The sequence below is a fragment of the Mesorhizobium sp. WSM3626 genome (assembly GCF_000513935.1).
Classification (GTDB): domain Bacteria; phylum Pseudomonadota; class Alphaproteobacteria; order Rhizobiales; family Rhizobiaceae; genus Mesorhizobium; species Mesorhizobium salmacidum.
Map to the genome: position 1 here is coordinate 1 of NZ_AZUY01000040.1, position 54615 is coordinate 54615.

The 54615-nt window shown below is 63.7% G+C and carries 60 protein-coding genes (1 of these 60 only partly in view); 16 read left to right on the top strand and 44 right to left on the bottom strand.

Annotation, left to right across the window (positions count from 1 at the left end; genetic code table 11):
* Positions 1–294: 294 nt before the first annotated feature.
* Positions 295–891, bottom strand: coding sequence for a L,D-transpeptidase (locus M653_RS0123310; RefSeq protein ID WP_027145511.1), 597 nt, complete (start codon positions 889–891; stop codon positions 295–297).
* A gap of 84 nt (positions 892–975) precedes the next feature.
* On the opposite strand from M653_RS0123310, the gene M653_RS0123315 reads away from it, so the two are divergent.
* Positions 976–1659: a response regulator transcription factor gene (locus tag M653_RS0123315; RefSeq protein WP_027145512.1), complete on the top strand. Its 684-nt coding sequence runs from the start codon at positions 976–978 to the stop codon at positions 1657–1659.
* Positions 1660–1775: 116 nt separating this feature from the next.
* The gene (locus tag M653_RS0123320) at positions 1776–2231 is read left to right on the top strand and encodes a cyclic nucleotide-binding domain-containing protein (protein WP_027145513.1); all 456 of its coding nucleotides are present in this window, start codon (positions 1776–1778) and stop codon (positions 2229–2231) included.
* Positions 2232–2303: 72 nt separating this feature from the next.
* Here M653_RS0123320 and M653_RS0123325 read toward each other — a convergent pair whose 3' ends face one another.
* The 7 genes from M653_RS0123325 to tesB form a co-directional block, all read right to left on the bottom strand.
* Entirely contained in the window at positions 2304–3110 is an 807-nt protein-coding gene (locus tag M653_RS0123325; RefSeq protein WP_027145514.1) for an exodeoxyribonuclease III, read from the bottom strand.
* A 73-nt stretch (positions 3111–3183) separates the two neighbouring features.
* Positions 3184–3864 carry an outer membrane lipoprotein carrier protein LolA gene (locus M653_RS0123330; protein WP_027145515.1) on the bottom strand — a complete coding sequence of 227 codons (681 nt, stop codon included), beginning with the start codon at positions 3862–3864 and terminating at the stop codon, positions 3184–3186.
* Between the two features lie 134 nt (positions 3865–3998).
* Positions 3999–6656, bottom strand: coding sequence for a DNA translocase FtsK (locus tag M653_RS0123335; RefSeq protein WP_027145516.1), 2658 nt, complete (start codon positions 6654–6656; stop codon positions 3999–4001).
* A gap of 205 nt (positions 6657–6861) precedes the next feature.
* Positions 6862–7140 carry a hypothetical protein gene (locus M653_RS0123340; RefSeq protein ID WP_027145517.1) on the bottom strand — a complete coding sequence of 93 codons (279 nt, stop codon included), beginning with the start codon at positions 7138–7140 and terminating at the stop codon, positions 6862–6864.
* Positions 7141–7468: 328 nt separating this feature from the next.
* The gene (locus tag M653_RS0123345) at positions 7469–8824 is read right to left on the bottom strand and encodes an ammonium transporter (RefSeq protein WP_027145518.1); all 1356 of its coding nucleotides are present in this window, start codon (positions 8822–8824) and stop codon (positions 7469–7471) included.
* 31 nt (positions 8825–8855) lie between these two features.
* The gene (locus M653_RS0123350; RefSeq protein WP_027145519.1) at positions 8856–9194 is read right to left on the bottom strand and encodes a P-II family nitrogen regulator; all 339 of its coding nucleotides are present in this window, start codon (positions 9192–9194) and stop codon (positions 8856–8858) included.
* A 299-nt stretch (positions 9195–9493) separates the two neighbouring features.
* Positions 9494–10354, bottom strand: coding sequence for an acyl-CoA thioesterase II (gene tesB / locus M653_RS0123355; protein WP_027145520.1), 861 nt, complete (start codon positions 10352–10354; stop codon positions 9494–9496).
* Between the two features lie 100 nt (positions 10355–10454).
* Here tesB and M653_RS0123360 point away from each other — a divergent pair, with 100 nt between their 5' ends.
* The gene (locus M653_RS0123360) at positions 10455–11714 is read left to right on the top strand and encodes a ubiquinone biosynthesis hydroxylase (protein ID WP_027145521.1); all 1260 of its coding nucleotides are present in this window, start codon (positions 10455–10457) and stop codon (positions 11712–11714) included.
* Between the two features lie 14 nt (positions 11715–11728).
* Here the strand turns inward: M653_RS0123360 and M653_RS0123365 are convergent, their stop codons facing one another.
* The 3 genes from M653_RS0123365 to M653_RS0123375 form a co-directional block, all read right to left on the bottom strand.
* Entirely contained in the window at positions 11729–12256 is a 528-nt protein-coding gene (locus M653_RS0123365; protein WP_027145522.1) for a hypothetical protein, read from the bottom strand.
* A 142-nt stretch (positions 12257–12398) separates the two neighbouring features.
* On the bottom strand, positions 12399–12755 hold the full coding sequence (locus tag M653_RS0123370) for a YciI family protein (protein ID WP_027145523.1): 357 nt from the start codon (positions 12753–12755) through the stop codon (positions 12399–12401).
* Positions 12756–12766: 11 nt separating this feature from the next.
* The gene (locus M653_RS0123375) at positions 12767–12976 is read right to left on the bottom strand and encodes a hypothetical protein (RefSeq protein ID WP_027145524.1); all 210 of its coding nucleotides are present in this window, start codon (positions 12974–12976) and stop codon (positions 12767–12769) included.
* 215 nt (positions 12977–13191) lie between these two features.
* Here M653_RS0123375 and M653_RS0123380 point away from each other — a divergent pair, with 215 nt between their 5' ends.
* Entirely contained in the window at positions 13192–13617 is a 426-nt protein-coding gene (locus tag M653_RS0123380) for an OsmC family protein (protein ID WP_027145525.1), read from the top strand.
* A 67-nt stretch (positions 13618–13684) separates the two neighbouring features.
* On the opposite strand, the gene M653_RS0123385 is transcribed toward M653_RS0123380, so the two are convergent.
* From M653_RS0123385 to M653_RS0123420, 8 genes are all read right to left on the bottom strand, one after another.
* Entirely contained in the window at positions 13685–14008 is a 324-nt protein-coding gene (locus tag M653_RS0123385) for a hypothetical protein (RefSeq protein ID WP_156938255.1), read from the bottom strand.
* 314 nt (positions 14009–14322) lie between these two features.
* Positions 14323–14952 carry a DUF480 domain-containing protein gene (locus M653_RS0123390; RefSeq protein WP_027145527.1) on the bottom strand — a complete coding sequence of 210 codons (630 nt, stop codon included), beginning with the start codon at positions 14950–14952 and terminating at the stop codon, positions 14323–14325.
* A 62-nt stretch (positions 14953–15014) separates the two neighbouring features.
* Entirely contained in the window at positions 15015–15794 is a 780-nt protein-coding gene (locus tag M653_RS0123395; RefSeq protein WP_027145528.1) for a succinate dehydrogenase iron-sulfur subunit, read from the bottom strand.
* Positions 15794–16228 carry a DUF3052 family protein gene (locus M653_RS0123400; RefSeq protein WP_027145529.1) on the bottom strand — a complete coding sequence of 145 codons (435 nt, stop codon included), beginning with the start codon at positions 16226–16228 and terminating at the stop codon, positions 15794–15796. The genes M653_RS0123395 and M653_RS0123400 overlap by 1 nt, the downstream gene beginning before the upstream one ends.
* A 2-nt stretch (positions 16229–16230) precedes the next feature.
* Positions 16231–18066: a succinate dehydrogenase flavoprotein subunit gene (gene sdhA / locus M653_RS0123405; protein ID WP_027145530.1), complete on the bottom strand. Its 1836-nt coding sequence runs from the start codon at positions 18064–18066 to the stop codon at positions 16231–16233.
* 4 nt (positions 18067–18070) lie between these two features.
* Positions 18071–18466 carry a succinate dehydrogenase, hydrophobic membrane anchor protein gene (gene sdhD, locus M653_RS0123410; RefSeq protein WP_027145531.1) on the bottom strand — a complete coding sequence of 132 codons (396 nt, stop codon included), beginning with the start codon at positions 18464–18466 and terminating at the stop codon, positions 18071–18073.
* Complete coding sequence (gene sdhC, locus M653_RS0123415; protein ID WP_027145532.1) at positions 18466–18882, bottom strand: succinate dehydrogenase, cytochrome b556 subunit; 417 nt, start codon at positions 18880–18882, stop codon at positions 18466–18468. The genes sdhD and sdhC overlap by 1 nt, the downstream gene beginning before the upstream one ends.
* Positions 18883–19138: 256 nt before the next feature.
* The gene (locus M653_RS0123420; RefSeq protein ID WP_027145533.1) at positions 19139–19561 is read right to left on the bottom strand and encodes a hypothetical protein; all 423 of its coding nucleotides are present in this window, start codon (positions 19559–19561) and stop codon (positions 19139–19141) included.
* Positions 19562–19829: 268 nt separating this feature from the next.
* Here M653_RS0123420 and M653_RS0123425 point away from each other — a divergent pair, with 268 nt between their 5' ends.
* Positions 19830–20204 carry a hypothetical protein gene (locus M653_RS0123425; protein WP_027145534.1) on the top strand — a complete coding sequence of 125 codons (375 nt, stop codon included), beginning with the start codon at positions 19830–19832 and terminating at the stop codon, positions 20202–20204.
* On the opposite strand, the gene M653_RS0123430 is transcribed toward M653_RS0123425, so the two are convergent.
* Both M653_RS0123430 and M653_RS0123435 read right to left on the bottom strand, forming a co-directional pair.
* On the bottom strand, positions 20188–21405 hold the full coding sequence (locus M653_RS0123430; RefSeq protein ID WP_027145535.1) for a GGDEF domain-containing protein: 1218 nt from the start codon (positions 21403–21405) through the stop codon (positions 20188–20190). The two genes, M653_RS0123425 and M653_RS0123430, sit on opposite strands and share 17 nt — an antisense overlap.
* 75 nt (positions 21406–21480) lie before the next feature.
* The gene (locus tag M653_RS0123435) at positions 21481–22677 is read right to left on the bottom strand and encodes a GGDEF domain-containing protein (RefSeq protein ID WP_027145536.1); all 1197 of its coding nucleotides are present in this window, start codon (positions 22675–22677) and stop codon (positions 21481–21483) included.
* Positions 22678–22826: 149 nt separating this feature from the next.
* Here M653_RS0123435 and M653_RS0123440 point away from each other — a divergent pair, with 149 nt between their 5' ends.
* Complete coding sequence (locus tag M653_RS0123440; RefSeq protein WP_027145537.1) at positions 22827–23144, top strand: hypothetical protein; 318 nt, start codon at positions 22827–22829, stop codon at positions 23142–23144.
* A 38-nt stretch (positions 23145–23182) separates the two neighbouring features.
* Here the strand turns inward: M653_RS0123440 and leuC are convergent, their stop codons facing one another.
* The 8 genes from leuC to rplS all read right to left on the bottom strand — a co-directional run bounded on the left by leuC (position 23183) and on the right by rplS (position 29069).
* Positions 23183–24592: a 3-isopropylmalate dehydratase large subunit gene (gene leuC / locus M653_RS0123445; protein ID WP_027145538.1), complete on the bottom strand. Its 1410-nt coding sequence runs from the start codon at positions 24590–24592 to the stop codon at positions 23183–23185.
* 69 nt (positions 24593–24661) lie between these two features.
* Complete coding sequence (locus tag M653_RS1000000135960; protein WP_198028824.1) at positions 24662–24814, bottom strand: hypothetical protein; 153 nt, start codon at positions 24812–24814, stop codon at positions 24662–24664.
* Positions 24815–24834: 20 nt separating this feature from the next.
* On the bottom strand, positions 24835–25470 hold the full coding sequence (locus M653_RS0123455; RefSeq protein ID WP_027145539.1) for a class I SAM-dependent methyltransferase: 636 nt from the start codon (positions 25468–25470) through the stop codon (positions 24835–24837).
* Positions 25471–25525: 55 nt separating this feature from the next.
* Positions 25526–26335, bottom strand: a complete 810-nt coding sequence (locus M653_RS0123460) for an amino acid ABC transporter permease (RefSeq protein ID WP_027145540.1) — start codon at positions 26333–26335, stop codon at positions 25526–25528.
* An 87-nt stretch (positions 26336–26422) separates the two neighbouring features.
* Positions 26423–27220 (bottom strand): transporter substrate-binding domain-containing protein, encoded by a 798-nt coding sequence (locus M653_RS0123465; protein WP_027145541.1) that lies wholly within the window; start codon positions 27218–27220, stop codon positions 26423–26425.
* A gap of 195 nt (positions 27221–27415) precedes the next feature.
* Positions 27416–27958, bottom strand: coding sequence for a MarR family winged helix-turn-helix transcriptional regulator (locus tag M653_RS0123470; protein WP_027145542.1), 543 nt, complete (start codon positions 27956–27958; stop codon positions 27416–27418).
* Positions 27955–28368, bottom strand: a complete 414-nt coding sequence (locus M653_RS0123475; protein ID WP_027145543.1) for an organic hydroperoxide resistance protein — start codon at positions 28366–28368, stop codon at positions 27955–27957. The genes M653_RS0123470 and M653_RS0123475 overlap by 4 nt, the downstream gene beginning before the upstream one ends.
* Before the next feature lie 155 nt (positions 28369–28523).
* The gene (rplS, locus tag M653_RS0123480) at positions 28524–29069 is read right to left on the bottom strand and encodes a 50S ribosomal protein L19 (RefSeq protein WP_027055127.1); all 546 of its coding nucleotides are present in this window, start codon (positions 29067–29069) and stop codon (positions 28524–28526) included.
* Between the two features lie 341 nt (positions 29070–29410).
* On the opposite strand from rplS, the gene M653_RS0123485 reads away from it, so the two are divergent.
* Positions 29411–30163 carry a sulfite exporter TauE/SafE family protein gene (locus M653_RS0123485; RefSeq protein WP_027145544.1) on the top strand — a complete coding sequence of 251 codons (753 nt, stop codon included), beginning with the start codon at positions 29411–29413 and terminating at the stop codon, positions 30161–30163.
* Here M653_RS0123485 and trmD read toward each other — a convergent pair.
* Positions 30145–30843 carry a tRNA (guanosine(37)-N1)-methyltransferase TrmD gene (trmD, locus tag M653_RS0123490; protein ID WP_027145545.1) on the bottom strand — a complete coding sequence of 233 codons (699 nt, stop codon included), beginning with the start codon at positions 30841–30843 and terminating at the stop codon, positions 30145–30147. The genes M653_RS0123485 and trmD overlap by 19 nt on opposite strands.
* Positions 30840–31439, bottom strand: a complete 600-nt coding sequence (gene rimM / locus M653_RS0123495) for a ribosome maturation factor RimM (RefSeq protein ID WP_027145546.1) — start codon at positions 31437–31439, stop codon at positions 30840–30842. Before rimM ends, trmD begins: the two co-directional genes overlap by 4 nt.
* A 98-nt stretch (positions 31440–31537) precedes the next feature.
* On the opposite strand from rimM, the gene M653_RS0123500 reads away from it, so the two are divergent.
* The gene (locus tag M653_RS0123500; protein WP_027145547.1) at positions 31538–32476 is read left to right on the top strand and encodes a tyrosine recombinase XerC; all 939 of its coding nucleotides are present in this window, start codon (positions 31538–31540) and stop codon (positions 32474–32476) included.
* Between the two features lie 62 nt (positions 32477–32538).
* Positions 32539–33606: a TraB/GumN family protein gene (locus M653_RS0123505; RefSeq protein ID WP_027145548.1), complete on the top strand. Its 1068-nt coding sequence runs from the start codon at positions 32539–32541 to the stop codon at positions 33604–33606.
* 702 nt (positions 33607–34308) lie between these two features.
* Here the strand turns inward: M653_RS0123505 and lpdA are convergent.
* The 10 genes from lpdA to mdh form a co-directional block, all read right to left on the bottom strand.
* Positions 34309–35715, bottom strand: a complete 1407-nt coding sequence (lpdA, locus tag M653_RS0123510; RefSeq protein ID WP_027145549.1) for a dihydrolipoyl dehydrogenase — start codon at positions 35713–35715, stop codon at positions 34309–34311.
* A gap of 24 nt (positions 35716–35739) precedes the next feature.
* The gene (locus tag M653_RS0123515; RefSeq protein ID WP_027145550.1) at positions 35740–36495 is read right to left on the bottom strand and encodes an SDR family oxidoreductase; all 756 of its coding nucleotides are present in this window, start codon (positions 36493–36495) and stop codon (positions 35740–35742) included.
* Positions 36492–37001, bottom strand: a complete 510-nt coding sequence (locus M653_RS0123520) for a hypothetical protein (protein ID WP_032935896.1) — start codon at positions 36999–37001, stop codon at positions 36492–36494. Before M653_RS0123520 ends, M653_RS0123515 begins: the two co-directional genes overlap by 4 nt.
* Before the next feature lie 35 nt (positions 37002–37036).
* Positions 37037–38314: a 2-oxoglutarate dehydrogenase complex dihydrolipoyllysine-residue succinyltransferase gene (gene odhB / locus M653_RS0123525; RefSeq protein WP_027145552.1), complete on the bottom strand. Its 1278-nt coding sequence runs from the start codon at positions 38312–38314 to the stop codon at positions 37037–37039.
* A 46-nt stretch (positions 38315–38360) separates the two neighbouring features.
* Positions 38361–41345: a 2-oxoglutarate dehydrogenase E1 component gene (locus M653_RS0123530; protein ID WP_027145553.1), complete on the bottom strand. Its 2985-nt coding sequence runs from the start codon at positions 41343–41345 to the stop codon at positions 38361–38363.
* 123 nt (positions 41346–41468) lie between these two features.
* Positions 41469–42371, bottom strand: a complete 903-nt coding sequence (sucD, locus tag M653_RS0123535; RefSeq protein WP_027145554.1) for a succinate--CoA ligase subunit alpha — start codon at positions 42369–42371, stop codon at positions 41469–41471.
* A gap of 12 nt (positions 42372–42383) precedes the next feature.
* Positions 42384–42881 (bottom strand): DUF1579 family protein, encoded by a 498-nt coding sequence (locus tag M653_RS0123540; RefSeq protein ID WP_027145555.1) that lies wholly within the window; start codon positions 42879–42881, stop codon positions 42384–42386.
* A 3-nt stretch (positions 42882–42884) separates the two neighbouring features.
* Positions 42885–43256 (bottom strand): cupin domain-containing protein, encoded by a 372-nt coding sequence (locus M653_RS0123545; RefSeq protein WP_027145556.1) that lies wholly within the window; start codon positions 43254–43256, stop codon positions 42885–42887.
* 4 nt (positions 43257–43260) lie between these two features.
* Positions 43261–44454 carry an ADP-forming succinate--CoA ligase subunit beta gene (gene sucC / locus M653_RS0123550; protein WP_027145557.1) on the bottom strand — a complete coding sequence of 398 codons (1194 nt, stop codon included), beginning with the start codon at positions 44452–44454 and terminating at the stop codon, positions 43261–43263.
* Between the two features lie 47 nt (positions 44455–44501).
* Entirely contained in the window at positions 44502–45470 is a 969-nt protein-coding gene (mdh, locus tag M653_RS0123555; protein ID WP_015315009.1) for a malate dehydrogenase, read from the bottom strand.
* Between the two features lie 213 nt (positions 45471–45683).
* Here mdh and M653_RS0123560 point away from each other — a divergent pair, with 213 nt between their 5' ends.
* Positions 45684–46112: a GNAT family N-acetyltransferase gene (locus M653_RS0123560; RefSeq protein WP_027145558.1), complete on the top strand. Its 429-nt coding sequence runs from the start codon at positions 45684–45686 to the stop codon at positions 46110–46112.
* A gap of 40 nt (positions 46113–46152) precedes the next feature.
* On the opposite strand, the gene zapE is transcribed toward M653_RS0123560, so the two are convergent.
* The 3 genes from zapE to M653_RS0123575 form a co-directional block, all read right to left on the bottom strand.
* Positions 46153–47352 carry a cell division protein ZapE gene (zapE, locus tag M653_RS0123565; RefSeq protein WP_027145559.1) on the bottom strand — a complete coding sequence of 400 codons (1200 nt, stop codon included), beginning with the start codon at positions 47350–47352 and terminating at the stop codon, positions 46153–46155.
* A gap of 122 nt (positions 47353–47474) precedes the next feature.
* Positions 47475–48014: a protease inhibitor Inh/omp19 family protein gene (locus M653_RS0123570; RefSeq protein ID WP_027145560.1), complete on the bottom strand. Its 540-nt coding sequence runs from the start codon at positions 48012–48014 to the stop codon at positions 47475–47477.
* A 137-nt stretch (positions 48015–48151) separates the two neighbouring features.
* Positions 48152–48595, bottom strand: a complete 444-nt coding sequence (locus tag M653_RS0123575) for a hypothetical protein (RefSeq protein ID WP_027145561.1) — start codon at positions 48593–48595, stop codon at positions 48152–48154.
* A gap of 209 nt (positions 48596–48804) precedes the next feature.
* Here M653_RS0123575 and M653_RS01000000133300 point away from each other — a divergent pair, with 209 nt between their 5' ends.
* The 6 genes from M653_RS01000000133300 to M653_RS0123615 all read left to right on the top strand — a co-directional run.
* A complete protein-coding gene (locus tag M653_RS01000000133300; protein WP_032935900.1) occupies positions 48805–49815 on the top strand; it encodes an MBL fold metallo-hydrolase in 1011 nt (336 codons plus the stop codon).
* Positions 49816–49889: 74 nt separating this feature from the next.
* Positions 49890–50051: a DUF1328 family protein gene (locus tag M653_RS1000000135970; RefSeq protein WP_027145564.1), complete on the top strand. Its 162-nt coding sequence runs from the start codon at positions 49890–49892 to the stop codon at positions 50049–50051.
* A gap of 115 nt (positions 50052–50166) precedes the next feature.
* Positions 50167–51051 (top strand): diaminopimelate epimerase, encoded by an 885-nt coding sequence (gene dapF, locus M653_RS0123600; RefSeq protein WP_027145565.1) that lies wholly within the window; start codon positions 50167–50169, stop codon positions 51049–51051.
* On the top strand, positions 51051–52376 hold the full coding sequence (gene mtaB / locus M653_RS0123605; RefSeq protein ID WP_027145566.1) for a tRNA (N(6)-L-threonylcarbamoyladenosine(37)-C(2))-methylthiotransferase MtaB: 1326 nt from the start codon (positions 51051–51053) through the stop codon (positions 52374–52376). The genes dapF and mtaB overlap by 1 nt, the downstream gene beginning before the upstream one ends.
* 12 nt (positions 52377–52388) lie before the next feature.
* Positions 52389–54233, top strand: a complete 1845-nt coding sequence (gene ftsY, locus M653_RS0123610) for a signal recognition particle-docking protein FtsY (protein WP_027145567.1) — start codon at positions 52389–52391, stop codon at positions 54231–54233.
* 57 nt (positions 54234–54290) lie between these two features.
* On the top strand, positions 54291–54615 hold the 5' end (the start) of the coding sequence (locus tag M653_RS0123615; RefSeq protein ID WP_027145568.1) for a septation protein A. Its footprint extends 350 nt past the window's final position; the window shows 325 of its 675 coding nt (coding positions 1–325); its start codon is at positions 54291–54293; its stop codon lies off the right edge, out of view.

The window sequence follows — 54615 nt, forward strand, 5'->3', positions numbered from 1 at the left end:
GCGATATCGGCGCCGCCCGCAAGGACATCACCCGCGCCATGGACCGCGAGACCGGCCGGCTGGGCCTTCTAGACATCGGCTGGCAGCGAAACAGGAGGGGATAAGGGAGTAGCATTGATGATGCGGCTTGGGCGTGTCTGCTGCTCCTGAAGACCCCCTATTCCCCTATTCCCCTATTCCCCTATTCCCCTATTCCCCTATTCCCCTATTCCCCTATTCCCCTATTCCCCTACCTCACCTATTCCCCTATTCCCCTATTCCCCTATTCCCCTATTCCCCTATTCCCCTATTCCCCTACCTCACCACTCTCATCACCGTCCGGTCCGAGAGCAGCGGCAAAAGCCGCGCCATCGTGCGCGCGGTGACCGCCACACAACCTTCCGTCGGCGTGAAGCCGGGACGCGCCAGGTGGAAGAAGATGGCGCTGCCGCGCCCGCGGCGACGCGGCGCGATGTTCCAGTCGAGCACCAGGCAGGCGTCATAGAGCCGGTCGTCGCGCCGCATGCGTTCATGGCTGGCGCCATAGGGCATCTTGACCGGCCTGTTGTAATTGCGGTCGTCTGGGACCTCGCACCAGCCGAGATCCGGTCCGATCGGCGCCATCGCCAGCCGCGTCCTGCGGCCGGCGGCAAACTGATCCCCCCGAAAATAGCCCGCCAGGATGCGCATCGAAGCGAGCGGCGTTGCGCCGTCGCCTTCCCGCTTGCCGGACGAGATGCCGCCACGCCCCAGCGCGCACGCAAACACCGTTTTGCCGGCCTGCAGCAGGCCCTGGCTTGGGTGGCCGGGCCGCGCCCGCACGGTCATCACGCGCAGCCGTTTTGCCAAAATTGCGCCGGCTGCATTGCGATCGCGTTTTTTCTTGTATGATCGTGCCACGGAACAAATCACTGTGATCGGCTATTGTGCCGGCAAGCTTCCGCATAAATACGCAGCGGTCAACTGAATTCACTTTTCAAAACAACGGATTGATCCATGACCTCACGTACCATCCTGATCGTCGATGACGATGACGACCTGCGCGGCACACTGGTCGAGCAATTGTCCCTCTACGAGGAATTCGACGTGCTGCAGGAATCCACTGCGGCAAAAGGCGTCACCGCTGCGCGTGGCGGGCTCATCGATCTGCTCATTATGGATGTCGGCTTGCCCGACATGGACGGCCGCGAGGCGGTGAAGATCCTGCGCAAGGGCGGCTACAAGGCGCCCATCATCATGCTGACCGGCCACGACACCGATTCGGACACAATTCTGGGTCTCGAGGCCGGCGCCAACGACTATGTCACCAAGCCATTCCGCTTCGCGGTGCTGCTTGCCCGTATCCGGGCGCAGTTGCGCCAGCATGAGCAGAGCGAGGACGCCACCTTCTCGGTCGGCCCCTATACCTTCAAGCCCAGCCAGAAACTGCTCATCGACCCGCGCGGCGGCAAGGTGCGGCTGACGGAAAAGGAGGCCTCGATCATCAAATATCTCTATCGCGCCGACCAGAAGGTGGTGACGCGTGACGTGCTGCTGGAGGAAGTGTGGGGATACAATTCCGGCGTCACCACGCACACGCTGGAAACCCATGTCTACCGTCTGCGCCAGAAGATCGAGCGCGATCCTTCCAATGCTGAAATTCTTGTGACAGAAAGCGGCGGCTACAAGCTGGTTCCTTAAACATTTCACTATCCAATTGGCGGTCTGGACGGGGCCGCTTTCGGGTACGATCCTAGGGGATTCAGGGACCGTACCGCAGAGGAGGGATTGGACTGACCGTTCGGGGACAAAGCTAGATGGCGCTGGATGACGACATCCGCATCCTGTCCGCCGTGAGGCTTTTCGAGGGCTTCACGCAGGAACAGCTGCGCCTACTCGCCTTCGGAGCCGAGACCACTCTCGTGCAGGCGGACCACAAGCTTTATCGCGAGGACGACGTGGCCGACTCGGCCTATGTCGTGGTCAGCGGGCGTATCGTGCTCTATCGCGAGCAGAATGGCGAGCGCATCCCGATCGGCAAAGTCGGTCCCGGCACGATGCTCAGCGAACTGGCGCTGATCGCCGACACCAACCGGCTGACCAGCGCCTCGGCCGAAATCGATTCGGAGGTGATAAGGCTGAGCCGCAAGATGTTCCGGCGCATCCTGGAGGAATATCCGGAACTGGCGGTGAAACTGCACCAGCGCATTTCCGAGGAATTCCACGAGATGATCCGCCGCATCGAGGAACTGGCCCCGCGCTTTTCGGGGTGAGGCTGCCGCAGCAATAGAACTCGATGCTTGGCGCGAAGGATCGCGACGAACGCCTTTTTGTCGGCGAATCTGTTAATCCAAGTCGAAGCGGGCAATGACCGGCACATGGTCCGACGGCCGGTCCCAACCGCGTGCCTGGCGCAGGATTTCATAGCCGGCAAAATCAGGCACCAGGTTCGGGGACGACCAGACATGGTCGAGCCGTCGGCCACGATTGGACGCCTCCCAATCCTGCGCGCGATAGCTCCACCAGGTATAGAGCTTCTGTTCCGATGGCACGTTGAGCCGCATCAGGTCGACCCAGCCGCCGGCCAGCCGCATCGCCTCGAAGTTTTCGGTCTCGACCGGCGTGTGGCTGACCACGTTGAGCAATTGCTTGTGCGACCAGACGTCATGCTCCAGCGGCGCGATGTTGAGGTCTCCGACCAGCACCGAGGCCGACACCTCGCCATGCTCAGCCCGGATGGCGTTCATCTCGGCGACGAAATCGAGCTTGTGCCTGAACTTCCTGTTGATCTCGGGATCCGGCTCGTCGCCGCCCGCCGGAACGTAGAAATTGTGCACCAGGATTGTCTTGCCGCCGGCCCGAACCGTCACCGACAGATGCCGGCTGTCCTCAATATCGCAGAAGCGGCGCTTTTCGACCACCTCGATCGGCCGCCGCGCCACCGTCGCCACGCCGTGATAGCCCTTCTGGCCATGGAAGGCGATGTAGGGATAGCCGATCTTGCGAAAGGCTTTTTCAGGAAAGAGCTCGTCCGGGACCTTGGTTTCCTGCAGGCAGAGCACATCGGGCGCGTACTCATCGAGCAGGCGTTCGATGATCGGCATGCGCAGGCGCACGGAGTTGATGTTCCAGGTGGCGATCGAAAAGGGCATGCGGCAACGTCCGGCGATAGATCGCCGAACTACTGCCAGCCACACGCCGGAAAAACAAGCGAGGCGACGAAGACTACCGTGTCTTGGTGTTCAGCTCGCGGTTGGCCGTATAGTCGATGGCGAAGGTGTCGGGCGCGAAACTGACGCCTTCCTTGGTGTTGAAGATCATCACCGTCGTATCCTTGCCCTGCGCGTCGGTAATCGTCCACTGCCGCAGATCATAGGTTTTCGGGTCGAACATCATAGTGATTCGCGCATTGCCGAAAACCGACTTGTCGGAGAGCTGGATGGTGGTGAGGTCGTCTTCTTCCTTGACGCTCTTGACGCGGTTGCCCGAGAGGTCGATGCGGTCGTCGAGCAGCAGCTTCAGCGGCGTCTTCGATAGCGGATAAAGATCCGACGTGTTTAGTCTCTTGTTGAGGATGGCAACCGATCTGCCGTCGGAAATCACCCGGAAATTCGAAGCCCCGTCATAGTTGAAACGGATCTTGCCCGGCCGTTCCAGGAAGAATTTGCCGCCGGTCTGCTCGCCCTTGGGGCCGAACTGGACGAATTCGCCGCTCATCGATTTGACCGCTGAGAAATGGTCGGCGATCTTTTGCGCCGCCGCGGGCACGGCCGCCTGCGCCGAGGCGAGCAGCTCGAATCCGGGCACCACGTTGAACGCGGCGGCACCCGCGAACACCAGGCCGAAGCCAAGCAACTGGCGGCGTGTCGGGGCAAAATTGCTCAGCGCTGAAAGATCGTTTTTCATATCGGTCACTCTCGTCTGATTCCTGATTTGGTCGCTGTCGTGAACCCCCAGTTGGGCTGAAGTTTGGCAAGGCGATCGCTGCTCAGCCGGTTGAACGCGCCAGAAGGTTCGAAGTTGCCGCGAACTCCCCACTGTCAGAATTTGTCGTCCTCGGTCGGCACCAGGATTTCGCGTTTTCCGGCATGGTTGGCCGGACCGACAATGCCTTCCTTTTCCATCTTCTCGATGATCGAGGCGGCACGATTGTAGCCGATGCCCAGACGCCGCTGGATGTAGCTGGTCGAGGCCTTGCCGTCGCGCAGCACCACCGACACCGCCTGATCGTAGGGATCATCGGAATCCTCGAAATTGCCACCGCCTCCGCCGCCGGAACCGCCCTTGCCGGACGGCTCGTCGTCGTCCTCGCCGTCATCTTCGGTGATGGCGTCGAGATATTCCGGCACGCCCTGCAGCTTCAGGTGCCCGACGATCTTCTCGACCTCGTCATCGGAGACGAACGGCCCGTGCACGCGCTGGATGCGGCCGCCGCCGGCCATGTAGAGCATGTCGCCCATGCCAAGCAGCTGCTCGGCGCCCTGCTCTCCCAAAATGGTGCGGCTGTCGATCTTCGACGTCACCTGGAAGGAGATGCGGGTCGGGAAATTGGCCTTGATGGTGCCGGTGATGACGTCGACCGAGGGACGTTGCGTCGCCATGATGACATGGATGCCGGCGGCGCGCGCCATCTGCGCCAGGCGCTGGACGGCGCCTTCGATGTCCTTGCCGGCGACCATCATCAGGTCGGCCATTTCGTCGATGATGACGACGATGTAAGGCATCGGCTCAAGATCGAGATTCTCGGTCTCGTAGATCGCCTCGCCGGTCTGGCGGTCGAATCCGGTCTGCACGGTGCGCGAGATCTTCTCGCCCTTCTTCTCGGCCTGCTGCACGCGCGCGTTGAAACCATCGATGTTGCGCACGCCGACCTTGGACATCTTTCGGTAGCGGTCCTCCATCTCGCGCACGGTCCATTTCAGCGCCACCACCGCCTTCTTCGGGTCGGTCACGACCGGCGTCAAAAGATGCGGAATGCCGTCATAGACGGAGAGTTCGAGCATTTTCGGGTCGATCATGATCAGCCGGCATTCCTGCGGGGTGAGCCGGTAGAGCAGCGACAGGATCATGGTATTGATGGCGACCGACTTGCCGGAGCCGGTGGTGCCGGCGACCAGCACGTGCGGCATCTTGGCGATGTCGACGATGACCGCCTCGCCATTGATGGTCTTGCCCAGCGCCAGCGCCAGCTTGGCCTTGGTCGTCTCGAAGTCGCGGCTGGCCATGATCTCCCTGAGATAAACGGTCTCGCGCTTGGCGTTTGGCAGTTCGATGCCGATGGCATTGCGGCCCGGTACGACGGCGACACGGCAGGCAATCGCGCTCATCGAGCGGGCGATGTCGTCGGAGAGGCCGATGACGCGCGACGACTTGATGCCCGGCGCCGGTTCAAGCTCGTAGAGGGTGACCACCGGACCCGGGCGAACGGCAATGATTTCGCCCTTGACGCCGAAATCCTCCAGCACGCCTTCGAGCAGGCGCGCGTTCTGTTCCAGCGCGTCCTTGGAAAGACTTGGGTCGCGCGCGACATTCTTCGGTTCGGACAGGAAATGCAGCGACGGCATTTCGAACGTGTCCGAGCCGATCAGCGAGGTCTGCGCCTCGCGCTGGACGCGGGCTCCCGGCACGGGTCGCGCCGCCGGCGCCTCGACCCGGGTGGCGGCATCGGAACGGAACTGCTGGACCTTGGCCGTTGGGGCACGCCGCTGGGCGACGGGCTCGTCGTCGAAATCCATGTCCTCGTCGTCGCGGCCGAAGACATCGTCGTCGGCCGGGTCGACGGAAACACCGCGGTCGTTGACCATGGCGGCGAAGAATTCCGGCTCGACCCGGGCGCGGCCGTCTTGGCTCATGCGGGATTCGGCGAACTCGGCCGACTCGACCCGTTCGGCGGCACGGCGCCAGGCGCTGGCGCGTGGCTCCATCTCCGGTTCGAAGTCGTCGCGCTCCTGCCTGCGGCGCACAGCGCGACGATGCATCCAAGCGCGGAACGAAAGCCACCAATGGGTGATCGCGCCGAGCGCCAGTATGCCTTCGTCCCCCTCGTCCTCGTCATTGTCGAACAGAAGCTCGTCCTCGCGCGGGTCCGCGGCGGCCGGTTCTTCCATCACGGCGAAGCCGTTCTTGCGCCCGATCAGCGCCGCGCCATAGGCGAACAGCCAGAGCGCGGGTGCCGCCAGCAATATGGCGAACACGCTGGCGATCAGCCCGGTCGGATAGCCGCCGATGAGGACACCGGGAATTTTGAGCACCATGTCGCCGAAGACGCCGCCGAGGCCGGTGGGCAGCGGCCAGGTCTTGGGCGGAACGATGCAGCCCGCGATCGCGGCTGCGAGCAGCGCAAAACCGAACCAGAACAGCCCGCGCTTGGGCAGCCTGTCGACGCCGCGCGCCGAAAACAGGAGATAGCCCCAGATGACGGCCGGAACCAGTGCAGCGACCGCCGCAAGGCCGAAGAACTGCATGGCGAGGTCGGAGAAGACGGCGCCGGCATAACCCATGGCGTTGGTGACGATGTTGGCGGTGGCGTGCGAGAAGCTCGGGTCGGCGACGTTCCAGGTCGCGAGGCTTGCGACGGCGAAGGCGGTGAACGCGAACAGGCCGGCGCCGACCAGACGGCCGACCTGGCGCCGCGCGAATGCCTGGATGCCGTGCCCCGTATCGGTCAGCGCGAGCGGTGCTGAAGCCCCTGAACGCATGCTCTTCCCCGTCAGTGATTGCCTGGCCCGAGCGCAGACGCACTCCGGCAGATTCGGATGCCAGACTAGGCGTGGGAAGGTTAAGGGCGCATTAACTATAAGGCTGCGGCGACCGTCCTTTTGACATCGATACCTCCAGTGTCCGCACCATATGAAAATGGCGGGCGCCCTGGCCCGCCATCCATTCGTCGGGTCGGGCAGCGTGTTACTTGTTGGCGCCGCCGAGCATCTTCACATTGGCGCAGAACTCGGCGTGCGGCTTGCTCATCGCCGCATCCTGGCATTCCTTCATCATGGCCTCCTGCTTCTCCTTCGGCATGGCCATGAAAGCTGTCTTGAATTCCGCCATCGGCTTCATGGTTTTCATGCTGGAATCGGTGAAGAACGGCGCCATGTTGTCCGGCTCGTCCAGTGCGCCGGCAAATGCAAAGCCGCTGACCATGGAAAGCGCGAGTGCCCCGAGGCAGATATTCTTGAGGTTCATGAGAAAATTCCTTCCCTGTGTTTCAAAACGCGAGCGTCAGAACGACGGTCGCCTCCACAGTTCGGAGACAGGCTGGTCGATGTTTCCTCGAAAATCTCCTTCACGCGAACGTGATTGCGCGAAGTTGATCTTCACCAGAAGGAATTGCCAAAAAAGAGGCCCGGAGCGATCCGGGCCTCAAGGCGTGAACTCCTTGTGGGAGCGTCACGACGGGATGCTTTTTCAAAACAATTCCAGGAAAAGTGCTTTCGCGGTTTTCTGTTCGGAATTGCGTGGAGATAAGGGACCGGCGGGAGGAGGTTTCCGCCGGTCCCTTGGCAAGGATGCCTTACGGCACCACTTCGCCATGCTGGGAGATGTCGAGGCCTTCGACCTCTTCCTGGGTCGACGGACGCAGGCCGACCAGCGCCTTGACGACGTAGAGGATGACGAAGGTGGCGACCGCCGTCCAAATAATGGTGACGGCGACACCGTAGATCTGCTTACCGAGCGAAGCGCCCGACGAGAGGCTGTTTATCGCCGGGTCGGCAAGCACGCCGGTCAGCAGGGCGCCGACCACGCCGCCGACGCCATGCACGCCGAAGGCATCGAGCGAGTCGTCATAGCCGAACATGTGCTTCACCTTGACCGCCGAGAGGTAGCAGACGACGCCAGCCACGATACCGACGATGAAGGCGCCGGTCGGGTTGACGAAACCGGAAGCCGGCGTCACCGCGACGAGGCCGGCGACGGCGCCCGAGATGATGCCGAGCACGGAAGGCTTCTTGGCGATGATCCATTCGGCGAACATCCAGGCCAATGCCGCGGCGGCGGTGGCAACCTGGGTGTTGAGCATGGCGGCACCGGCAAGGCCGTCGGCCGCCAGTTCCGAACCGGCGTTGAAGCCGAACCAGCCGACCCACAGCAGCGATGCGCCGATGACCGAATAGACCAGGTTGTGCGGCGCCATGTTGGTGGTGCCATAACCTTCGCGCTTGCCGAGAACCAGCGCGCAGACGAGGCCCGCGACACCGGCATTGATATGGACGACCGTGCCGCCGGCGAAGTCGAGAACGCCAGCCGTACCGAGGAAGCCGCCACCCCAGACCCAATGCGCGATCGGCACGTAGACGATCAGCAGCCACAGCGCCATGAAGATCAGCAGTGCCGAGAACTTGAAGCGCTCGGCGAAGGCGCCGGCAATCAGCGCCGGCGTGATGATGGCGAACGTCATCTGGAACATCGAGAAGACGAATTCAGGGATGTTGGCCACACCCGGCAGCCACAGGCTGGCCGTGGTGATGCCGTGGTGGAAGAATTTCGAAGTGCCGCCGAGATAGGCATTCATGCCGCCGCCGTCGGAAAAGGCCAGCGAATAGCCGAACATGAACCACAGCACGGTCACCAGGCAGGTGATGGCGAAGCTCTGCATGATGGTGGCGAGCACGTTCTTCTTGCGCACCATGCCGCCGTAAAACAGCGCCAGGCCCGGGATGGTCATCATCAGCACCAGCGCCGTCGAGGTCAGCATCCAGGCGGTGTTGCCGGTATCGAGCACCGGGGCCGGAGTGGCGGCCGGCGCGGCAGCCGCGGCAGCGGGTGCGGCTTCCTGCGCGAAGGCGGCGACGCTGCCCAACGCTGCAAGAGCGAGCGAGCCCAGCAGGGCCGCCCTTCCCGTCGTCTTCAAGGTGGAAGGAATATTCATTGAACTCTCCATTGGAATACGTGTTCGCCGCTCAGAGCGCGTCGGTGTCTGTTTCGCCGGTACGGATCCGCACCGCCTGGTCGATGCCGAAGACGAAGATCTTGCCGTCGCCGATCTGACCGGTCTTGGCCGCGGCGGTGATGGCTTCGACGGCCTTGTCGACCATGTCTGCCGGGACCGCGACTTCGATCTTGATCTTCGGCAGGAAGGAGACCGCGTATTCCGCCCCGCGATAGATTTCAGTATGTCCCTTCTGACGCCCGTAGCCTTTGACTTCGGTGACGGTCAGGCCCTGGATGCCGACGGCGGTAAGCGCTTCGCGTACCTCGTCCAGCTTGAACGGCTTGATGATTGCCATCACGATTTTCATAAGGTTTCACCCTTTGCTGTTGCGGTCCCCCGCGTTTGCACACCTTCACCGATCCCAAAGAGCCGGAGAGTGCTCCCAAGGATTCAAGCTCCGTGCCAACTGCCGAAGCAGGGTATTAACCCATTGTAAGCAAAGGGATTGGAGCGGCCGGGGCCGGCAGGTGCCTGCGTGTGCGGCGCACCATCTGATTAAAAAATAGGCATTTTTGCGAAATTGCCTACTTTGCCGGCTTTGGGCATGACTACAAACTACGGAACCGGCTTTCGGAAAGAATCTTGCTCAAACAAGACTCGCGATGCTCAACGCTTGAGCCGGATCAGGCCTTCCTGGGCCATCGAAGCGATCAGCGTGCCGTCACGGGCATAGAGTGTGCCGCGGCTGAAACCGCGAGATCCAGAGCTGGAGGGACTGTCCTGTGCATAGAGCAGCCAGCCGTCGAGCGAATGCGGCCGGTGGAACCACATCGAATGATCGAGGCTGGCGGCCTGGATGTCGGGATCGAACAGGCCGCGCCCGTGCGCGAAGGTCGAAGTGTCGAGCAGCGTCATGTCGGAGAGATAGGCGAGCAGCACCGACTGCAGCGCGCGATCATTGGGAACGGGACCGGCAAGGCGGATCCAGACATTCTGCCGGGGCGGCAGCTTATCGCGGCTTTCATAGTGCTGGAGATTGACGGGCCGCAGTTCCAGAGGCCGCTCGCGCGCCCAGAAGCGGCGCACCGCCTCCGGCACCCGGTCGGCGGTTTCGAGCAGCTCGCGCTGCGTCTTCAACCCTTCCGGCGGCGGCACGTCGTCGGGCAGCGCGAACTGGTGCTCGAGGCCCTTCTCGTCGACCTGGAACGAAGCTTCCAGCGAAAAGATCGCCTGTCCGTGCTGGATCGCCAGCACGCGCCGCGTGGTGAAGGAACCGCCGTCGCGGATGCGGTCGACCTCGTAGATGATCGGCACCTTGATGTCGCCCGGCCGCATGAAATAGCCATGCAGCGAATGTACGAAACGGTCCGGCTCGACCGTTCGCTGCGCTGCCACCAGCGCCTGCGCGATCGTCTGGCCGCCGAACACGCGCTGCCATTCCACCTGGGGGCTGCGACCACGATACAGATTGTGTTCCAGCCTCTCGAGGTCGAGAATGCGCAGAAGCTCGTCGATCGCCGCCGTCATGTTTTGTGACCTCGCCGCAAAATTGCTATGGCGGTTTCCGACAGGAAGAACGAGCCGTCAAGGGCGCAGGGCCCCGGTCGGCGCGCAAGGAGCCAGGACAATGGAACGCAAGGCGGACGCAAAGACCAGATCCGGGCTCGATGTCCTCGTCGCCGGCGCCGGCTATGTCGGCCTGGCCGCTGCCGTCTCGCTGAAGCAGGCCCGACCGGGCCTTGCCGTGGCGCTGGTCGATGCGGCGCCCGCCGGTTCCTGGCAAAGGGATGGCCGCGCCTCGGCCATCGCCGCGGCCGCCTGCCGCATGCTCGACCAGCTCGGCGTCTGGGCCGAGATCGCGCCGCGGGCGCAGGCGATCACCGAGATGATCATCACCGATTCACGCAGCGCCGATCCGGTGCGCCCGGTCTTCCTGACCTTCGGCGGCGAGGTGGCGCCGGGCGAACCCTTCGCCCACATGGTCGCCAACGGGGCGTTGAACGGCGCCTTGCGGGTCAAGGCCGAAAGGCTCGGTATCGACATCATCGAAGGCGTCGCGGTGCAAGGTTTTGAGACCAACGGCGGCGGCATCACAGTGCATCTTGCCGACGGCGCCACATTGACGGCACGGCTGCTGGTTGCCGCCGACGGTGTCAATTCGAAACTGCGCGACATGGCTGGCATCAAGACGGTCAAGTGGGAATACGGCCAGTCCGGCATCGTCTGCACCGTGGCGCATGAACGCCCACACAATGGCCGCGCCGAAGAACATTTCCTTCCCGCCGGCCCCTTCGCCACGCTGCCGCTGAAACCCGACGAGGATGGCACCAACCGTTCGTCGATCGTCTGGGTCGAACGGGCGGAAGACGCGAAAGCACTCGTGGAAGGCGACGATCTCGTCTTCGAACATGAACTCGAACAGCGCTTCGGCCTCAAGCTTGGGGAAATCCGCGTCGCCGACAAGCCGCGCGCCTGGCCGCTCGGCCTGACCATCGCGCGCGCCTTCGTCGCGCCGCGCATCGCGCTTGCCGGCGATGCCGCCCACGGCATCCATCCGATCGCCGGACAGGGCCTCAATCTCGGCTTCAAGGATGTGGCCGCATTTGCCGAGGTGATCGTCGAAGCCGACCGGCTCGGCCAGGACATCGGCGCGCTCGACGTGCTGGAACGCTACCAGCAATGGCGCCGCTTCGACACGGTGCAGATGGGCATCACGACCGATGTGCTGAACCGCCTGTTTTCCAACGACATCACCCCGCTGCGCACCGTTCGCGACATCGGCCTCGGCCTCGTCGAACGCATGCCACGGCTGAAGGAGTTCTTCATCCGCCAGGCGTCGGGGCTTTCGGCCGGCACGCCGCGGCTATTGAAAGGCGAGGCGATCTGATCGCCTGTCGCGGGCTAGTTGACCTCGAAGCCGAGCTTCTGGCGCAAGCGCAATATCCTCTGGTCGGATATCTGCAGGCGCTGCTCGCCGCCCTGGGCGACCCGGTTCACCATCTGCAGCAGATCGTTTCGTTCCGCGACGTCGAGACGCTCGCGCAGGAACGGCGCCAGCTTGTCGATCACGACAGTGGCATCGTCGATCTGCGACGCCGCCCACTTGGCATAGATCACCGCCTCATCCGTCTTCTTCTTGTTGGCGATCTCGGAAATCACCGACCGGATGACAGCCTCGCGCTGCGGCAGGATAGGACCGTTCTCGGAGACGATAGATGCAATCAGCGTCGCGGCGGCCACCACCGGATCGTCGATCGCCGTCAGCGGTGAGAGTGCGGCCTGCTTGCGCAGCTTCTTGCGCCTGATGTTGCCTTGCACGCGCCCGACGACGTCGGCGACCTCGCGCGCGGCGTCGTTCATGGCCTTCATCCGGTACCACCACAACGCCGCCGCTCCGAGCACGCCAAGGACAGCAATCAGGAAAGGCATGTCCAAATCCCCCAAGGTCTTGAACGACGATAGGAGAACTCGTGGCTCGCTTCAACACGCAAGAGTTGAGCCCGGCAAAACGGGGGACGTTCGCTCGACCGAACGTCCTCGGTTTCCAAGTGACCGCAACGCATGACGGGGATTATGACCCCGGCACGTTGTAGATCGCGCGCACCTCGATGGAACCGATTTCGCCCAGCGGAATCTCGCCGGCGATGTCCAGCGCCTCGTCGAGATCCTTCGCTTCGATCATGACGAACCCGAGCAGCTGCTCCTTGGTTTCCGCGAACGGGCCGTCGGTGACAAGTCTCTTGCCCTTGCGTCTGCGAACGGTTTTCGAGGTTTTCACCGATTGCAGCGCCTGCGCGATAATCAGCATACCGCGTTGGTCCAATGACCGGTCATGGGCCATCGAATCGGCGTCGAGCTTGGCCAACCGCTCTGTCGTCATGGCATGGAGATCTTTCTCTTCGCCGTAGACCAGGCAAACGTACTGCATGTCCATCTCCCTTATCGTGACGAACCATAGGATGAGGCGATCAGGTTGTCAGCCGGGCCTTTGTCCGCCGCATGATCGAGGAAGCACACCCCGACCCCGATGATGGCGACCGCCACAAGCAGCCGGCCAAAGCCGGACGCCGGCTGCCGCAACAAGTCGATTTCTTGTTCACCTGCCTGGCGGCCGGTGCTTGTCCAGTGAGCAGAAAATAGATTGTTCATGTGAACCTCCATCCGCCACGAAATCCGTGGCCGCTCGCAGGACGGCCGAGGCAGATGCAATTCGACATTTTTGCACGCACATTTTTTTCAGAAATAAAATGCGAACGCCTCAGCCGGCACCTCGTCGAAAGAGCGCAGTGGCCTTCGCGTCTGCCCGCGCTATAGTTGACCGGACGCTGATCGACAGGCTTACCCAATCAACCCAGGAGGACTCCATGGACCGCACCGCAAACGCCGTCTGGAAAGGCAATCTGAAAGAGGGCAAGGGCACGCTCGACACCCAGAGCGGAACCCTGAAAGGCACGCCCTATTCGTTCAAGGCGCGCTTCGAGGACGAAAGCGGCAAATCCGGCACCAATCCGGAAGAACTGATCGCCGCCGCGCACGCCGGCTGCTACGCCATGCAGCTCTCGCATTTCCTGGCCGAGAACGGCACGCCGGCGGCCGAACTCGACGCCAAGGCCGTGGTGACGCTGGTTCCAGGCACAGGCATCACCGGCAGCGCGATCACGCTGGTCGGCAAGGTACCTGGCATCGATGCCGCGAAATTCAAGGAATTGGCCGAGAAGGCCAAGGCCGAATGCCCGGTTTCCCAGGCGCTCGGCGCGATCAAGGTTTCGCTCGACGCCAGGCTTGGTTGATATATGTTCACGTTCCGAAAATGGGGCGCGATTGTTCCATTTTCGGAACTCACGTAGCGGGTTGATCCTATAAGGATCTAAGGTAATCGCCAAGGCTGGTGTCGTTTAAGCCCTTATCCCGCATTTCGTTCATATACATGGAAATTTTGTCGAATTGAGCTTCTTTTGGCTCTCTTTTCGCAGGGATCTCTTGGGAAAAATAGGCTTGAGGCTTCAATTTAAGGCTGGAAACGCGGGATTTTCCCACACGATTACCCACCCGCATCCTTAGATCGACAAATTCACGAATACCTATTTGCTCCAATAAATCATGCTGATCTGGGTCACCACTATTCATCGTCGACACCCGGCCAGCGAGTACCATTAACCCTATATCAACAATGTCATCCAAATCGCGATTAAGATCGTCCTTATATCGATCCTTTAGAAGGTTAACAACTTTTCGAGACGTCGCTCCCTCGGACAAATTATCGGAGTTAGCTAGCTCTTTTGTTATATTGTACAAAGTCTGCTTTACATAAGGTGCTCTCGGTCGACTCGCGATGGGAAATCCTCCCTCAGAATCACTATAGGGTGACTCCGAACTCCGCATCTGGCAACGTCAAACTTGTTATCCCACAAACTTCGCAGCTCGAAATTCTCAACATTAGCTTTCAGAAGACGTTTATTCAGATGCGCCACGCGCAGCATAACGTCACGATTATTCTACGCGCCCAGCGCATCAAGCCGGGCACGAAGGGCTGCGACTTCCTGCTCCAGCGCCTCCACCCTCGCTTCCAGGTCGGAGGCGGGCATGGTCGGCGCACTCCGGTGCGCCGACAGGACGGCAACGTCGACCGGGCCAGCGAGGAGATGCACGTAGCGGTCCTCGCGCTGGCCCGGCCCGCGCGGGATTTCCTGGACCAGCGGTGGCCGGCGGCCGATCAGCATGTCGAGTTCACCGCGCAGGTCTTCGATCGACGAAAACCGCGCCATGCGCTCAGCGCGCGCCAGCAGTTCATGCGCCGTCTGCGGTCCGCGCAGCAGGAGCAGGCCGAGCAGCGCGGTTTGCGGCGTGGTCAGCGAGAAGCGCTGCGCCATCTGATGCTCATAACGCTCCACGCGCGAGCCGAACATCTGCCGCACGAGTCCTTTCTGCTCAAGCAGCTTCAGGGCCCGGTGCACCTCTGTCTGTTCCAGCGCCATGACAGGTTCGCGCGCGGTCTTCTGGTTGGCGGCGGCAAGTGCCGCGTTGAGCGTCAGCGGATAGACGTCCGGCGTCACATCCTTCTTCTCGATCAGGCAGCCGAGCACGCGCGCTTCGACGGGAGAGAGAATGGGAAGGTTTTCGCTCATTGAGATCGCTATCCTTTCGAAAGCCGGAGGGACAACGCGAAGGATCGCGGCCTACCGCCGGACTAAACCCTTCTCTCCACCATCATCTTCTTGATCTCGGCGATCGCCTTCGCGGGATTCAGCCCCTTCGGGCAGGTCTGCGCGCAGTTCATGATGGTGTGGCAGCGATAGAGCCGGAACGGGTCTTCGAGATTGTCGAGCCGTTCGCCCTTGGCCTCGTCACGACTGTCGATCAGCCAGCGATAGGCCTGCAGCAGCGTCGCCGGGCCGAGATAGCGGTCGCCGTTCCACCAGTAGCTCGGGCACGAGGTGGAGCAGCAGGCGCACAGGATGCACTCGTAAAGCCCGTCGAGCTTCTCGCGGTCCTCATGGCTCTGCAGCCATTCCTTGGCCGGCGTTGGCGACACCGTCTTCAGCCATGGCTCGATCGAGGCGTGCTGGGCGTAGAAATTGGTAAGGTCGGGCACCAGGTCCTTGATCACGGGCATATGCGGCAGCGGATAGACCTTGATCGCACCTGAAACGTCGTCGCAGCCCTTGGTGCAGGCGAGCGTGTTCGAGCCGTCGATGTTCATGGCGCAGGAGCCGCAAATGCCCTCGCGGCAGGAGCGGCGCAAGGTCAGCGTCGGGTCGATCTTGTTCTTGATCCACAGCAGCGCATCGAGCACCATCGGCCCGCAATCGTCCATATCGACGAAATAGGTGTCCATGCGCGGGTTCTCGTCATCGTCCGGCGACCAGCGATAGATGCGATATTCGCGCAGATTGGTGGCACCCTCCGGCTTGGGCCAGGTCTTGCCCTGCTGGATCTTCGAGTTCTTGGGGAGGGTGAGTTCGACCATTACCTCAGGTCCTTTCGGATGACGAGCTTCAGCCCGGACCAGATTTCATTCACGGCGGCGACCTTGACGTCGACAAGGTCGAGCTTGAGCGCTTCAGCGCGGACAACGCCTTCGGCGACATCGGTGTCCATTTTCGACGCTTTCTTCGGCCAGGAGACCCAGATCATGCCGTCGCGTTTGATCGCCGCTTCGACATCGCCGAGGCGATCCTCGATCTCGGCGCGCTGCCGGGTGAAGGCGTGGACGGCGTCGTATTTCAGGGTTGCGCCCGAAATGCCGGACCATTCGGCCAGCCGGTCGACCTCGGCAAAATCGACGGCCTCAGTGAGGCTCTCGAGTTCGCTTGGCAGCGCGATAAAGGCGGCAATCATGCCGTCCTTCAGGCCGAGCTTGGCCGGAAGGGGCGTGCCGGAATATCCCGCCGCCGTCGCCATCGTCAGTACACCCTGGCCTTCGGCGCGATCTTGGCGAGACTGATGCCGCCGTCTTTCTCCGCCACCAGCGGCTCGGTGTGCACTGGCCGGTAGGTCAGCGTCACCGCACCGTCCTCGCCGAGATTGGCGAGCGTGTGCTTGCGCCAGTTGGCGTCGTCGCGGGCGGAAAAATCTTCCCGCGCATGCGCGCCACGGCTCTCCTTGCGCGCCTCGGCGCCATAGACGGTGGTGATGGCGTTGGCCATCAGGTTTTCCAGCTCAAGCGTCTCGACCAGGTCCGAATTCCAGATCATCGAGCGGTCGAACACCTTTATGTCCTTGAGCTCGGTCCAGATTTGCGAAATACGCCTGCAGCCGTTTTCGAGCGATTCCTGCGTACGGAACACGGCCGCGTCCTCTTGCATCGCCTTCTGCATCTTTTCGCGCAGAACCGCCGTCGGCGTCGAGCCGTTGGCGTGGCGCAGCCTGTCGAAGCGGTCCATGATCTTGTCGACCGAAGCCTGGTTGGGCGACGGGATCGCCGCCTTGCGGTCGATGACCTGGCCGGCGCGGATCGCCGCGGCGCGGCCGAACACCACCAGATCGATCAGCGAGTTCGAGCCCAGCCGATTGGCGCCGTGCACGGAAGCGCAGCCCGCCTCGCCGACCGCCATCAGGCCGGGCGAGACCCGGTCGGGGTTTTCGGCGGTCGGGTTGAGCACCTCGCCCCAGTAATTGGTCGGCACGCCGCCCATATTGTAGTGCACCGTCGGCAGCACCGGGATCGGCTCCTTGGTCAGGTCGACACCGGCGAAGATTTTTGCCGACTCCGAAATGCCCGGAAGCCGTTCGTGCAAAACCGCCGGATCGAGATGATCGAGATGCAGGAAGATGTGGTCCTTGTTCTTGCCGACGCCGCGGCCTTCGCGGATTTCCAGCGTCATGCAGCGCGAGACGACGTCGCGCGAGGCGAGGTCCTTGGCCGACGGTGCGTAGCGCTCCATGAAGCGCTCGCCCTCGGAGTTGACGAGGTAGCCGCCCTCGCCACGGGCGCCCTCGGTGATCAGGCATCCGGCGCCGTAAATGCCGGTCGGATGGAACTGGACGAACTCCATGTCCTGCAGGGGAAGCCCGGCCCGTGCGGCCATGCCGCCGCCGTCGCCGGTGCAGGTATGCGCCGAGGTGGCGGAGAAATAAGCGCGCCCATAACCGCCGGTCGCCAGCACCACCATCTTGGCCGAGAAGCGGTGAATGGTGCCATCGTCGAGATTCCACGCCACGACGCCGGTGCAGGTGCCGTCCGGCTCCATGATCAGGTCGAGCGCGAAATACTCGATAAAGAACTGCGCGTTATTCTTCAGCGACTGGCCGTAGAGCGTATGCAGGATGGCGTGGCCGGTGCGGTCTGCCGCGGCGCAGGTGCGCTGCACGGGCGGGCCGTCGCCATAGTTCATCATGTGGCCGCCGAACGGCCGCTGGTAGATCTTGCCTTCTTCGGTGCGCGAGAAGGGCACGCCGTAATGTTCGAGCTCGTAGACCGCGGCCGGCGCCTCGCGCACCATGTATTCCATGGCATCGACATCGCCCAGCCAGTCCGACCCCTTGACGGTGTCGTACATGTGCCACTGCCAGGAATCCGGACCCATATTGGAGAGCGAGGCGGCGATGCCGCCTTGCGCGGCGACCGTATGCGAGCGCGTCGGGAACACTTTGGTGATGCAGGCGGTGCGCAGCCCCTGCTCGGCCATGCCGAGCGTGGCGCGCAGGCCCGCGCCCCCGGCGCCGACGATGACCACGTCGAACTTGTGGTCGACAAAGGTATAGCCTGCCGCGTTGGCTGATTTCGTGTCCTGGGCCAAGACTTCAGCCTCCGAATGCCAGTTTCAGCAGGGCGAAGAGCGAAGCGACGCCGACCGCTATGGTGAAGAATGTGTTGAGGGCGATCAGCGCCAGCTTCATGCCTTCGCCATGCACATAGTCCTCGATGATCACCTGCATGCCGATCCGCATATGATAGAGCGGCGAGATGAGCACCAGAGCCATCACCAGCGCCACGAACGGGTTGGCGAGCGCTGCCCGCACCTGCGCATAGCCGGCGCCGTTGAGCGCGATCAGGAACCCGGTGAAAAACAGGATCAGCGGGATGTTGGCGATCGCCGTCAACCGCTGGCGCCAGAAATGTCCCGTGCCTTCGCGAGCCGAGCCCAGGCCGCGCACCTTGGCGAGCGGAGTGCGCATGTCGGTGTTTTTCGCACTCATCACAAAGCTCCGCGCGCCATATAGCCGGCGATCCAGATCAAGAGTGTGAGCAGGACCGAGCCGGCAAGCGTCGCCCAGGCGATCTTCGAGGCCGTGTGTTTTTCAAGTCCGGCGCCGGTATCCCAGATCAGATGGCGGACACCGCCCAGCATGTGATGCATGAGAGCCCAGGTGTAGCCGAACAGGATGAGCCGGCCGAGCCACGTGCCGAACGCCCAGTTCACCCAATCGAAAGCACCCTGCGAACTTGCCGCCGCCATCAGCCAGACGGCGACCAGCAGCGTGCCGAAATAGAGCGCCCCCCCGGTGATGCGATGGATGATCGACATCGTCATGGTGATCGGCGGCCGGTAGACCGTCAGGTGCGGCGAAAGCGGCCTTTCGCGTCTGGCTTGGGTGGCTGGTGATTTGCTCATGGCTGCCCCAGTTCGGCGTCTCCCGCCTCAGGTGGAAATGCGGCATTGCCGCTTCCGGTTGCGACTTCGGACAGCCGGTTTCTAATGCTCTTTTTGCACCGCGTCAAAGCCAGAAAACCGTTTCGAAAACGTAATTTAGTCTGACTAAAAGGCCGGATGCGGCTTCAATCGATTAGCGGCTGAACACCCGAAGCCGGCTCGATATCGTTGCAGTGCAGCATGTCTGGCCCGAGGCGCTGCCGTGTCGGGATTTGCATCAGCGGGTGCAGGTCTGCGGCGTCGACCCCCTCTTCATCACCAGCGCCTCGCGCCCGTCGATCACGATTGCGTCATGCGTCACCGCCTGGTAGCGGCTGCTCTGGTTTGCCGGCGATGCCGCGAACTCCTCGGTGGCGCCTTCCTGCCCGACCACGCGCAGCGACGTGCCGAGATTTTGGATGGTGATCATGCCGCCATTGCCGCACCTATAGGTGGCCATGCCCGTGGTGAGACGTGGCGCGGTGAGGTCCGTGGTGATCTTGGTCGTAGGTGGCGCGGGCTGTTGGGCGGGAGCGGGAGGCGGCACCACGGGTGTAACCCTGCTCGCGGCCTTGGGCGCGCCGTCTTCCGGCACACAGGCACCGGCCGCGAAAAGCAGCGGAATAATGAACGACACCCGAACCGTTCGGCCAAACATCATGTGCTGCCCCCTCATGCCCCGAGGCACGCTAGCCACGCGGCGCGGCAAGATCAAGTTCGCCCGACCGGCCATGTCGACCGGTTGGGGACATCGGCGGCGAACTGCAAAAATTAACCATGTTCATTAAGAAACGGCCATTGAGCCGCTCCTCCCCTTAACAAAGGTTAAGAAAGAGTTAATTTCCGATTCGGATCAGATCGGGGCGCGATCTCTCTCGCGCCGACAAAGGGAGAGCGACATGCATTCCAACTCAGTGCGGGCCAAATCAGTGCGAGCCAACTCAGTGCGGGCCAAACTGGTCCGGACAAGCCTCGCGGTCACGCTGGCCGCACTTGCCATTGCGGTGGCCGCGCCGGCTGAGGCCGGCTTGCGCCATCACGACCGCGTCTACGCCGATTCGTTCGGCAATCTCGTCATTGACAGCGCCGCCGGCTACAAGCGCATCATCGTCGGCGAAGGCAAGCTGGCCAAACAACTGTCCGACTACACCAGCGCCGGCCAGCCCAAGGTGATCTACCAGAATGAATCCGATGACATATCGGGCGACGGCGACTGCTATCGCCCGCCGGTGTTCGTCAAGGGCCGCTCCTATATGTACGGCCTTTCCGACGGCGAGATGCCGGAGCTCAGCCCCTGCCGCTGATACGGGCCTGTCCGATTCTTACCACGGCCAGCCCATCGGCTGGCCCGGTGGAGACACGCACGCAGTCGCGCCCGGCATTCTTTGCCAGGTAGAGCGCTTCATCCGCACGCCGCATCAGGTCGGAGAAACCCTCGCCCATGTGAAGCTCGGCAATGCCGAAGCTCGACGTGCACCGGGTGTCGGGCGGCAACCCGTTGACGGGCGAAGCGCCGAATGCGTGGCGGATGCCTTCCGCGAACAGCCGGGCGGCTGCGAGGTTGGCTCCTGTCAGGATAATAGCGAACTCCTCGCCACCGATGCGGCCAACCACGTGATAACCCTCGGCCGCCTCTCGCAGCAGGCCGGCGAAGGTCTCGATCACCCGATCGCCGGAGGCATGGCCGAAACTGTCGTTGACGCTCTTGAAATGATCGAGATCGGCAATGACCATTGCCACCGGCGAGCCCAGGCGCGTGGCGTCGTGCACGGCCAGCTCCGCGTGACGCGTGAAACCGCCACGGTTGAGCAGGCCCGACAGCGTGTCCACCTCCGACTTCGACGTCACTTCGGCAAGCACATCGCGAACGAGAATGGCCAGCATCAGCAGAGCCAGCGCCAGCGCAAAGACAGTGCCCAGCGACTGCGACACCAGCGCGTAACTGCTTTGCAGATAAGCCTGCGGATTGGCGCCCCAGCCGCCGAGCGCATGCGCGATGAACGGCTTTGAGGCAAACTGCAGGCCGCTGGCGGCAAGCAACGCCATCAAGATCAGATCGAGCCGACCGCGGCCTTGCCTCGACTGCCAGACGATGCCGAGGCCGGTGAACTGCATGGCTGCGTAGGGAAGCTGGTAGGCCATCATGCGGGTGAGCGACTGGCGCGGCAGATCCTGCACGAAATAGACCGCGATGGTGGTGACGGCCAGAAAGAACAGCATCGGCGTCCATGGCGGCGCCACGCCATATTTGCGGGCAAGTCCGCCATTGAAGGCAATGGTAGCGCCAAGGAAAACGGCAAAGGCGGTAACCACCGGAAGCCGCGCGTCGCTGAAGACGGGAATGCAGAATTCGATCGCCGAATAGGCCATGCCCAGGACATAACCTGACGCCAGCCAGCGCGCCGGCGCGCGGCCGGCATCGTGGAACGAGACAGCCATGAAGGATGCCGCCAGCAGGCCGGCAACAGCCAGGTTGATCAACAGGATGAAGTTGGCGCCGCTCATGGATCCTCAAACCCCTGCCGACAGCTAAACATCGACGGGCGAAAAAGACGTTAACGCCGAGCGCGGATGCGGCGGTCAGCTGGCCCTGAGCGGCTCCGGCACGAACACCGTCTCCGGCCGCTCGTAGGAGAGGCGCACGCTGTCGCGGCCGTTTTTCTTGGCCTTGTAAAGCGCCTCGTCGGCCCGGCGCAACAAGGGTTCCAGCGTCTCGTCGCCGCTGCGGGCCGCCACGCCGAAGCTGGCGGTGACCTTCGTGCCGGCGGGAAGCCCGTCGACGCCGCCGGCCGAATAGAGTGTGCGCACCGCCTCGGCGAACAGCCGGGCGGCGGCGAGGTCGGTCAGTGGCAGGAGCACGGCGAATTCCTCGCCGCCTATGCGCCCNGCGGCACCTCGTGCTCCCGTGGCCGAGCGCAGCTTGGCGGCGAAGTCAGCAATCACGCGGTCACCGGCGGCATGCCCGTGGGTATCGTTGAGGGCCTTGAAATGGTCGAGGTCGGCCAGCACCAGCGCCACCGGGAATTTGGCCATGGCGCAATGCTGCAGCAGCATGGCGGCGCGCTCCTCGAAACCTCGGCGGTTGAGCAGCCCCGAAAGCGGGTCGGTATGGGTTTCCGTCTTCAGCGCCTTCATCACGTCGAGCGCGGCCGCGGTGAAGAGGCAAAGCGCGATCAGCAGCGACAGCAGTGCGTGCGACAACAGCGCCGTCGTCCAGTACGACGAGCCGTAGAAGCCGTCATAGCTGGCGAAGGGCCCGTGCGCGATGACCACCACCAGGGTGCGCACGAAGAAATTGACGCTGGACAGCAGCGACAGCACGAACAGGATCTTTTCTGTCGGGCCATTGTTGCGCACCGGGCGCAATTCGGCGGCGACGAGCAGGCTGACGCCGCCGAAACCAAAATTCATCGCCAGGATGCGCCAGGTGAGATCCGGGGTGACGAAGAGAAACCACGCGAATGCCGCAAGGCCGCCGCCCGCCAGCACGGCGATCGCCACACCGGGCACCTTCCTGCCGTAGCGGGCGACGATGGCGCCGGACAGGCAGCAGGCTGCGATGGTGAAGCAGATGTTCGACACCAGCTTGGTCAGCACCATGCCGATGGGCAAGGTGAAATACTGGAACAGGAAGCCGGGCGCCGAGACGCAGTAGCTGAGCGCCAGCACCGCCAGATAGGGACGATGGCGCTGATAAAACCACAGCACGAGAAACGCCGCGCCGAGCGCCAGCGCGATCGTCGGATTGAGCAACGCTATGAACAGGCCAGTGTCCAAAGGACCGTGACTTCCCTTCGCTTGACGTCACGGAAGACCTTAGGGGGCAAGCCCAAACAAGCCGTTAAGCCAGGGTGTTGGCGCGATATGTCGGCGGGGAACCCCGTGCGGTCGGCAGCGTTCCTGAATTCACAATCCAGGAGCAGGCCATGGCCGACACGATCACATTGACCGACCACGATGCAATCCGTTCATGGGCTGCCGGGCGTGCCGGCTTTCCGGCAATCGTCGACATATCGCCCGAGGCTGGGACGCAGCCCATGCTGAGGCTGGTCTTCGGCCAGAACGCCTATCAGGACCAGGACCAGCCGGAACGGCCCGTCAATGCCGGCGGCTATGAGCTTGTCGAATGGGACGAATGGTTCAAGCTCTTCGAAGAGCAGCAGCTGGCGCTCGTGGTCGCGGCGGACGAACCTGGTCGCCGCGAGGAATTCCACGAGCTCATCCGGCGTGACGGCAAGGCCTGACCCGGGCCGCGCAAGGCTCGGGTCAAAGCCTAACCTGCTTATTTCCAGTCGCGAATGTCGACGAAGTGGCCGGCGATCGCCGCCGCCGCCGCCATAGCCGGCGACACCAGATGGGTGCGGCCCTTGAAGCCTTGCCGGCCTTCGAAATTGCGGTTCGAGGTCGAGGCGCAGCGTTCATGCGGCTTCAGCCGGTCATCGTTCATGGCCAGGCACATGGAGCAGCCCGGCTCGCGCCAGTCGAAACCGGCGGCGAGGAAGATCTTGTCCAGCCCCTCGGCTTCCGCCTGCTCCTTCACCAGGCCGGAGCCCGGCACGATCATGGCATCGACATGCGGGCTGACCGTCTTGCCTTCGACTACCTTGGCAACGGCGCGCAGATCCTCGATGCGGCCATTGGTGCAGGAGCCGATGAAGACGCGGTCGAGCGTGATGTCGGTGATCTTCGTCCCCGGCGTCAGGCCCATATAGTCGAGCGCGCGCAGCTTGGAGGTGCGCTTGTTCTCGTCGGTGATGTCTTCCGGGTTAGGCACGATGCCCTGCACGGAGACGACGTCCTCGGGCGAAGAGCCCCAGGAGACGATCGGCGGCAGTTTCGCCGCGTCGAGCACGATCACCTTGTCGAAATGCGCGCCTTCGTCGGTCCGCAGCGTCTTCCAGTATTCGAGCGCCGCGTCCCAGGCAGCGCCCTTGGGCGCGCGCGGCTTGTCCTTGACATAGGCGAAGGTGGTCTCGTCCGCCGCGATCAGGCCGGCGCGCGCGCCGCCTTCGATCGACATGTTGCAGATCGTCATGCGGCCTTCCATCGACAGCGCACGGATCGCCTCGCCAGCATATTCGATGACATAGCCGGTGCCGCCGGCGGTGCCGATCTCGCCGATGATGGCGAGGATGATGTCCTTGGCCGTGACGCCTTCGGGCAGCACGCCATCGACGCGCACCAGCATGTTCTTGGCCTTGCGCTGGATCAGCGTCTGAGTCGCCAGCACATGCTCGACCTCGGACGTGCCGATGCCATGCGCCAGCGCGCCGAAAGCACCATGGGTGGAGGTGTGGCTGTCGCCGCAGACGATGGTCATGCCCGGCAGCGTAAAGCCCTGCTCGGGGCCGATGATGTGGACGATGCCCTGGCGGATATCGTTCTCGGAATAATACTCGACGCCGAAATCCCTGGCGTTCTTGGCCAGCGCCTCGACCTGGATGCGGCTTTCCTCGTTCTTGATGCCGAACTTGCGCTCGGGCGAGGTCGAGACATTGTGATCGACGACGGCCAGGGTCTTTTCCGGGTGACGGACTTTTCTGCCGCTCATGCGCAGCCCTTCGAAGGCCTGCGGGCTGGTCACCTCATGGACGAGGTGGCGGTCGATATAGAGCAGGCAGGTGCCGTCGTCCTGGCGGTCGACGACATGGTCGTCGAAAATCTTGTCGTAGAGGGTGCGCGGTGCGCTCATGTGCGTAAATCCGTCGATATGAGAATGGGAAAGAACTGATGCCGCAAGCCTGCGGCCGGCCGTCAGGGATCAGCGAAGTCGGCTGGTCAGGGCGCCGGACACGCGCGCGGAGAAGCGCGACGGCAGGCGTTTTCTGTCCTGCAGCACGAATCCCTTGTAGGCCGGATCGCCAAAAAGCTCTTCCATGGCCGGGTAGATAGCAATGTTTTGGGTTTTCGGCAATTGCGGCGTGTCGCCAGCGCTCAGATCACCTCGAACACAAAGGTCCTCACCAGCGCGTCCGGCTCGGCGATCGCATAGCAGCGAAACCACGGGCTTGCCTCAACCGTCCGCCACTTTCCTCCCTGCTCCAATTCATCGAACACCGCCTGGAACCCGCCGCTCTCGAAAACCTGGTCGCGCACGGTGAAGATGGCGTGGCCGCCCTTCTTCGTGATGCGCACCAGCTCGTGCAGGCCAGACGCCGGCGCGTGGCTGATGGTGAACACACCGGTGGAGAAGAAGGCGCGGAAATACCCGTCCGGCCACGGCAGGGGGCCGCCAAGCATTGCCTGCCTCAGCTCGCTGTAGGCATCGCGGCTGCCGGCTATCTTGAGCATGTCGTCCGAGAGATCCAGCCCGGCAATGTCGCTGTAACCGAGCGCTTTCAAGGAAGGTCCCGACAGGCCGGTGCCGCAGCCGGCGTCGAGCAGCGGCCCCTCGCCCGCCGGCACGTGGCGCGTCACCCAGGCGGTGATCAGGAACGGCAGGAGATAACCGAGCGAGGCGGTCTCGCTGTCATAGGTCGCGGCCCATGCGGCATAGGCCTGCGCCAGCGTTTCGGGCGTATCGGCCGTGCAGACCGAATCCAGCGCCGCATTGGCCTTGTCTATGTTCATGGGCACGCTCCTCCTCCGGTAAACGCCCGAGCCTAACGCTGTCCTGGCCCAAAAACTATTCCTCGTGCTGGCGGCGCAAACGCCGCTCCAGCGCCCTGAGCGACAGCGACAGGCCGACGGTGAGGATGAGATAGATATAGGCTGTTATCGAATAGGTCTCGAAGAAGCGGAATGAGCCGGCGGCGTAGACCTTGCCCATCTGCGTGATGTCGGCGACGCCGAGCACCGAGACCAGCGAGGAATCCTTGACCAGGGCGACGAAATCATTGCCGAGCGGCGGCAGGATGGTGCGGATCGCCTGCGGGAACACGACCAGCCGGAAGCGCTGCGCGCGGCTCAGCCCCAAGGCCTTCGCCGCCTCGATTTGGCCTTTCTCGACCGACTGGATGCCGGCCCGGAAAACCTCCGAGATGAAGGCCGAATAGCCGATGGTCAGCGCCATGATGGCGCGCCACAGCAACGACACGTCGCGCACCAGCAGCTCACCGAGAATGCCGGCGCTCTGCAGCGGTGCGGTCAGCGCGTTCCAGGCCGCGACGAACGCCGGCGCGCCGGCAAACGCGATCCAGAACAGCAGCACCAGGATCGGCACGCCGCGAATGATCTCGACATAGAAGCGCGCGATCTGCCGCAGCCAGGTCGAGCCCGACAGGCCCATGAGCGCAATGCCGAGGCCGATGATCGACGCCATGGCGAAAGCAACCACGGTGACGAAGACGGTGATGCCGATGCCCTTGGCGACAGTGGCGAAGACCTGCGCGTAGAGATCGCTGGCCGCGATGGCGAGTGCGGCCACCAACGCCAGCACCGCGGCAACGGCGAGCCACCAGGGAAAGTCGGGTTTGGAGATGGAGGGGGCTGCCATCAGGTGGCGTAAGAACTGGGAGAGGGACGCGGGCGCAGCCTCAGCGCAACTCCCTGCCCCTCAGACGACTCCTTCAACAAGATTGGCTCACTGCCCCATCTTGTAATCAAGGAACCATTTCTTGTTGAGCGCATCGAGCGTTCCATCCGCCTTGAGCGCCGCGATCGCCGCATTGACCGGCTTCACCAGGTCCGAGCCCTTGGGGAAGATGAAGCCGAAATCCTCCGTGCCGAGCGGGCCGCCGATCAGCTTCAGCTTGCCCTCCGAAGCATCGACATAGCCCTTGCCCGCGGTGCCGTCGGTCAGCACGACATCGACATCGCCGGATTTCAGCGCCTGCACCGTGGCGCCAAATGTTTCAAACAGTTTGATGCGTGGGTTCTGCTCATTGCCGTCCAGCACGCTGTAGACGGCGGTATAGAATGGCGTGGTGCCCGCCTGCGCGCCGATCAGCCCGTCCTTGAAGGCGCCGAAGGTCTTGGCATCGGTGAAGCGGCTTTCATCGCCGCGCACCAGCATGAACTGTTCCGAGCGCATATAGGGGTCGGAGAAATCCACCTTCTGCTTGCGGTCGTCCTTGATGGTGATCCCGGTCATGCCGATGTTGTACTGGTTGTCCGAAACCGCCTGGATCATCGCGTCCCAGGAGGTGTTCTGGTACTCGACCTTGAAATTGAGCCGCTTGGCGATCTCGTTCATCGCGTCATATTCCCAGCCGATCTGTTTGCCGGTCTTGGCATCGATGAATTGCAGCGGCGGATAGGCATTCTCCGTCACCACCACCACCTTTTTGCCGCCGAGATCGGGCAGCGCCTGCGCGAAGGCGGCAATGGGCGCCAGGACGAGAGCCAACAGGCCGGCCAGCAGCAATTTTGATTTGGTCATGACAACACTCCCCGGAAATTGAAAGCGCCCGGATATCACCGGGCTCGCAGGAAAATACGGCGCCGACTTTAGCTTTCCGCAAGCGCCATGCAAGACGGTCCGCTATGTCGGGATAGCCGAAAACGGATTTGGATGCCTTCAATCCAGAGATTCCGGACCGATCCTTGCCACGGCAATGGATGGCTGCGTTGACGGCTAGGATTTTCCCGTGTCGGGGGCCGACGCTTCCGCGTCCGTCGACCGGTCGTCGGCCACAGCGCTGCGCAGGCCCGCGACAAGATGGGTGAGTGTGCCGTGCAGGGCCTTCGCTTCACCTGGTCCGAGCGGGACGCTGCAGGCAAGCGCGGCTGAGACATCCTTCATGCGGGCGCGCAGGGCCTGGCCCTTGGCCGTCGGCTCGACCTGCACCCGGCGCTCGTCCGCGGCATCGCGCCGGCGGGTGACCAGGCCGCCCGCCTCCATTCGCTTGAGCAGCGGCGTCAGCGTCGCTGAATCCAGGCCGAGCGCTTCGCCAAGCTCGCCCACCGTGCTCGGCGCGCGTTCCCACAGTGCCAGCATCGCCAGATATTGCGGATAGGTCAGGCCGAGCGGATCGAGCAACGGCCGGTAAAGCTTGGTCATCAGCCCGCTCGCCGAATAGAGCGCGAAACAGAGCTGCTGATCGAGCCGTGGCACCGGGATCGCCCCGACGGCCTCCGCCGGGGCCTCGCTGGCTTTCGTTTCGACCTTTGTCGTCATGCCGCCTTTACCGAAAGCGCTACCTCGACATTGCCCTTGATGGCGTTCGAATAGGGGCAAACCTGATGCGCCGCCGATACAAGCGCTTCCGCCGCCGCCTGATCAAGGCCTTTTGTCTCCACTGCCAATGCGACGCCGAGCCTGAAGCCCTCGCCGTTGGGAAGCAGGCTGACGGTCGAGGTTATCGCGGCATCCTCGAGCGGCAGCTTCTGCTTGCGCGCGACGAAGCGGACGGCGCTTTCGAAGCAGGCGGCATAGCCGATGGCGAAAAGCTGCTCGGGATTGGTCGCGCCGCCCGGCCCGCCGAGCTCCCTGGGCATCGCCAGATCGACCTTGAGCAGGCCGTCGCTGGTCTCGCCATGGCCGGCGCGACCGCCGGTCACGTGGGCCTGTGTGGTGTAGAGTGCCATATCGTAGTCTCCAATCATATTGTGCACGATTATTTAGTACACTATGCAATTGGGCGTCAACCACCGTTCCGTATTCCCGGAACCGAAAGCGTTCACAGTCTGGTGAAACGAAAAAAGGCGGCCGAAGCCGCCTTTTCAAAATCCTTCGTCGAACCTTATTCGGCGGGGGTCGCTTCAGCGGCCTTGGCTGCTTCGGCCTCGGCGGCCGCCTTCTTCTCTGCGGCTTCCTTGGCGGCCGTCTCGGCGGCCAAGGCCTGGGCGGCGGCGACCTTCTCGGCCTCGATGCGGGCCTTCTCGGCGTTCAGCGCGTCGCGCTCCTCATCGTTGAGCTTGCGGGCGCGCACGCCGGTGTTTTCCGAGATACGAGCCGACTTGCCGCGACGATCGCGCAGGTAATAGAGCTTGGCGCGGCGCACCTTGCCGCGGCGCACGATCTCGACGCCTTCGACCATCGGCGAGTAGACTGGGAACACGCGCTCGACGCCTTCGCCGTAGGAGATCTTGCGGACGGTGAAGTTTTCCTGGAAGCCGGAACCGGCGCGGGCGATGACGACGCCCTCATAGGCCTGGACGCGGGTGCGGGTGCCTTCGGTCACGCGGACCTGGACGCGCACGGTGTCGCCGGGCTGGAATTCGGGAAGCTTGCGCTTGGCTTCGATCTTGGCGGCCTGTTCGGCCTCGAGCTGACGGATGAGATCCATCTAAAAATCCACTTCTTGTTCTTCCGACAGTCAGAGCGCCCTACGCTCGCCTTGCAGTTCCATTCGACCGCTCGGCTATGTCCTTTGTCTCCAAGACATTTTGTCTTCAAAACATCGGGCAGGGGCGACTACACCGTCATTGTTGACGGGTCCGGCAGATTGTTCTTGCCGGTACGGGCGGGCACATACAGCTATTTCGGCGCTTTGTCACGCCTTGCCCACGCATTTTTTACCGGCATGGCTCCCCGGCATGGCACCATCTTAATCCTGCCGTGCCGGGTTGCGCAGGTCCGGCAAGCTCCCTAAGGCAGAAATAGCACACATCCTTACGGCGGCCCTCCATGTCTGTCTTCGACGCCATCCTGCTCTTCCTGGCGGGCTTTCTGTCAGGCGCCGCCAACGCGGTCGCCGGCGGCGGCACCTTCATCACCTTCGGCGCCATGACCTTGGTCGGCGTGCCGCCGATCGTCGCCAACGCCACCTCCTCGGTGACGCAATTTCCCGGCTACATCACCTCGACGCTCGCCTATTGGGACGACATCAGGCACTTCTGGCGCGGCGCGCTGCTGCTCTGCCTGATCTCAGCGATCGGCGCCATGGCCGGCGCGCTGATCCTGCTGGCGCTCGACAATCCATCCTTTCGCGCCCTGGTGCCGTGGCTGCTTTTGGGCGCGACGGCGCTGTTTGCCGCCGGACCCTGGCTGAAGCCGGCGCCGAAACCTGGACATGAAGCGGCCGTGGGTTCTCTCGCCGGTTCGCTGGCCCAATTCGTCACCGCCATCTATGGCGGCTTCTTCGGCGCCGGCATGGGCGTGATGATGCTGGCCACCCTCGGCCTGACCCAAGCCGGCGACTACCACCGGCTGAATGCCTTGAAGAACATGCTCGCGGTGGTCATCGCCGCTGTCGCCATCGTCGTCTTCGTCTCTGGCGGCGTCGTCGCCTGGCCGCAGGCGATCATCATGATCCCGGCCGGCGCGCTGGGCGGCTATGCCGGCGTCTGGATCGCCAAGCGCGTGCCGCAGAATGTGGTGCGCGGCTTCGTCGTCGCCGTCGGCCTGTTTCTCGCCTTCTACTATTTCACCAAAGGCTGAGCGCCCAGAAGATCGGGCCGCCTCTCCTTCGTCAGCCGCTCTGACTGCTCACGCCGCCAGGCGGCGATCTTCTTGTGATTACCCGAGATCAGCACTTCGGGAATCTCCCGGCCCTCGAATTCCTGCGGCCGGGTATAATGCGGATGTTCGAGCAGGCCGTTCTCGAAACTCTCTTCCTCGCCGGACACGGCATTGCCCATCACACCGGGCAACAGCCGCACCACGGCGTCGAGCAGCACGAGTGCCGCCGGCTCGCCGCCCGACAGGATGAAATCGCCGATCGAGACTTCCTCCAGGCCGCGCGCGTCGATCACCCGCTGGTCGACGCCTTCGAAGCGGCCACACAGGATGACGGCGCCCGGCCCGGCGGCGAGCTCGCGCACGCGCGCCTGCGTCAGTGGTTTGCCGCGCGGGCTCATCAACAGCCGTGGCCGCAAATCACCGGGAGGCGAAGCATGGTCGACCGCCCTGGCCAGCACATCGGCGCGCATCACCATGCCGGCGCCGCCGCCGGCCGGCGTGTCGTCGACGGTGCGGTGCTTGTCGATGGCGAAATCGCGGATCTGGATCGCATCAAGCGACCATGTGCCGGCCTCCAGCGCCCGTCCGGCCAGCGACACGCCGAGCGCGCCCGGAAACATCTCGGGATAGAGCGTCAGCACCGACGCGGCAAAACTCACCGGTTGCCCCCGGCGTCGCGCGGTCCGCGCGGCCTGCCCTTGGGATCGAAATCGTCCTCGCGCGGCGCCTCGCCCTCCTCGTCCTCGACCAGCCCGGCCGCCACCGGGTCGACGCGGACAAAACCCTCGGCGATCGACACGGCAGGCACGGCGGCCTGCGTGAACGGGATCAGTACACCCTTGCGCCCGGCGAGCGTCACATCGAGGATGTCGCCGCCGCCGAAATTGTGCACCGCGACGACCTTGCCGATGGCGGCACCGGTATCATCCCGGATTTCCAGCCCGATCAGGTCGGCATGGTAGAATTCGTCCTCCTCGCCATCGTCGGGCAACATCGAGCGGTCGACGAACAGCTCCGTACCGGCGAGCGCTTCGGCCGCGTTGCGGTCGCTGACGCCCTTGAACCGCACCACGACAACGGTGTTGGCAGGCCTTATGTCGGTGATCTGGAAGGCACGGCCGTCCCTAGCGTAGAGCGGCCCGTAGTCGGCCAGCGCCATTGGATCGCCGGTGAAGGTTTTCACCCTGAGCTCGCCCTTGATGCCGTGCGCGGCTCCGATCACGGCCATCTGGACGGGGTTTTGGGGTTTGCTCATGGGCGAAAAATCCTTTGCCCTGCTCTAGCGCCGCCTCGCCGTCATTTCAATGACGGCCTCTTCACCGCTTTCTAACCCGAATACCCGAGAATGCCGCGATGCAGGAATTCCTCATACCGGCAAAACCCGATCTCCAGGCGGCGCGTGAAAGCTGGCTGAAGATGCTGGCGCGCGAACGCCGGCTGTCGCCGCAAACCGTCGAGGCGTATGAGCGCGATTCACGCCAGTTCCTGCACTTCCTTACCGGCCATATCGGCGGACCGCCCGGCATTTCCGATATCGCCGACCTGCGCCCCGCCGATCTGCGCGGCTTCCTCGCCGCTCGCCGCAATGCCGGTGCCGGCGCACGCACGCTTGGCCGTGGATTGGCCGGCATCCGTTCGCTGCTGCGGTTCCTCGAACGACGAGGCCTGGCCAATGCGGCTGGTGCGGCTGCCTTGCGCGCGCCGCGCCAGCCCAAATCGCTGCCCAAGCCGCTGACGGCGAGCGATGCCAGGCACGTGGTCTCCGTCGAGGGTCAGCTGGCCGAAGAACCCTGGATCGCTGCCCGCAACGCCGCCGTGCTGACGCTGCTCTACGGCTCGGGCCTGCGCATTTCGGAAGCGCTTGGGCTGGCCGGGGCCGATCTGGCATCGGAGGCCGACACCGTGCTGCGCGTCACCGGCAAGGGCGGCAAGACGCGGCTGGTGCCGGTATTGCCGGTGGCGATCAGGGCGATCGCCGAATACCGCAGGCTCTGCCCCTACCATCTCGACCCGAAGGAATTGCTGTTTCGCGGCGCGCGCGGCGGCCCGCTCAACCCGGCCATCATCCAGCGCGACATGGCGAAACTGCGCGCGGCACTCAACCTGCCCGACACCGCGACGCCGCATGCCTTGCGCCATTCCTTCGCCACCCATTTGCTCGGCCGTGGCGGCGATCTGCGCACCATCCAGGAACTCCTGGGCCACGCCAGCCTGTCGACGACGCAGATCTACACCGGTGTCGACACCGCAAGACTGCTGGAAATCTACGAATCGGCCCACCCCAGGGCCTGAACTCTTCAATTTTGCCGTCCCGATTAACGGTTTTGCCGCTTTTCGGTCCTAGGAATGGGATCATGAAACGCGTCATCGCCATCGCCGACCGTGCAGCTTCCGTCTCGCTGAAACTGCTTGTCGCGCTCAACGTGCTGTTTTTCCTGTCCTTCCTTGCCGTGCTGCTGTTCGCCGCCGGCAGGGCGCACGCGGAAGTCCCGACCTGTACCGGCGCCGACATGCTGTCGGCCTTGCAGAAGGGCAACCCTGCCACCTACGACAAGATCGAGGCGGAGGCGGCGGCCACGCTCAATGGCAAGGGCCTGCTGTGGAAGCTGGAAAAATCAGGCGAACAGCCATCCTACCTGTTCGGCACCATGCACATGACCGATCCGCGCGTGACCACGCTGCCGGCCTATGCGCAGAAGGCCTTTGACGCCGCCGGCATCCTCATCATCGAGACCACCGACGTGCTCGACAAGCAGAAGATGATGGCGGCGATGCTGAAGGAGCCGGACCTGATGATGTTCACCGACTCCACGACGCTGTCGTCATTGCTGTCGCCGGACGAAGCAGCGGCCATGAACGCCGCGCTCGACGCGCGCGGCATCCCGCCGGCAACGGTCGCCAAGATGAAGCCATGGATGTTGTCGGCCATGATGGCGCTTCCAGCCTGCGAACTCGCCCGTCAGGCCGGCGGAGCGCCGGTGCTCGACGTCAAGCTGGCGGAGAGCGCCAAGGCGGCCGGCAAGCCGGTGGAAGGATTGGAAACGGCCGAGAGCCAGCTGCGCGCCATGGCCTCGCTGCCGCTCGCCTTCCACATGAAGGGCTTGGTCGACACGCTGAAGCTGGGCGACAAGGTCAACGATATCAACGAGACCATGATCGTGCTCTACCAGCGTGGCGACACCGGCATGTTCTGGCCGCTGTTCCGCGCCGCCATGCCCGACGAGCAGGACGATCCCGCGGGCTATGCCGCCTTCGAGGAGACCATGATCACCAGCCGCAACGAGGTGATGGTCGATCATGCCGGGCCGATCCTGGCCAAGGGCAACGCCTTCATGGCGGTCGGCGCGCTGCATCTTCCCGGTCCAGAGGGACTGGTCGAGGATTTCCGCAAAGCCGGCTATACTGTCACGGCCGTCAATTGAGTCGGATGGCAGCGGAGGCCCGCAAACGCCGCGTTTCCGGCGTTTTCCTCCGCTAGCGTGAAACCCAATCAACGGTTGCGCGTTGATGGATGTTGATTGACCATTTTCATTTTCCCGGAGGACACGTTTATGGCGAACACACCAAACCCAAACGATCCGTACAATTCGTCCACCAATGCCCCTCGGCCGAGCGGCGGTGGCGGCAGCCCTTGGCTGATTGCGCTGGTCGTCGTTATTCTGGCGATAGTCGCGTATTACGTTTTCGGAAGAAGTGGCCAGCACCCGGCACCCGCCGAGCCGCCAGCGGCCAGCACACCGGCCCCGGCGCCCGCGCCGGCTGAACCGATGAAGCCCGCCGAACCGGCCAAGCCAGCCGAACCGGCCAAGCCAGCCGAACCGGCTCCTGCGCCAGCCCCGGCTCCGGCACCAGCTCCCGCGCCTGCGCCTGCACCCGCACCGGCTCCAGCCCAGTAAGCGGCCCGAATCAAAGAGGAACGGCCCGCTGAAAGGCGGGCCGTTTTGTTTTGGGCTCCGAGGACGGGTGTTTTGAGATTCAGGTCAGGCCCGAACCGAGAATGGGTTCCGAGAACCGGAACGGAGCGTACTTTTGCGTATGAGTACAGTTCTACTGCGACGCAGTAGAACTGGGAAGCGCGGGAACGCGCCCTTGGCGGGCCGGCATCACCTGAACGTCGAGACAGCCTAGATATGGATCGGCTTGAAGAACGTCGCCAGCGCCGCTTCCTTCACCGCTTCCGACATCGTCGGATGCGCGTGGCAGGTGCGGGCCAGGTCTTCCGATGAGCCGCCGAACTCCATCAGCACCGCCGCCTCGTGGATCATCTCGCCGGCGCCGAAGCCGACGATATGGACGCCGAGCACGCGGTCGCTCTGCTTGTCGGCCAGGATCTTCACGAAGCCGTCGGTGTGCAGCATGGCGCGCGCGCGGCCGTTGGCGGTGAAGGGGAATTTTCCGACCTTGTAGTCGATACCGGCCTTCTTCAGCTCTTCCTCGGTCTTGCCGACCGAGGCGATCTCCGGACTGGTGTAGACCACGCTCGGAATGACCTCATAGTTCACATGCCCGGCCTGGCCGGCGATGGTCTCGGCCACCGCCACGCCCTCGTCCTCGGCCTTGTGCGCCAGCATCGGCCCGGCGATGACATCGCCGATGGCATAGATGCCGGGAACATTTGTCCTGAGATGCCCGTCGGTCTTGACCCGGCCGCGCTCGTCGACCTCGACGCCGGCTTCCTTCAGCCCAAGGCTGTCCGAAAAGGCGCGGCGTCCCGTCGAGATCAACACCACGTCGGCATCGATCGTTTCGGCGGCACCACCCTTGACCGGCTCGAAGGTAACGGTCGCGCCCTTCTTGGTCTTGGCGACGCCGGTGACCTTGGCGCCGAGCTTGAACTCGAAGTCTTGCTTGGAGAGCAGCCGCTGGAATTGTTTCGACACCTCGCCGTCCATGCCGCCCAAAATGGTGTCGAGGAACTCGACCACCGTGACCTTGGCGCCGAGCCGTGCCCAGACCGAGCCGAGTTCGAGCCCGATGACGCCGCCGCCGACCACCACCAGATGGCCAGGCACCTTCTCCAGCGACAGCGCGCCAGTCGACGACACGATGATTTTCTCGTCGAAGTCGATCTTGACGCCGGGAATGCCGGCGACATCGGACCCAGTGGCGATGACGATGTTTTTGGTCTCGATCTCCTCGACCTTGCCGTCCTCGCCGGTCACCGAGACCTTGCCGGCGGCGACCACCTTGCCGGTGCCGCGGAAGCTGTCGATCTTGTTCTTCTTGAACAGGAAGGCGACGCCGTTGACGTTGGACAACACCGTCGCGTCCTTGTGCGCCATCATCTTCTTCAGGTTCAGCTTGGGTGCCGGGATTTCGACACCGAGCGTGTCGAAGGAATGACCGGCCTCGGCGAACATCTCGGAGGCATGAAGCAGCGCCTTGGACGGGATGCAGCCGATGTTGAGGCAGGTGCCGCCGAAGGTCGCGTTCTTCTCGACCACCGCGACCTTCAGCCCGAGCTGCGCCGCTTTGATGGCGCAGACATAGCCGCCCGGTCCCGAGCCGATGATAACCACGTCATAAGCCATGTTTGTTTCCCTTTTGCTTGGGGCTCAGCGGCCGCCGCTGACATTCAGGATCGCGCCCGTCGTATAGGACGCGGCATCGGATAAAAGATAGAGGACCGCGCCAGCGACTTCATCCGCCGTGCCTGCTCTCTTCATCGGCAGCAGGTCGCGAAACCGTTCTATCCGGTCGGGCTGGCCGCCGGAGGCGTGGATGTCGGTGTCGATGATGCCCGGCCGCACCGCATTGACGCGAATGCCTTCCATCGCCACCTCGCGGGCGAGGCCGATGGTGAAGGTGTCGATGGCGCCCTTGGAGGCTGCATAGTCGACATATTCGCCCGGCGAGCCCAGCGTCGCCGCCGCCGACGAGATGTTGACGATCGATCCGCCCGACCCACCATGCCGCGTCGACATGCGCTTGACGGCCTCGCGGGCGCACAGGAACGAGCCGACGACATTGATGCGCATCATGCGTTCCAGCCGCGACACATCCATCTCGTCGACGCGCGCCTTGACGTCGACAATTCCGGCGTTGTTGACGAAGGCGTCGAGCCGGCCAAAGGCGTGGTCGACAGCGCCGAACATGGCCACGATATCGGTTTCCTTGCCGACATCGCCCCTGACGGCAACAGCTTCGCCGCCGCCGGCCTTGATCTCGGCAACCAGCGCATCCGCCGCAGCCTTGCTGGAGGCGTAATTGACCGCGACGCGATAGCCAGCCTTGGCTCCCAGCCGGCAGATGGCAGCGCCGATGCCACGGCTGCCGCCGGTGACCAGCAGCACTTTTTGCGTCGCGCTCATTCCTGGCATCCCTTCATCGCGAACACATCCGACGGCACTTTCGAAAAACCGCTGCCGCCATAGGCCCGGGATTGCCGCAACGCCGGCCCGAGATCGGGCAGGATCAGCGTCTTCGGCGCCTCGACGCCCTCGGCCGGCAAAAGCCCGATATTGCCCTTGTCGTCGGACGTGTAGATGACGCCGTTCCACAGCGTGCAGGCGGCAAGTTCCTCGCCGGTGACGTCGCCTTCCGGGCATTTGTACATCAGCGCGCCGTTCGGCCGCGCCACGCCTTGGGTCCACATGACGATACCGTTCAGCACGACATTGTTGTCGAGGACCAAGCGAAACCTGTTGGTGACGGTGGCCGACGTGCCTGTTGGGGTGAAGTCGATCTCCGCGCCGCTCTGGCTGTCGCCGTAAACGGCAAGCTCGATTGGACAGGCGGCATGGGCATTTGCAACAGCCGCGAGAATGCCGGCCACCAGCACGACCGGTCCGGCGAGCCCAGGCAAAAGGGCCATCATTGGCCAGCCCTGCCGCGACCCGCCATCCGACCGCCTCAGAGATCGAGTACCAGCCGCTCGGGATCCTCCAGGCTTTCCTTGACGCGCACCAGGAAGGTTACGGCTTCCTTGCCGTCGACGATGCGGTGGTCGTAGCTGAGCGCCAGGTACATCATCGGCCGGATCACGATCTGGCCGCCGACCACGACCGGCCGGTCCTGGATCTTGTGCATGCCGAGAATGCCCGACTGCGGCGCGTTGAGGATCGGCGTCGACATCAGCGATCCGTAGACACCGCCATTGGAGATGGTGAAGGTGCCGCCCTGCATATCCGCCACCGACAGCTTGCCGTCACGTGCGGCAATGCCCAGCCGGCCGATATCCTTCTCGATCTCGGCAATCGACATCTGGTCGGCATCGCGCACGACCGGAACCACGAGACCCTTTTCGGTGCCGACCGCGACGCCGATATGGGCATAGTTCTTGAAGATGATGTCGGTGCCGTCGATCTCGGCATTGACCGAAGGGATTTCCTTCAGCGCGTGCGTGACGGCCTTGGTGAAGAAGCCCATGAAGCCGAGCTTCACGCCGTGCTTCTTCTCGAACACGTCCTTGTATTTGGTCCTGAGCGCCATCACCGCCGACATGTCGACCTCGTTGAAGGTGGTCAGCATGGCTGCGGTCGACTGCGCTTCCTTCAGCCGGCGCGCGATGGTCTGGCGCAGCTTGGTCATGCGCACGCGCTCCTCGCGCGATGCGTCATCGCCCGACGACGGCGCCCGAACCGCGACCGGTGCCGGCACTGCCTTCGGCGTTTCGGCCGGCTGCGACGGCGCGCCCTTGGCGATGACGTCGAGCACGTCGCCCTTCAGCACCTGGCCGCGCTTGCCCGAGCCGGAAAGCTGGTCGACCGACAGATTGTTCTCGGCGATCAGCTTTGCCGCTGCCGGCGCCGGCGGCATGGTGCGCGGCTCGACCGGGCCGGCGTCGCCTGCAACCTTGGCGGTCTCTGCCGCGGCCTGCTTGGTGGTCTGCGCCGCGTCGGGGCTCGAAGCCTGCGCCACCGCTTGCGGCTTGGTCGTGGAAGCAGCCGCCCCGCCGCCCGAAATCGACCCGAGCAGCGCGCCGACGCCGACCGTCTCGCCTTCTTTTACAGTGATTTCGCCGAGCGTGCCGGCGGCGGCGGCGGGCACCTCCACAGTCACCTTGTCGGTCTCGAGCTCGACCAGCGGCTCGTCGGCGGCAATGGCATCGCCGACCTTCTTGAACCATTTGCCGACGGTCGCTTCGGTGACGGATTCGCCAAGGGTGGGGACGCGGATTTCGGTAGCCATTGTGCCTGTCCGTTCTTTCGCTTCAGTTCTATTCGCCCAGGTCTGCTTATTCGCCGAGCGCGTCTTCGAGCAACGCGGCGAGCTGGGCAAGGTGCTTCGACATCAGTCCGGTCGCCGGCGACGCGGCCGCCGGACGGCCGGTGTAGCGCACCCGCTGATGCTTGGCGTCGATATGTGCCAGCACCCATTCCAGATATGGATCGATGAACGACCAGGCGCCCATGTTCTTGGGCTCCTCCTGGCACCACACCATCTCGGCGTTGCGGAAACGTGACAGCTCGGTGATCAGTGCCTTGGCCGGGAACGGGTAGAGCTGTTCGACGCGCAGCAGGTAGATGTCGTTGATGCCGCGCTTCTCGCGCTCCTCATAGAGGTCGTAATAGACCTTGCCCGAGCACAGCACGACGCGGCGGATCTTGGAATCCTTGGTCAGCTTGATCGCCTGGTTCGGCAACAGCTGGGCGTCGTCCCACAGCAGCCGGTGGAACGAGCTTTCGCCCGAGATTTCCGGCAGCGTCGACACCGCCCGCTTGTGGCGCAGCAGCGATTTCGGCGTCATCAGGATCAGCGGCTTGCGGAAGTCGCGCTTCAGCTGCCGGCGCAAGATGTGAAAGTAGTTGGCCGGCGTCGTGCAGTTGGCCACCTGCATATTGTCTTCGGCGCAAAGCTGCAGGAAGCGCTCGAGCCGGGCGGAAGAATGTTCCGGGCCCTGGCCTTCATAGCCATGCGGCAGCAGGCAGACGAGGCCCGACATTCTGAGCCATTTGCGCTCGCCCGACGAGATGAACTGGTCGAACACCACCTGGGCGCCGTTGGCGAAGTCGCCGAACTGCGCCTCCCACAGGGTCAGCGCCTTCGGCTCGGCCAGGCTGTAGCCATATTCGAAGCCCAGCACCGCCTCTTCCGACAGCATCGAGTTGATGACTTCGTAACCGGCCTGCGCCGCCGACAGATTGTTGAGCGGGATGTAGCGTGTCTCGTCGCGCTGGTCGTAAAGCACGGAATGACGCTGCGAGAAGGTGCCGCGCTCGGAATCCTGCCCCGACAGCCGGATCGGATTGCCGTCGAGCAGGATCGCGCCGAAGGCCAGCGCCTCCGCCGTCGACCAGTCGATGCCTTCGCCGGACTCGATCGCCTGGCGCCGGTTCTCGAGGAAGCGGATAATCGTCTTGTGCGCCTCGAAATCCTTCGGCACCTCGGTCAGCTTCTTGCCGATTTCCTTCAGCGTCTTGACCGGCACGGCGGTCTTGCCGCGCCTTGTCTCGTCCTGGTTGTCGGCCGTGCGCAGGCCCGACCAGGCGCCGTCGAGCCAGTCGGCCTTGTTGGGCTTGTAGTGCTGGCCGACTTCCCATTCGGCTTCCAGATGTGCGCGCCAGTCGGCCTTGAGCTGGTCGAGCTCGGCCTGGGTGATGTGGCCTTCCGCGATCAGGCGCTCGCCATAGATCTGCACCGTCGTCTTATGGGTGCGGATGTTGCGGTACATGAGCGGCTGGGTGAAGGCCGGCTCGTCGCCCTCATTGTGGCCGAAGCGGCGGTAGCAGAACATGTCCACGACCACCGGCTTGTGGAACTTCATGCGGAACTCGATCGCCACCTTGGTGGCGTGCACCACGGCTTCCGGGTCGTCGCCATTGACGTGGAAGATCGGCGCTTCGATCATCTTGGCGACGTCGGACGGATAGGGCGACGAGCGCGAGAAGCGCGGATTGGTGGTGAAGCCGATCTGGTTGTTGATGATGAAATGCAGCGTGCCGGCGACGCGGTGGCCGCGCAGGCCCGACAGGCCGAGGATTTCAGCGATCACGCCCTGGCCGGCGAAGGCGGCGTCGCCATGCAGCAAGAGCGGCAGCACCTTGGCTCGCTCTTCCAGTGGCACGATTTCCTCGCGGCCACGGCCGAACAGGGAATCCTGCTTGGCGCGCGCCTTGCCCATCACCACGGGATCGACGATCTCCAGATGCGAGGGGTTGGCGGTCAGCGACAGGTGCACCTTGTTGCCGTCGAACTCGCGGTCCGACGAGGCGCCGAGATGGTACTTCACGTCGCCCGAGCCCTCGACCTCGTCAGGGGCGGCGGAGCCGCCCTTGAACTCGTGGAAGATGGCGCGGTGCGGCTTGGCCATCACTTGGGAAAGCACGTTGAGGCGGCCGCGATGGGCCATGCCGAGCACGATTTCCTTCAAGCCCAACTGGCCGCCGCGCTTGACGATCTGCTCCAGCGCCGGGATCAGCGATTCACTGCCGTCGAGACCGAAGCGCTTGGTGCCCTTGTACTTGACGTCGATGAACTGTTCGAAGCCTTCCGCTTCGACGAGCTTCTGCAGGATTGCCTTCTTGCCGGTGGCGGTGAACGAAATCTCCTTGTCGGCGCCTTCGATGCGCGCCTGGATCCAGGCCTTTTCCTCCGGATCGGAAATATGCATGAACTCGACGCCGAGCGTCGAGCAATAGGTGCGGTTGAGGATTTCCAGCATCTGCCGGATGCTGCCGAATTCGAGCCCGAGCACATTGTCGAGGAAAATCGGCCGGTCGTAGTCGGCTTCGGTGAAGCCGTAATTCTCCGGCGACAGCTCGTTATAGTCTTCGAGCTTTGCAATGCCGAGCGGGTCGAGATTGGCGTGCAGATGGCCGCGCATGCGGAAGGCGCGGATCATCATGATGGCGCGCACCGAATCGCGCGTCGCCTGGTGCACATCGGCGTCGGACAGCACGACACCGTTGGTGACCGCCTTGTCCTTGACCTTCTTTTCCAGGTGCTTTTCGACGATGCCCCAATTGCCGTCGAGCGCCGACACCAATTCGCCATTGGCCTGCAACGGCCAGGAGGGTTTGGCCCATGAGGCGCCCTTGGCGTTCTTGCGCACATCGCCGGCATCGTCCTTCAGTCCGGCGAAGAACTCCTGCCACTCGGGATTGACCGAGGCGGGATCGTCCTCATACGCCGCGTAGAGCGCGTCGATGTAATCGGCATTGCCGCCATAAAGGAAAGAGGTAAGCGAGAATTGGTCGTTGGCCTGATCTTGTCGTGCCATTTTTGTCCGCGGAGCCTGGCTCCGTCTCCTGTTTGGAGCGAATAGGGAGTAGCGAACAGCGAGTAGGGAGCTTCCCTGAGCCGCGCCGTTACTCTGTTTCCCCTATTCGCTATTCACTACTCACTAACCCTTGATCGCCTCGACCAAGGTCGTGCCCAACCGCGCCGGCGAGGGCGAAACCTTGATGCCGGCCGATTCCATTGCCGCGATCTTGTCTTCGGCGCCGCCCTTGCCGCCGGAGATGACCGCGCCCGCATGACCCATGGTGCGGCCGGCCGGCGCGGTGCGCCCGGCGATGAAGCCCGCCATCGGTTTCCTGCGGCCGCGCTTGGCCTCGTCCTTGAGGAACTGCGCGGCGTCTTCTTCGGCCGAACCACCGATCTCGCCGATCATGATGATCGACTTGGTCTCATCGTCGGCGAGGAACATCTCGAGCATGTCGATGAACTCGGTGCCCTTGACAGGATCGCCACCGATACCGACGGCGGTAGTCTGGCCGAGGCCGACATTGGTGGTCTGGAACACGGCCTCATAGGTAAGTGTTCCCGAGCGCGAAACAACGCCGACCGAACCCTTGCGGAAGATGTTTCCGGGCATGATGCCGATCTTGCATTCGTCGGGGGTGAGCACACCCGGACAGTTCGGTCCGATCAGCCGCGACGTCGAGCGGTCGAGCCGCGCCTTGACCTTGACCATGTCCATCACCGGAATGCCTTCGGTGATGCAGACGATCAGCGGGATCTCGGCCTCGATCGCCTCGATGATGGCTTCGCCCGCGCCCGCCGGCGGCACGTAGATGACGGAGGCGTTGGCGCCTGTCCTTTCCTTGCCTTCGGCGACCGTGGCAAAGATCGGCAGGCTCTCGCCCTTCGCGCCGGTCCAGGTCTCGCCGCCCTTCTTCGGGTGGATGCCGCCGACCATCTTTGTCCCGTGATAGGCCAGCGCCTGCTCTGTGTGGAACGTGCCGGTCTTGCCGGTCAGGCCCTGCACCAGCACCTTGGTGTTCTTGTCGACGAGAATGGACATCGGAGCCCTTTTCTAAAAACCGTTGATCGAGGAAGGTGAGACGCGCCGGTAGGCGCCACTCACCATGTCTTGCCAGTCATCGTTGCCGGCGGGTTTGAAATGCAATCGCATGCGGTAGGTGTCGGCATCGTCGAAAATATAGGTCACGCGCGCAGAGCCGCGCGGCGACGACCGCTCCAGCACCAGTTCGTTGCCGTTCCACGTGCCCGTGGCAGGCGACAACGGCACGAAGCCCATCGAATCGAACTGGTGCATGGTCACGACGCCGTTCTGATGGTCGACGCCGAATACGGTGTGCGAACCGAAGGAAATCGTGCCGTCGCGACGCTGACGATAACGCTGCACCACGAACTGGCCGCCGAACTCCGCTTCCGCCAAAACTTCGCTGGTCGCCGTGCCGCCATCGGCCCATTGCGTGTCCGCCACCTCTTCCTCGCCGCGCCACGCGCCGACCAGCGCCTGCAGGCGCTGATGGTCGGCCGAGAGCGAAGAGAAGGACGCCGCGTTCATGGATCAGAGCCGCTTCAGATCGGTGACGGTGAGATCGCTCTTGGCATTGCCGGTGTTGAGCGTCGTCGCCGGCTCGAACATCAGCACCACGGGCTCTGCGGTGAGCGAGCGTGGCCGGTGCTCGACACCGCGCGGCACGACGATGAAATCGCCCTCGCCGAGCTCAACCGGACCATCGCGGAAATCGATGGCGATCCTGCCCCGCAGCACGAGGAAGGCTTCGTCCTCATTGTCATGCGCGTGCCAGTCGAAGGCCTCGCCGAACTTGGCGACCTTGGCCTGGCTGTCATTGACGTCGCCGGCGATATGCGGATCGAAGACCCCGGTGATCTTTTGATCCGCCGCCTCGACCAGATTTATCTTGCGCGGAGGCACCGTCTCAGCCCTGCACCGCCGCAACGATCTTCTTGGCCGCGTCATCAAGATCATCGGCGGACACGACGTTCAAACCACTGTCGTTGATGATCTTCTTGCCGAGCTCGGCATTGGTGCCTTCCAGGCGCACGACCAGCGGCACTTTCAACCCGACTTCCTTGACCGCTGCAATCACGCCCTCGGCGATGATGTCGCACTTCATGATGCCGCCGAAGATGTTGATCAGGATGCCTTTGACGGCCGGGTCCCTGGTGATGATCTTGAACGCCGCCGTCACCTTCTCCTTCGAAGCGCCCCCGCCGACATCGAGGAAGTTTGCGGGCTCGGCGCCATAGAGCTTGATGATGTCCATCGTCGCCATGGCAAGGCCGGCGCCGTTGACCATGCAGCCGATATTGCCGTCGAGCGCGACATAGGCGAGGTCGTATTTCGACGCCTCGATCTCCTTCTCGTCCTCTTCGGTGGTGTCGCGCAGTTCCATCAGATCGGGGTGGCGGAACAGCGCGTTGTTGTCGAACGACACTTTCGCATCGAGCACGCGCAGGCGGCCGCTCTTCATCACGATCAGCGGGTTGACCTCGAGCAGGCTCATGTCCTTCTCGACAAAGGCCTTGTAGAGGATCGGGAACAGCGTGCCGCCATCCCTGGCCGCGTCGCCGTCGAGCTTCAGCGCGCCATTGAGCGCCTTCACGTCGTCGGCCGTAACGCCCTTCTCCGGGTCGATGGCGACGGTGATGATCTTTTCCGGCGTGTCGTGCGCGACCGCCTCGATGTCCATGCCGCCCTCGGTCGAGACGACGAAGGCGATGCGGCCGACCGAGCGGTCGACCAGGATCGAGAGATAGAGCTCGCGCTCGATGTCGGCACCATCCTCGATATAGAGGCGATTGACCTGCTTGCCGGCCGGGCCGGTCTGCTTGGTGACCAGCGTGTGGCCGAGCATCTCGTCGGCGTTGGCCACCACCTCGGCGACCGACTTCGCCAGCCGCACGCCGCCCTTGGCGTCGGGGCCGAGCTCCTTGAATTTGCCCTTGCCGCGGCCGCCGGCATGGATCTGGCTCTTCACCACGTAGAGCGGGCCGGGCAGCGCTTGTGCCGCGGCTTCCGCCTCGCTTGCCTTGAACACCGGCACGCCTTCGGCCACCGGCGCGCCAAAGCTCTTCAGCAGCGCCTTGCCTTGATATTCATGGATGTTCATCGGGAACTATCTCCAGGTCGTTTGCCGGGGGTGACGTTTGGGCGGGGTTACTTCGAGGCGAGCTGCGGCGCGATCTTGACACAGGCCTCGGTCAGGCCCTGCACGGTCGCCACCGAAGCCTCGAACATCTTCTGCTCGGCCTTGTTGAGGTCGATCTCGATGACGCGCTCGACACCGCCGGCGCCGATGACCACGGGCACGCCCACATAGGTGCCCTTGACGCCATACTGGCCCGAGAGGTGCGCCGCGCAAGGCAGCACGCGCTTCTTGTCCTTGAGGTAGGATTCGGCCATCTGGATCGCCGAAGCCGCCGGCGCGTAATAGGCCGAGCCGGTCTTCAAGAGGCCGACAATCTCGGCGCCGCCATCACGGGTGCGCTGCACGATCTGGTCGAGCTTTTCCTTCGAAGTCCAGCCCATCTTGATCAGATCGGGAAGCGGAATGCCCGACACCGTCGAATAACGGATCATCGGCACCATGGAATCCCCGTGGCCGCCGAGCACGAAGGCGGTGACGTCCTCGACCGAGACCTTGAATTCCTCGGCCAGGAAGTAGCGGAAACGCGCGCTGTCGAGCACGCCGGCCATGCCCACCACATGAGTCTTGGGCAGGCCCGAAAACTTCTGCAGCGCCCACACCATGGCGTCGAGCGGGTTGGTGATGCAGATGACGAAGGCCTTCGGCGCGTACTTCTTCAGCCCGGCGCCGACCTGCTCCATGACCTTCAAATTGATGCCCAGCAGGTCGTCGCGGCTCATGCCCGGCTTGCGCGGCACGCCGGCGGTGACGATGCACACGTCCGCACCCTCGATGCCGGCATAGTCATTGACGCCGGTCAGCCGGGAATCGAAGCCATCGACCGGCGACGACTGCGCTATATCGAGCCCCTTGCCTTGCGGGATACCCTCGGCGATATCGAACAGGACCACGTCGCCGAGATCCTTGAGGCCGATCATGTGGGCGAGCGTGCCGCCGATCATGCCAGAGCCGATAAGCGCTATCTTGTTGCGTGCCATGTGAGGATGATTTCCCTTTGTCTGTGACGCGCCAACACGGCGTCGAGGAACAGGCCGGAATGCTGCGGGGACCGCGAATTTCGCCGCACCCAATAGCTCCGGTGCGGAATAAATTCAAACGATTATTTAGACCCCTGCATTTTCAATCGGTTAGAGTGTTTGGGACTTACGTAAACGTCAAAATTTGTAAGCCAACTTGGGAGAATTTACACGATGACGGTCGCGATCAGAAGGCTCAATCCCGGCGATGACACCCTTGTGATGCGGGTTGCCGACGAAGTGTTCGACGAGCCGGTGCGGCTTGATCGCCTTGCCAGCTATCTCGCGCAATCAGGCCATTTCATGATCGTCGCCCTGGCCGGGGACGTTGTCGTCGGCCAATGCGCGGCGGTCATCCACCGCCACCCGGACAAGCCGACCGAACTTTATATCGACGAAGTCGGGGTCTCGCCGGCCTTTCGGCGCCGGGGCATTGCGCGCAAAATGCTGGATGCCATGTTCGCGCCCGGCCGCGAGCATGGCTGCGAGGAGGCCTGGGTCGGCACCGAGCCGGACAATCTGCCAGCCCGGGCGCTTTATGAAGCGCGCAAGGAACCGCATGACGAGGCGAAGAGCTTTGTGATGTATGTTTACGGGCTGTAGATTTTCTAGCTGGCGCGAAGGAACGCGGCTTCCGGATATTTCAGGCCCGCGCCCGCGCTTCCGCTGGGGCCGCCTTCGCCTTCCGCCGCTCCGCCCAATCCTCCAGCCAGTCGCGGCTCTGCATTTCGATCAGCCGTGAGGCCGTGCGCTCGAATTCGAACACCTCGACGCCGCGCTTGGCCACATAAAGCTCGTGCGGCGGCGCCTCGGCGCTCACCACAAGGCGCGTATGATGGTCGTAGAGCGTGTCGATCAACAGGATGAAACGCTTTGCCTCGTTGCGCTTGCCTTCACCCAGCACCGGCACATGGTCGATGAAGACGGACGAAAACCGGCCGGCGATGGCCAAATAATCGCGCGCGCCGAGTGGCTTTTCGCAGAGATCGGCGAAAGCGAAACGCGCGGCATCGCCGGCGGCGGCCGGCACCGCGACCTTGCGGCCCTTCAGCGTCAGCGAGGTCTCGGCCGCCGCCGCCCCGCGCGTCATCGCCTGCCAGGCCTCGTCGAGCGCCTGGTCGGCCGCCGCATCCGCAGGCGTGACATAGACTGGCGTGCGGGCGAGCTTTTCCAGCCGGTAGTCCTTATCGCTGTCCAGCGACAGCACCTGCGTGTGGCGTTCCAATATGGCGATGAACGGCAGGAAAAGCTGGCGGTTCAACCCGTCACGGTAAAGGTTTTGCGGCGCCACGTTCGAGGTGGCGACCAGCACGACCCCATTGGCGAACAGCGCCGAGAACAGTCTGGACAGGATCATGGCGTCGGCGATGTCGGTGACCGAGAACTCGTCGAAGCACAGCACCCAGGCCTGCTCGGCGAGCGCCTTGGCCACCGGCGGGATCGGGTCGTCTTCCCTGGCCGTGCCCTCCTTGCGCGCCTGCCGGTGCTTCTGGATGCGGTCCTGAACGTCAGCCATGAAGTCGTTGAAATGGACGCGGCGCTTGCGCCTGACCGGCAAGAGCTCGAAGAACATGTCCATCAGCATGGTCTTGCCGCGGCCGACGCCGCCATGGATGTAGAGGCCCTTGACCGCCTCATGCGTCTCGCGCTTGCGGGCAAACAGCCAGCCCAGCGCACTGGACTTGTGCGCCAGCCGCTTGGCCGAGATCTCCACGGTCAGCCGGTCGAGCGCAGCGGCGATCCCTTCCTGCGCGCCATCGCGTCCGATCGCGCCGGTTTCCACCAGATGATCGTAGCGTTGCCTGACGGTCGCATGGGTCTGGAGGCCGTCACGCAGATGCATCGTTCACGTCGTTGTTCAAAGCAGGACGCCCAAGAGAGAGCGAGAGGGCGCATGTTGGGATTCGGGTCAGGCCGAGCCGCCATTCGCAAGCCGGCGTCACCTGAATATCAGCATACCCCAGCCTATCTTGTAAGCGAGATCGGTTGTCCGTTGGAAGTCTGGCCGTCGAATTTCGAACCGCCCGACGAATAGAGCCGCGCCAGCGAGCCGCCGTTCTCGTCATAAAGCGTCAGCTGCTTGCCGGCAACGTTCCACGACTTGATGCCATCGATCGGCGCCGGGCAATGCAACGGTCCGGCGCGGAAGCCGGCGCCGAACTTGGTCTGCGGCGTCGCCACCTTGCAGCTCTGGCCGGAGACGCTGACGTTCCAGACACCGGCGACGCTTGCCGCGTTGAGATCCGCGGCGCCTGCCGGCGCTGCACCATCCGGCGGCAGCGAGGCAACCTGCGTGTTCGCCGGCGCGGTCGGGAATTGCGACGGGTCGGTGGTGCCGGGCGAGGCCGGCGGCGGCAGCTGATTCGAGCTCACCTGGCCGGCAGGCGCCGGCTGCAACGGTGCTGGTTGCTGGTCGTCCATCGACGAGAAGCGTGAGGTTGAGCAGCCGCTCGCAACGAGTGCCGCCAGGGATACGGCCATCAGGCCGCCTTTCGAAAAATTCATTACAACCTCCGTCGGATTCGGCTGGGGGACGCCGTCCGCGCAATCTCACCTCCACCAAGATGGAGAAGGTGGCGAAATTTCAACCCGATATGGTTAAAATAGGGTTTGCGGAACGAATTGTTACAAATTTATCGCACTCACCCGGCGAGCGGCGCGCTCGGCACGAACACATATCCGTCCGGTCCAACGATAAAGCACTCGCGCAGACCATGCGGTTTGTCGATCGCGCCGGCCAGCACGATGTGGCCATGGTCCAGCGCCGCCGCCTCGACCGCGTCGGGATCGGCGCCATAAAGGCGCAGTTCGATGCCGGCGCCGCGCGTCTCGGCGCCGGTGATGGAGCCCGTCATCGGATTGTCGAGATAGGAATGGTCGGCATGCAGCATGAACACCGACCCCAGAAGCTCGATCGCGGCGAAATCCTCGTCAGCATAGACGATGCGGGCGCCAAGCACGTCGCGGCAGAAGGCTTCCATCGCCGCCATATCCGATACCAGCAGATTGACGCCGATGCCGCGCGGCAGCGAACGGCCGAAATCCTCGGCTTTCATCCAGGGCGTCTTGGTCCGCTTCATCGCCATGGCGTCTTCCTCCTGATCTGATCCTAGCCGAGACCGCTTCGCCGCCCTTGGCCTTCGGCCGGCAAACGCTTGCGCCAGCCGCGGCGGGGCTTATGTCTAAGAGCAGTTCCAGGAAAAGTGCGCAGTGGTTTTCCCGGGAAAAATGCGTAGCGCTTTCCCCAGGGAGTGCGTGAAAAAAGAGTTCACCGAAACCCGCTGGAGCGCAGACCTTGGCCGCGAGACAGAAAGCCGCCAACCGCTACTACAGCGGCCCGCCCAGCGATCATTTCGACGGCACCCTGTTCTTCAATCCCGGCGGCCGGATGCCCGGCCCCTTCACGGACCTGTTGAAATGGCAGTTCGGCGGCCAACGCGCGAAATGGCCGGCTGCCAGCCCGAGCCCCTTTGCGCAGGCAAAGCCGGTCGCAACGGTTCAAGGCGCCGATCTGACCGTGACCATGGTCGGCCATGCCACCTTGCTGATCCAGACCGCCGGGCTGAACATCCTCACCGATCCGGTCTGGTCGCGACGCACCTCGCCGTTCTCCTTTGTGGGACCCAGACGCGTCAATCCGCCGGGTATCGCTTTTGGCGATCTCCCGGCGGTCGACCTCGTGCTGGTCAGCCACAACCATTACGATCATCTCGACCTTGCAACGCTGAGGCAGTTGAAGGAGACGCACGATCCGCTGGTGGTGACGCCGCTCGGCAACGATGCCATCATCGCCGCCGCCGTGCCCGGCATGCGGCTTTCCGCGCATGACTGGGGCGACAGGGTCGATGCCGGCGAAGGCACCGCCATCCACGTCGAGCCCGCGCATCACTGGTCGGCGCGCGGGGCGCGCGACCGGCGCATGGCATTGTGGGCGGGCTTCGTCATCGAGACGCCGGGCGGAAAGATCTATTTTGCCGGCGATACCGGCTTCCACGATGGCATCAACTACCGGCTGATGGCGGAAAAACATGGCGGGTTCCGCTTCGCCATCCTGCCGATCGGTGCCTACGAGCCACGCTGGTTCATGGCGCCTCAGCACCAGAACCCCGAGGAAGCGGTCCGGGGCATGTTATTGTGCAACGCCGCCTTCGCCGCCGGCTGCCATTGGGGCACCTTCCAGCTCACCGACGAGCCGTTCGACGAGCCGGTCCGGAAACTGGTCGAAGCGCTGGACGCCGAAGGCCTGCCGCGAGAGCATTTCCGTGCCTTGCGGCCCGGCGAAGTCTGGGAAGTGCCCCGGATTTGATGGCCTCGGGAACCCAAGCTCGACAGCCGCGTTTTTCAACCGGTTTCAATGTGTTCCGCTTGCGAGGCGTTCCCATGCTTAGATGGATCATCATTCTCCTGATCATCGCCGCCGCGGCGAGCCTGCTCGGTATGCCGGCGCTGGCCGGCGCCGCCGCCACCGGCGCGCGTATTCTCATCGGCGTCGTGCTCATCATCTTCCTGTTGATCTTGTTCGGGGTCTTCGCGGTGACGTAAGTCCGGCTTCGCCGTGAAAGCGGTCCGGCGTCTTCGCCGTGAAAGCGGCTGCGCACTGGTAATTCCTGCCCGTTTCCGCCATATAGCGCCGAACGGACATGGAATTTTCGGAGCAATGGCAGGCACGGCCCCTTTCGCCAAGATGAACGGCATCGGCAACGAGATCATCGTTGCCGACATGCGTGGCCGTGCGGATCGGGTGACGGCCGCGGCTGCCATCGCGCTCAATGGCGACGCGGCGACGCGGTTCGACCAAATCATGGCGATCCATGACGCCAGGACGCCGGGCACCGCCTATTTCGTCGACATCCTGAATTCAGACGGGTCCGGCGCGCAGGCTTGCGGCAACGGCATGCGCTGCGTCGTCCAGGCACTGGCCGCCGAGACCGGCGAGAAGACCTTCACCTTCGAGACCGTGGCCGGCGTCCTCAATGCCCGCGAACATGCCGACGGCTCGATTTCGGTCGACATGGGCACGCCGCGCTTCGGCTGGCGGGATATTCCGCTGGCCGAGGAGTTCCGCGACACCCGCATGATCGAATTGCAGGTCGGCCCGATCGACGCGCCGGTGCTGCATTCGCCCTCCGCCGTCTCGATGGGCAATCCGCACGCCATCTTCTGGGTCGACGCCGACGTCTGGACTTATGAACTCGACCGTTTCGGCCCGCTGCTGGAAAACCATCCGATCTTTCCCGAGCGCGCCAACATAACCATCGCGCAGGTGACCTCGCCCGACAGCATGATCATCCGCACCTGGGAGCGCGGCGCCGGCCTGACCAAGGCTTGCGGCACCGCCTCCTGCGCGGCTGTCGTTGCAGCGGCGCGCACCAGGCGCACCGGCCGCAGCGTCAACCTTTTGACCCCCGGCGGCGGCACGCTGCATGTCGAGTGGCGCGATGACGACCACGTCATCCTGACCGGCGCGGCCGAATGGGAATTTTCCGGCAGCTTCGATCCGTCGACCGGACAATGGGCCCGCGATACCGAAAGCGCGGCCTGATGTCCGCTCTTGCCAAAGGCGTCGACGTGGCGAAGCAGCCCGGCAGCATCGACGTGGTGACCTTCGGCTGCCGCCTCAACACCTATGAGTCCGAAGTGATTCGGCGCGAGGCCGAAAGTGCCGGCCTCGCCGCGCTGGCAGGTGGCGCCGTGATCTTCAACACCTGCGCCGTCACCGGCGAAGCGGTGCGCCAGGCCAGGCAGGCGATCCGCAAGGCGCGCCGCGACAACCCGGCCGCGCGCATCATCGTCACCGGCTGCGCCGCGCAGACCGAGCCCGAAAAATTCGCCGCCATGGACGAGGTCGATCTCGTGCTTGGCAATGAGGAGAAGCTCAAGGCCAACTCCTATCGCGCGCTGCCCGATTTCGGCGTCAACGACACCGAGAAGGCGCGCGTCAACGACATCTTCTCGGTGCGCGAGACCGCCGGCCACATGGTCGACGCCATCGAGGGCCGGGCACGTGCCTTCGTGCAGGTGCAGAACGGCTGCGACCATCGCTGCACCTTCTGCATAATCCCCTATGGCCGCGGCAATTCGCGCTCGGTGCCGATGGGCGCCGTGGTCGAGCAGGTCAAGCGGCTGGCGGGCAACGGTTATGCCGAGATCGTGCTGACCGGCGTCGACATGACTTCTTTCGGAGCCGACCTGCCGGGTGCGCCGAAGCTCGGCAAGCTTGTGAAGACCATCCTCAGGCAGGTGCCCGACGTGAGGCGGCTCAGGCTGTCCTCCATCGATTCGATCGAGGCCGACGAGGACTTGCTCGACGCCATCGCCACCGAGCCGCGGCTGATGCCGCATCTGCATCTGTCGCTGCAGTCGGGCGACGACATGATCCTGAAGCGCATGAAGCGCCGGCATCTGCGCGATCAGTCGATCCGCTTTTGCGAGGATGTGCGCAAGCTGCGTCCCGGCATTGTTTTCGGCGCCGACATCATCGCGGGCTTCCCGACCGAGACCGACGCCATGTTCGAGAATTCGCTGGAGATCGTCGAGGAATGCGGCCTGACCCATCTCCACGTCTTTCCGTTTTCGCCGCGCGAAGGCACACCCGCCGCGCGCATGCCGCAGGTTCGCCGCGAGCTGGTCAAGCAGCGCGCCGCCCGGCTGCGCGCCGCCGGCGAAGCGGCCTATGTCAGGCATCTGTCTTCGCTCGCCGGCAGCCGCCAGTCGATCCTGATCGAGCGCGACGGCCTTGGCCGCACCGAAGGGTTCACGCTTGCCGCACTCGGCACCGGCGCGCCGGGAGAGATCGTCGAAGCTGATATAACCGGCCACGATGGCGCTCGGCTGATGGCGACGCCGCTTGCCGCCCACGCCGCCTGAGAACGCAAAAGCATGGCTGGTTTTTTCAAGAAGATATTTTCGTTCGGCAAGAAGGAGGTCGTCGAGGAGCGCATCGACGAGACCGCCCCGCTGCCGCCGATCAATTGGGACCAGCTCGACGCGCTGAAGCCGGCGGCCGAGCAGGCCCTGCCGGAGTTTTTGAAGCGCGAGGAGCCTGCGGCGGAAGCCGCGCCGGCGGCCGCGCCCCGTCCTCCCCTTGAGGAGGAGGAGGTAAGGCCAGCGCCCGCCGAGGAGCCAACACCGGAGCCTGCCCCTACCATTCCGCCCGCGCCGGAGCCGATCGTTCCGTCGACCCCGGAGCCTTTGCCTGAACCCAAGCCCGCGGAAGTGCCAAAGCCTGCTCCGGAAACCCCTGCCGAGCCGCCTGCGCCCGAGGAAATTCCGGCGCGGCCCGCCGTTCCGGAGCCAGCGCCCGAACCGCAGCCGCAAGAGGTGCCCCGGCCCGCGCCATCCGAGCCGGAGATCGTTCCCTCGCGTCCCGAGAGGCAACCGGAACCCGCGCCCGTCGAAGTGCCGACGCCGCCCGTGGAAGTGCCGGCCGAGGTGCCCGCACCGGTCGAGGTGCCACCGGCGGCGCCGGTTGAAGTGCCTCCGTCGGCCGGCGTCGAGCAGGCGGCTTCAGAGGCCGGCGCTGCCCCTCATCCGCCTGCCGGCACCTTCTCCTCGTATGGTGACGAAGAGAAGGAAGAGGTTCTTCCACCGCCAGCGGCCAAAACCGAGCCAGGCATTCCACCAGCGGAAATCGCGCCACCCATCCGCCAGCCGGCGCCGGTCGAAACACAACCGGTCATCGCCGAGATCGCGCCCGAGCCTCAATCGGTTCCGCAACCGGAGGCAAAACCCGCGCCCGGCAAGGTGACGGTTGCCAAGAAGGTCGAGCAGAAGGCCGAGCCGCGGAAGGCGCCCGAGCCGGCGCCGAGGCGATCCTGGTTCCAGCGCATGCGGGACGGGCTTGCCCGGTCCTCGCGCGAGCTGACCGGCAACATTGCCGGCGTCTTCACCAAGCGCAAATTGGACGAGGAGACGCTGCAGGACCTGGAGGACGTGCTGATCCGCGCCGATCTTGGCGTGGAAACGGCGCTGCGCGTCACTGATTCACTGGCCTCCAGCCGCTACGGCAAGGACGTCTCCGATACAGAGGTGCGCGCGGTCATGGCGGCCGAGGTGGAGAAGGTGCTCGCCCCGGTCGCGAAACCGCTCGAGCTCGACCTCTCGCACAAGCCGCATGTCATCCTGGTGGTCGGCGTCAACGGCACCGGCAAGACCACGACGATCGGCAAGCTCGCCGCCAAGCTGACCGATGGCGGCCTGTCGGTGATGCTGGCCGCCGGCGACACGTTTCGCGCCGCCGCCATCGAACAGCTGAAGATCTGGGGCGAACGCACGAAATCGCCCGTCATTGCCTCCAAGCTCGGCGCCGATGCCGCCGGTCTCGCCTACGACGCCTTCGAGAGGGCTAAGGAGGCAGGCTCGGACGTGCTGATCATCGACACCGCCGGCCGGCTGCAAAACAAGACCGAACTGATGGCCGAGCTGGAAAAGATCGTCCGTGTGCTGGGCAAGCTCGATCCCGAAGCGCCGCACACGGTGCTGCAGACGGTCGACGCCACCACCGGCCAGAACGCGCTCAACCAGGTTGAGATCTTCCGCAATGTCGCCGGCGTCAACGGCCTGGTGATGACCAAGCTGGACGGCACGGCGCGCGGCGGTATTCTGGTGGCGATCGCGGCAAAGCACAGATTGCCGGTCTATTTCATCGGCGTCGGCGAACAGGTCGATGACCTCGAACCTTTCTCGGCAAGCGAATTCGCCAGGGCGATCGCTGGCGTGGCTTGAACAAGCACGATGCCGGAAGTGAGGCTTCCGGATTGGATCGTGCGTTAGAAGGATACCATGAACCCACCCATTCTCGAACGCGATCCGTCCGACCCGCAGAAAGAGAAGAAGGAAGGCGTCAATCCCGTGCTCAAGCTGGTGCTGGAGCTCGGGCCCTTGATGGTGTTCTTCTTCGCCAATGCGCGCGGCGAGTGGCTGACGCAGAAATTACCCGTTTTGGCTGAATTCGGCGGCCCGATCTTCGTCGCCACCGGTCTGTTCATGGCCGCGACCGCGATCGCGTTGATCGCCTCATGGCTGCTCACCCGCACCTTGCCGATCATGCCTATGGTGTCGGGCGTGGTCGTCTTCATCTTCGGCGCGCTGACGCTCTATCTGCAGG

Excerpts from the sequence above, each read along its gene's own strand:
- M653_RS0123315 (WP_027145512.1), top strand. The coding sequence starts at position 976 with ATGACCTCACGTACCATCCTGATCGTCGATGACGATGACGACCTGCGC.
- M653_RS0123320 (WP_027145513.1), top strand. The coding sequence starts at position 1,776 with ATGGCGCTGGATGACGACATCCGCATCCTGTCCGCCGTGAGGCTTTTC.
- M653_RS0123325 (WP_027145514.1), bottom strand. The coding sequence starts at position 3,110 with ATGCCCTTTTCGATCGCCACCTGGAACATCAACTCCGTGCGCCTGCGC.
- M653_RS0123330 (WP_027145515.1), bottom strand. The coding sequence starts at position 3,864 with ATGAAAAACGATCTTTCAGCGCTGAGCAATTTTGCCCCGACACGCCGC.
- M653_RS0123335 (WP_027145516.1), bottom strand. The coding sequence starts at position 6,656 with ATGCGTTCAGGGGCTTCAGCACCGCTCGCGCTGACCGATACGGGGCAC.
- M653_RS0123340 (WP_027145517.1), bottom strand. The coding sequence starts at position 7,140 with ATGAACCTCAAGAATATCTGCCTCGGGGCACTCGCGCTTTCCATGGTC.
- M653_RS0123345 (WP_027145518.1), bottom strand. The coding sequence starts at position 8,824 with ATGAATATTCCTTCCACCTTGAAGACGACGGGAAGGGCGGCCCTGCTG.
- M653_RS0123350 (WP_027145519.1), bottom strand. The coding sequence starts at position 9,194 with ATGAAAATCGTGATGGCAATCATCAAGCCGTTCAAGCTGGACGAGGTA.
- tesB (WP_027145520.1), bottom strand. The coding sequence starts at position 10,354 with ATGACGGCGGCGATCGACGAGCTTCTGCGCATTCTCGACCTCGAGAGG.
- M653_RS0123360 (WP_027145521.1), top strand. The coding sequence starts at position 10,455 with ATGGAACGCAAGGCGGACGCAAAGACCAGATCCGGGCTCGATGTCCTC.
- M653_RS0123365 (WP_027145522.1), bottom strand. The coding sequence starts at position 12,256 with ATGCCTTTCCTGATTGCTGTCCTTGGCGTGCTCGGAGCGGCGGCGTTG.
- M653_RS0123370 (WP_027145523.1), bottom strand. The coding sequence starts at position 12,755 with ATGCAGTACGTTTGCCTGGTCTACGGCGAAGAGAAAGATCTCCATGCC.
- M653_RS0123375 (WP_027145524.1), bottom strand. The coding sequence starts at position 12,976 with ATGAACAATCTATTTTCTGCTCACTGGACAAGCACCGGCCGCCAGGCA.
- M653_RS0123380 (WP_027145525.1), top strand. The coding sequence starts at position 13,192 with ATGGACCGCACCGCAAACGCCGTCTGGAAAGGCAATCTGAAAGAGGGC.
- M653_RS0123390 (WP_027145527.1), bottom strand. The coding sequence starts at position 14,952 with ATGAGCGAAAACCTTCCCATTCTCTCTCCCGTCGAAGCGCGCGTGCTC.
- M653_RS0123395 (WP_027145528.1), bottom strand. The coding sequence starts at position 15,794 with ATGGTCGAACTCACCCTCCCCAAGAACTCGAAGATCCAGCAGGGCAAG.
- M653_RS0123400 (WP_027145529.1), bottom strand. The coding sequence starts at position 16,228 with ATGGCGACGGCGGCGGGATATTCCGGCACGCCCCTTCCGGCCAAGCTC.
- sdhD (WP_027145531.1), bottom strand. The coding sequence starts at position 18,466 with ATGAGTGCGAAAAACACCGACATGCGCACTCCGCTCGCCAAGGTGCGC.
- sdhC (WP_027145532.1), bottom strand. The coding sequence starts at position 18,882 with ATGAGCAAATCACCAGCCACCCAAGCCAGACGCGAAAGGCCGCTTTCG.
- M653_RS0123420 (WP_027145533.1), bottom strand. The coding sequence starts at position 19,561 with ATGATGTTTGGCCGAACGGTTCGGGTGTCGTTCATTATTCCGCTGCTT.
- M653_RS0123430 (WP_027145535.1), bottom strand. The coding sequence starts at position 21,405 with ATGAGCGGCGCCAACTTCATCCTGTTGATCAACCTGGCTGTTGCCGGC.
- M653_RS0123440 (WP_027145537.1), top strand. The coding sequence starts at position 22,827 with ATGGCCGACACGATCACATTGACCGACCACGATGCAATCCGTTCATGG.
- leuC (WP_027145538.1), bottom strand. The coding sequence starts at position 24,592 with ATGAGCGCACCGCGCACCCTCTACGACAAGATTTTCGACGACCATGTC.
- M653_RS0123455 (WP_027145539.1), bottom strand. The coding sequence starts at position 25,470 with ATGAACATAGACAAGGCCAATGCGGCGCTGGATTCGGTCTGCACGGCC.
- M653_RS0123460 (WP_027145540.1), bottom strand. The coding sequence starts at position 26,335 with ATGGCAGCCCCCTCCATCTCCAAACCCGACTTTCCCTGGTGGCTCGCC.
- M653_RS0123465 (WP_027145541.1), bottom strand. The coding sequence starts at position 27,220 with ATGACCAAATCAAAATTGCTGCTGGCCGGCCTGTTGGCTCTCGTCCTG.
- M653_RS0123470 (WP_027145542.1), bottom strand. The coding sequence starts at position 27,958 with ATGACGACAAAGGTCGAAACGAAAGCCAGCGAGGCCCCGGCGGAGGCC.
- M653_RS0123475 (WP_027145543.1), bottom strand. The coding sequence starts at position 28,368 with ATGGCACTCTACACCACACAGGCCCACGTGACCGGCGGTCGCGCCGGC.
- rplS (WP_027055127.1), bottom strand. The coding sequence starts at position 29,069 with ATGGATCTCATCCGTCAGCTCGAGGCCGAACAGGCCGCCAAGATCGAA.
- M653_RS0123485 (WP_027145544.1), top strand. The coding sequence starts at position 29,411 with ATGTCTGTCTTCGACGCCATCCTGCTCTTCCTGGCGGGCTTTCTGTCA.
- rimM (WP_027145546.1), bottom strand. The coding sequence starts at position 31,439 with ATGAGCAAACCCCAAAACCCCGTCCAGATGGCCGTGATCGGAGCCGCG.
- M653_RS0123500 (WP_027145547.1), top strand. The coding sequence starts at position 31,538 with ATGCAGGAATTCCTCATACCGGCAAAACCCGATCTCCAGGCGGCGCGT.
- M653_RS0123505 (WP_027145548.1), top strand. The coding sequence starts at position 32,539 with ATGAAACGCGTCATCGCCATCGCCGACCGTGCAGCTTCCGTCTCGCTG.
- lpdA (WP_027145549.1), bottom strand. The coding sequence starts at position 35,715 with ATGGCTTATGACGTGGTTATCATCGGCTCGGGACCGGGCGGCTATGTC.
- M653_RS0123515 (WP_027145550.1), bottom strand. The coding sequence starts at position 36,495 with ATGAGCGCGACGCAAAAAGTGCTGCTGGTCACCGGCGGCAGCCGTGGC.
- M653_RS0123520 (WP_032935896.1), bottom strand. The coding sequence starts at position 37,001 with ATGATGGCCCTTTTGCCTGGGCTCGCCGGACCGGTCGTGCTGGTGGCC.
- odhB (WP_027145552.1), bottom strand. The coding sequence starts at position 38,314 with ATGGCTACCGAAATCCGCGTCCCCACCCTTGGCGAATCCGTCACCGAA.
- M653_RS0123530 (WP_027145553.1), bottom strand. The coding sequence starts at position 41,345 with ATGGCACGACAAGATCAGGCCAACGACCAATTCTCGCTTACCTCTTTC.
- sucD (WP_027145554.1), bottom strand. The coding sequence starts at position 42,371 with ATGTCCATTCTCGTCGACAAGAACACCAAGGTGCTGGTGCAGGGCCTG.
- M653_RS0123540 (WP_027145555.1), bottom strand. The coding sequence starts at position 42,881 with ATGAACGCGGCGTCCTTCTCTTCGCTCTCGGCCGACCATCAGCGCCTG.
- sucC (WP_027145557.1), bottom strand. The coding sequence starts at position 44,454 with ATGAACATCCATGAATATCAAGGCAAGGCGCTGCTGAAGAGCTTTGGC.
- mdh (WP_015315009.1), bottom strand. The coding sequence starts at position 45,470 with ATGGCACGCAACAAGATAGCGCTTATCGGCTCTGGCATGATCGGCGGC.
- M653_RS0123560 (WP_027145558.1), top strand. The coding sequence starts at position 45,684 with ATGACGGTCGCGATCAGAAGGCTCAATCCCGGCGATGACACCCTTGTG.
- zapE (WP_027145559.1), bottom strand. The coding sequence starts at position 47,352 with ATGCATCTGCGTGACGGCCTCCAGACCCATGCGACCGTCAGGCAACGC.
- M653_RS0123570 (WP_027145560.1), bottom strand. The coding sequence starts at position 48,014 with ATGAATTTTTCGAAAGGCGGCCTGATGGCCGTATCCCTGGCGGCACTC.
- M653_RS0123575 (WP_027145561.1), bottom strand. The coding sequence starts at position 48,595 with ATGGCGATGAAGCGGACCAAGACGCCCTGGATGAAAGCCGAGGATTTC.
- M653_RS1000000135970 (WP_027145564.1), top strand. The coding sequence starts at position 49,890 with ATGCTTAGATGGATCATCATTCTCCTGATCATCGCCGCCGCGGCGAGC.
- dapF (WP_027145565.1), top strand. The coding sequence starts at position 50,167 with ATGGCAGGCACGGCCCCTTTCGCCAAGATGAACGGCATCGGCAACGAG.
- mtaB (WP_027145566.1), top strand. The coding sequence starts at position 51,051 with ATGTCCGCTCTTGCCAAAGGCGTCGACGTGGCGAAGCAGCCCGGCAGC.
- ftsY (WP_027145567.1), top strand. The coding sequence starts at position 52,389 with ATGGCTGGTTTTTTCAAGAAGATATTTTCGTTCGGCAAGAAGGAGGTC.